The sequence below is a fragment of the Bradyrhizobium sp. 6(2017) genome (assembly GCF_011058295.2).
Lineage (GTDB): Bacteria > Pseudomonadota > Alphaproteobacteria > Rhizobiales > Xanthobacteraceae > Bradyrhizobium > Bradyrhizobium septentrionale.
On sequence record NZ_CP049289.2, the window covers coordinates 4,675,368 to 4,729,457 of the forward strand.

A 54,090-nucleotide genomic window follows, 5' to 3' on the forward strand; every position below is an offset into this window, starting at 1 on the left:
CAACGACCGAATACTTCCGTATTTTCGAGGTCATGCGCGACTACGGAATGTACGAGCGCGCTGAGGCGCCGCAGTATTATCCGCCGGTGGAGAGACCGTAGATCACGGCGCGGGGCAGGCCGCGCCGCTCTTCACCCAGGCTTCGACCAGCGCGCCGGCCTGCGCCTGCGTGCCCGGTGCGGGTGAGCGGCCGAAGCCGGGATGCCAGGCCCAGCCCACCAGCGTGTCCTTGCCGATATGATCGATCAGCTCCTCGACCTTGCGGCCGCCATTGCGCGCGGGATCCCTGATCTGAGCGCAGATCTCGCCGACCGTCTTGCCGGCCCATGCCATCTCGCGCGGCGCAAGATGCCATTCCGGGTGACCCGGCACGCGCCCGGGTTCGAAATTGGCGTGCTGGTGGCAGATCGAGCAGCGCATCGTCTCGACGCCGTGGCCATCGGCGCCACGCGTGACCGGCGGCTGGTGCATGCGGCTGATGTCGCCTTGCCGCGGACTGTCGCCGGCGGGGTGGCAGTTGGTGCAGCGCGGATGGGTCAGAACCTTGCCGAGCTCGGTGAAGATCGCCGCGGAGCGCTGCTCGGCATTCTCGATTGCGGCAAAGCTTTCCGGTGAGGCGAGGGCGTGGCTTGCGCTCTCCGATGCCGCGTAGCCGGCGCACAGGCTGGTCGCGAGCGCGGTCAGCAAGGCCATGATCCGAAACCGCGTGTCCGATGTCATCGCGCGCGGCTCACTTGTTGGCGGTCAGATAGCGTTTGGAATCGGCGAGGATCACGTCGCGCACCGCCTGGTGATATTTGATGTAGCCGGTGCAGCGGCACAGATGGCCGTCGAGCGCATCGGCAATCACAGTCTCGAGCTGGTCCCGCGCCACCGGCGTCTTCGCCAGCCGTTCGAGCAGAACCTGGCCCTCGTTGAGGAAGCCGGCCGTGCAGTAGCCGCACTGGAACGCGAAGTGATCGATGAAGGCCCGCTGCAACGCCGAGAGCTCGCCGTCCCTGGCGTGGCCCTCGACCGTGCGGATCGCCTTGCCGTCGAAATTCGCCGCCGGCACCACGCAGGTCGGGCTGGTGTAGCTGGTGCCGTCAGGATTATCGATGATGACTGCGCAGCTCAGGCATTGCGCGGCGCCGCAGCCGAATTTGGTGCCGGTCATGCCGAGCATTTCCCGAAGGAAATCGTTCATCGAGAGGTCGTCGCGGACCTCGATCGGTCCATGCTTGTGGCCGTTGATGGTGAGGTTGAGCGTCGTCACGCAAGCGCTCCCTTGAGCAGGCTCGATGTCACCGGCAATGAGCGGAAGCGGTGGCCGGTGGCGTCGTTGATGGCGTTGAGCAGCGCCGGCACGATCGGGATCATCACCACCTCGGCCATGCCCTTGGGCGGTTCGTCCGGCGTCAGCGGCGGCAGCATCTCGATCTCGAGATCGTGCAGCGGCAGGTCGGAGCCGCGCGCGATCAAATACTGGCCGAGATTCCACTGCCCGTTGCCGGGGCCGCCTTCGAACGGCGGCAGGGTTTCGAGCAGCGCGTAGCCGACGCCCATCGCGAAGCCGCCATGCGACTGGCCGAGCACGACTTCGGGCACCAGCGCCTGGCCGCATTCGAACACGCTATAGGCCTTGGCGATGCGCAAGCTCCCGGTCGCGCGCTCGATCTCGACGCGCACCAGCGTGCCGCACATCGAGGTGTAGGCGGTGCCGATCCGGTTGTTGTCGGTCGGCGGGAACTTCACGCTGACGCGGTCGATCCGCTCGAAGCCGCTACGGCCACGGCGGATCGCCAGCGCGTCGATCTCGGCGCGGTACTGCTCGCCGAACAGCGGGAAGCGCGCGCGCGACCAGGCCCAGCGCGAGAAGCTGTGCGCCACCGCGCCGGTGACGAAGCCGCGCGTGTGCGCGGTCGCCGCAAGCTTTGGCAATGGCAGCGGCGCGAGCTCGTCGAGCACGAGTTGCCCGTCCCGCCAGCGCGCTTTGTCCCATTGCCGGGTGCGCGGATCGGCCTTGCCGATCTGCCAGAGCTCGAGCGCCGCCGGCCATAGGCCGAAGCGGAAGATGATGCGGCCCGCCTCGGCCGACGAATGCGTGCCGACATGGGCGCCGATCGAGGCGCTGGTCGCCGAACTGATCGCCGGCACCCAGCGCGGGTTCTTCTCGGCGAGATCCTGGGTCTTCTGATCCATCGTGTAGGGATCGCCCGAGGTGACGAGCCCGAGCGCGTCGTAGCTGTCGACCCGGGAGACGGCGACCTCGTCGGCGACGGCGCCGAGATGGCCCGCGACCCGGTTGGCAAGCGCGGTGCCGATGCCGTTGCCCATCTCGACGTGATCGCAGAAGATCGCGATCCGTCCCTCGGGATCGATCTCGACCCGGCCCAGCGAGCAATCCGCGCCCGCGCCGTAGTCCTTGGTGACGCAGGCGACGCCGGTGCCGATCAGCCGTCCCTCGGATGCGGTCTGCTTGAATTGCGCGCGCTGCTGCCAGATCGGATGCTTCTCGAGCTTGTCGAGGATGTCGGGCGTGCGCACCGACACGATGTAGGGGTTGCCGGTCATGGTCCGGCCGTTCTGCTTCAGCGCATTGTTGCGGCGGAATGCGATCGGATCGACCTTGAGTTCGCTCGCGGCCTCGTCGATCAGGACTTCGAGCGCGGTCATGGTCTGCAGCGTGCCGTAGCCGCGCATCGAGCCTGCGGTCACGCCGCGCGAATGCAGCGCCACGGTGGTGACGTCCACCTTCGGGACGTCGTAGACGCCGATTGCCGCGGTGGCGGCGACGGTCGCGACGTTGGCGGAGAAGTTGGCGAGCCCGCCGCCGTCGAGCACATGGTCGGCGGCGAACGCCGTGATCTTGCCACTGGCGCGATCGATGCCGATCCGCGAGCGCATCTTGATCGGATGGCGTTTGATCCCGCCCTGGAATTGCTGGTAGCGGTCATGCGCCAGCCGCACCGGCCGTCCCGGGAAGAACATTGCCGCCAGCGCCACGTAAAGCACGAACGGGGTGTGGTCGCGGCCGCCGAAGCCGCCGCCGACATGGGCGAACTGTGCGTTGATGTGCGAGGGCCTGAAGGGCGGACGGGCCTTGCCGAGCATGAAGGCGATCGACTCGGTCGCCTCATAGGGCGACTGCACGCCGAGCACCAGTTCGAGATTGCCGCCCTTGTCGCTGTACCAGGCGAGCCCGCTCTCCGGTTCCAGGAACATCGGATCGACCGACTGGGTCTCGAACTCGCGGTCGAGCACGAGCTGCGCCGGATCGTCCTTGGCGAGCTGGGCGCGGATCGCTTCGCCATGGGTTGCGGCCTTGGCGTAGTCGGCTTTGGTCTCCTTGGCGAGCGGCAGCCAGACCGGCAGCGCCGCGTTCTGGATCCGGCTCGGCGAGACCCAGCCGGCCAGGATCGGCGAATAGACGTCGGGCGCGTCAGGCGTGGCGCCGGCCACCCGCGTGAAGCGATACGCGCCGTAATTCGGGATGACGACCGGTCCGGTCTCGTCGCCGAACCGGACGAAGCCGCCGTCACGCAGCGCGAGGCGCGCCCGGTCGAAGGTGTCGAACCGCTCGAAGATCAACAGCGCGACCGGCTGTCCGAGATAGAGCGGCGTCTTGCCGACGGGGCAGAACAGGTCGCCGGTGTAGAACTCCGGCACCCGCGTGCCGATGCGGTCGAGATCGGCTGCGGTCACGATAACCGACGGCTTCAGCGGACCATCGAGGCGAGCGAGATCCATGCCGGCATAGACATGCGTCGCGTCATCGGCGCGGACCAGAATGGCGTGCGAGGTGGTCGTGGGCCAACCCGGCATGTCGATGGCGCGAAAGTCCGAGGCATAGAGCTTGGCGCCGGTGACCTTGGCCACGCCGTCGACGCGGCCGGCGGCCTTCGCCGCCGGGTTGAAATGTCCGCGCCCGGGAAGCGTCTCGCGGGTCGCGAAGGCCGGTTCCTTGGCAAGCGCCAGATGCGACAGGCTGACCGAGATACCGCCGGCCGACAACCACTTCACGAATTCGCGTCGCGAAGGCCGCATGGTCTGATCTCTCATCAACGCTTCGTGGGCGCGTCGCGCCGGGGTTTATCGTTTGGCGTAGCACACGCAAAAGTATTGCGGCAAAGCGTGCGCATTCGCAACGCCGCAATAGGTCGTAGTCGCGGCCTCACTTGAGGTCGGCGATCGTTGCCGGTCCCGGACCCGGCGTGATCAGGGTCGGCCATTGCTTGGAACCGAATGGCACCAATGGCGGCAGGAACGTCGTCATGCCGCGCTTCTTGGTCTCGGCGATGATCGCCTCGCGCGCGTCGCCGCCCATCAATTCGTAGTCCATCAAATGGTAGCTGCCGAAGAACAACGCGCCGACCGAGCGGTCGGCGATGATCCGGGTCAGCGACTCCAGCATGTCCGACGGCGTCGTGGTGAAGGAGATCGTCTCGATCAGCATCAGGCGGCTGTTGATGGCGTCAGGCCCGAAGAACTGCGCCAGCACGCTGAAGATCACGTTGTTCTGCCGCGCCACATAGATCGTGTTGCTCGCACCGTAGGTCTTGTCCCAATCGGCGCCGAGCTGGGTCTTCCAGTCGGCCATCACGGTCATCCAGTGCGCGACCTGGGTCTGCGCGGCCCAGGCGACGTTCTTGGCGAGGAAGGGGGCCTGCTTCTTGCCGAACGCCTCGAGCTTGGCGAAGGGGATGACGCCGGCTGTGAGGCAATCATCCATGAAGGCGATGTTGTTCTGCAGGATGGTGCGGTTGTTGTCGCGCCAGTCGGCCTGCATCGGCGTCGCGTCGAGCCCGTCGAGCGCCGACTGCATCCGGCTGCGATAGGCCTGCATCGACCCGCGCCACGCCTTGTCGTCGGGATTGTCGACATAGGGGCCGACCACCTCGGCCAGCGCCATCGTGCTGTGGCCGACCGATTTGAGCAACTGGTAGACGATCGGCACCTGCGGCGCCTCGGTCGGCGGCTTGCCCGGCCGGTAGAGGATCAGGCGCCCGCCGGCACCGGAGAATAGGCCGAGGATCACCGGGTGTTTGTCGAGGATGTTCTTCTGGAAGATCCGCGCCGCATCGCCATAGAGCTCGAACATGCCGGTGTTGAGCGCCAGCACATCCTTGGTGGCGACATCGGCCGGCGTCGACGAGGTCTTGCCCGAGATCGGCCCCATGTAGTCCGGCAACGACTGGGCGAGGGCGGTACCGCCGCTGCCGAGCAGCAGTGCCAGGGCGGCAGCCAGGCGAAGGCGACGGGTCATGTGATGCTCCTCGATGCCTCCAGCCAATGCCGAGGGCCGGGTGCGGCCGCGCGACCATTGGCGGAATGCGCAAATGCTTGGACACAATGAACTGGAGGTAGATCCCGCGTGACGCGGCACGACGCGGGCGGATGCCTACAGCTAAGCGACGAATCGGCTGCTGTCCACACCCGGACATTGCGGGCTTGCCTGCGCCAAAAGACCCAATGGTGCGGCCTTCGGCCCGGTGCTATGTGGCGAATAGAATCAATTTTATTTATTGGATTTCTCGTGCTCAACGGACTCTACAAGGTCGAGTACGGCATCAACGGCGCGTTCGGCCGCAGCATCATGTGCTTGCACAACGGCAAGATGATGGGTGGCAATTCAGCCTTCGCCCATCTCGGTAGCTATCAGGTGACGGGAAGCGAGATATCAGCCGAGGTGATCACCGAGCGTCACAATGACGATCCGCACTTCAAGCCGCTGATGGGCGCCGATGTCACCGTCATCAAGGTGCGCGGCCGCACCGAGGGCTCGACTATCCTGCTCGAGGGCAAGGCGGACGCCATGCCGGACGGCGTGTTCTGGGCGAATTTGGCGCCGCTCGACGATGAGGCGTTGCCGCCGCGCGGGGCTGTCGGACCGGGCGGCATCGTCAACGGGCTCTACTCCATCCAACTCCGCGCACTCGACGGTGTCGACGCCGGCCTCTCCGGGGTCATGCTGCTGATGGATGGCCGCATCCTCGGTGGCGATGCATTCTTCTACTATCTCGGCTCGTATACGTCGGCGGACGGCCGCTGGCGGGGCGAGATCGTCAATCAGGAGCACACGCCGGCGAAGGGCGAATACCCGGTGTTCGGCGGTTATGAGGTCGGCATCGGCTTTGCCGGGTCGTGTCGCGAGGAGGGCGCCGAGCTCGAAGGCATCGCGCTGGCCGGCAAGCGCAGCCTTCGGCTGGCAGCCGAACTGCGGCTGATGCGACGCGCCTAAAGCATGATCCGGAAAAGTGCGAAGCGGTTTTCCGAAGAGATCATGCTCAAATAGAGCGACCGGCCGTCTCCTCAATCCTTGATCAGAAGCACGCCGCCGATGATCAGTGCGATGCCGGCCAGTCGCGAGACTGACACAGGGTGCTGCGCCAGCCCGAACACGCCAAAATGGTCCATCGCGATGCCGGCGACCATCTGACCCGCGACCACCAGCACCAGCAGGGTTGCGGCGCCGAGCGAGGGCAGCAGCAGGATTATCAAGAGGATGAAGACGCCGCCGAGGATGCCGCCGCTCCAGGCCCACCAGGGCACGGCCGACACCAGCTTCCATGACGGCACCGGGTCGCGCGTCGCGACCACCACGACCGCCATCGTCACGAGGCCGCCGAGATAGCTGACGAGCCCGGCCCAGGCCGGCGAGTTGAGGGCTGAGCGGAGATTGCCGTTGAGGACCTGCTGAACGGCCACGCAGATGCCGGCGCCGAGCGCGAGCAGAGAGAGAAACCAGACTTGCATGTGATGCCCCAAAACCGGTCGCCGAAGGACTTTCTGTCATAATCGATTGGCCATGATCGTGGCATGCGTGGAGCGACGCGCGAAACGCCCGGAATGGGCTTCCACCCACGCCCCAGATCGAATAAGAGGCCGCAAACCCTCAGTTCCCAGCGTTGAGCATGATCCGCCTCGATAACGTCTCCAAGCAAGTCGGCCACCAGATCCTCTTCATCGAAGCCTCCGCGGCGCTCCAGAAGGGCGAGAAGATCGGCCTTGTCGGGCCGAACGGCTCCGGCAAGACCTCGCTGTTCCGAATGATCTCGGGTCAGGAGGTCCCCGATGAGGGCCAGGTCTCGCTCGATCGTGGCATTTCGATCGGCTATTTCAGCCAGGATGTCGGCGAGATGTCCGGCCGCAGCGCGGTCGCCGAGGTGATGGACGGGGCGGGGCCCGTCAGCGTGGTCGCGGCCGAGCTCAGGGAACTCGAGGCTGCGATGGCCGACCCCGACAAGGCCAGTGAGATGGATGACATCATCGCCCGCTATGGCGAGGTGCAGCATCAGTTCGAGGAGCTCGACGGCTACGCGCTTGACGGCCGCGCGCGCGAGGCGCTTTCGGGCCTGGGCTTCAGCCAGGAGATGATGGACGGCGATGTCGGAAAACTCTCCGGCGGCTGGAAGATGCGGGTGGCGCTGGCACGTATTCTCTTGATGCGTCCCGACGTCATGTTGCTCGACGAGCCAAGCAACCATCTCGATCTCGAAAGCCTGATCTGGCTCGAGCAGTTCCTGAAGGGCTATGAGGGCGCGCTGCTGATGACCTCGCATGACCGCGAGTTCATCAACCGCATCATCAACAAGGTGGTCGAGATCGACGGCGGCCAGCTCACCAGCTATTCCGGCAATTACGAATTCTACGAGCAGCAGCGCGCGCTCTCCGACAAGCAGCAGCAGGCGCAGTTCGAGCGGCAGCAGGCGATGCTCGCCAAGGAGATCAAGTTCATCGAGCGCTTCAAGGCGCGCGCGTCCCACGCCGCCCAGGTGCAGAGCCGGGTCAAGAAGCTCGACAAGATCGAGCGGGTCGAGCCGCCGAAACGTCGGCAGACCGTGGCGTTCGACTTCCTGCCGGCGCCGCGCTCCGGCGAAGACGTCGTCAACCTGAAGAATGTCCACAAGGGATATGGCAGCCGCACCATCTACCAAGGCCTCGACTTCATGATCCGCCGCCGCGAGCGCTGGTGCGTGATGGGCATCAACGGTGCCGGCAAGTCGACACTGCTGAAGCTCGTGGCAGGCTCGACGGAGCCTGATGACGGCACGGTCGCGATCGGCGGCAGCGTCAAGATGGGCTATTTCGCGCAGCACGCGATGGATCTGCTCGACGGCGAACGCACCGTGTTTCAGTGGCTTGAGGATTGCTTTCCGCAGGCGGGCCAGGGCTCCTTGCGGGCGCTAGCCGGCTGCTTCGGGTTTTCCGGCGACGACGTCGAGAAGAAATGCCGGGTGCTGTCGGGCGGCGAGAAGGCGCGGCTGGTGATGGCACAAATGCTGTTCGATCCACCGAACTTCCTGGTGCTCGACGAACCGACCAACCATCTCGATCTCGCCACCAAGGAGATGCTGATATCAGCGCTCTCCGAATTCGAGGGCACCATGCTGTTCGTCTCCCACGACCGGCATTTCCTCGCCGCGCTCTCCAACCGCGTGCTGGAGCTGACGCCGGAGGGCATCCATCAGTTTGGCGGCGGCTACACCGAATATGTCGCGCGCACCGGGCATGAGGCGCCGGGGCTGCGGAGTTAGTTCAAGTTCTCCACCGCGCGCAAAACGCCTCGACGTCGCCTGACTGGAATTCCGGTAGGCGCTCCCAGATGGTCTCAGCCGGCCAGTTCCACCAGGCGATCTGCGATAGCTCGGCCGCGATCTTGCGGTTGAACCGCTCCTTGATCGGCCGGGCCGGCACGCCGCCGACGATGGTGTAGGGCGCGACATCGCGCGAGACGACCGCGCCGGCCGCGAGCACCGCGCCGTCTCCGACGGTGACGCCGGGCAGCACGATCACGCCATGGCCGATCCAGACATCGTTGCCGATCACGACGCGATCCGCGCGTCGGTTCCTGAAGAAGTCACGATCCCGTTCGGCGGAGGCCGTGTAATATTCAGGGCAATAGGTGAAGCGGTGCTGGGAAGGGCGCTCGAGCGGATGATTAGGCGCGCCGATCCGGACCTGCGCCGCGATCGCGCAGAAGCGGCCGATCTGCGCGTCGGCGACGATGCAGCCGCTGGCGAGGTAGGAATAGTCCCCGAGTTCGGTATATTCGATCGCGGTGTCGCCGAGAACTTCGCAGCAACGCCCAACCTTGACCTCGCGCAGCCTGACCGTCGGCTCGATGACGGTTTCGGCAAGCTTGGGGCGGGGCGGGGTCGATTGATCCATATGACTGTCCTTGATCCGGCAACTCGCACGGAGTGGTATCTATCACAGCTGGCGGGCAGGGCGAGAGTGGTTGCTGTCTGCTGCGGGGGCCTAGCTCTTAAATTCCGTCGACCACGGCGATCGCCTTGTTCAGCAAGTTCGCGCGTGGGAATCAAGCCGCTGACCGGATCGGGAAATGTACACTGCAGATTGTTGGGCTATCAAAGGATTTGCGATTCGCTTGCTTGCGTTTTAGGCCTCGATAGGTTTTAAGCCCGGTGACTTCATGCCGTTGGCATGAACGAGAAGCGCGCTGCGTGGTTTTACCACATTCTAGACAGAGTTGCGTCGTAGCTCGCGCGCCCCCAAATTCAGAGGATTTCAGCATGGCCAAGATGACGAAGAATCAATTGATCGACGCGATTGCCGAAGGCACGCAGATCTCGAAGAACGACGTAAGGACCGTCATCGAGCACATGGCGACTGTTGGCTATAGAGAGCTGAACGAATCCGGTGAGTTCGTCATACCTGGCTTTGTGAAAATGTCTGTCGTGCATAAGCCTGCCACAGAAGCTCGCAGCGGCGTAAATCCTTTTACGAAAGAGCCGATGGAATTTGCGGCGAAGCCAGCCAGCAAGTCAGTCAAGGCGTCACCTCTCAAGGTCGCTAAGGACGCCGTCTGAAGACTACGGTTTGCGGCGAGCCAAGCGCGCAAGAAATGCAACGGCGCGTGGCTGGGCGGCCTAATCCTTCAAGCCGTTGACTGCGGCAATGGCCCTGATCATTGCATCCTTCAGCGCCGCGTCGTTGGCGGGATTCGATTGCCGGCGTTGGCCGGGATCGTCGAAATCGTGGGTCGCGCCGGGATAGAGCACGACCTCGATCTTGCTGCCCGCGGCGACGGAACGCTGCGCGACCTCCTGGCACCGCTCGGGCGACACCTCCTCGTCGTCGGATCCGAGCAGCATCGTGATCGGTGCGGCCGACTTGAGCGTCTGCGCCAGCAGGGCCGCCGGCCCGCAGCCGGGATAGAACGCCAGCGCTGCGCGATAGCCCGACGTCGCCGTACCCTGGCGCTGCATGACGTTCAGCGCGGTGCTGCCGCCGTTCGACCATCCCTGCAGGAAGATGCGGTTCTCCCGGACATCTTTCCGGCTGCGCAGCCAGCTTAGCGCGCCCTCGGCGTCCAGCGGCCGCACGGTCTTTTCGTTGACGTCGTCGCGATCGGGATCGTCATGCGTGAAGCGGCCGAAGCCATGGGCCTTGCCGCGCGGCCCAAAGCTGTCCGGCAGCAGCGCGACGTAGCCGTGGTCGGCCCAATACTGCCCCCAAATCGCGTGGCGCTTGGAGAGGCTGCCGGCATTGCAGGCCGCGGACGGAGCTGTGCGCGACACCAGGGTGCAGTCCTTGTTGACGTTGATCGAATAGGGGCCGCCGCGGCCGTGCAGCAGCACGATGGCGGGGTGCGGGCCCGGCGTTTGCGGCCGAAACAGATAGCCGACGATCTCGGTCTTGCCGTCGGCGCTCGGAAAGAAAACGGTGTCGGGGGCGGCCGCCGCCGCTGTCGGCAATGTCGTGAGCATCAGGAGGGCAATCTGAATCGCGCGATGGGTCATCCCCACAGCATGAGCAACATTTTCGGATGAATTACGGCATGACTGCTTCCAGCAATGCAAAGCCGCATGGCACGCTGCACCGTGCTCGGCTTGTGAGGTAAGGGGCCGCCCGCTACCCTTCGCAAAAAAAGCGGGAGCGAAACAGCATGAAACAGATCAGGATCGGCGACATCACGATCGACGCGGTGATCGAGCGCGAAGGGCCGTGGCGGCGGCCGCAGGATTTCTTCCCGACCTATGACGATGCTGTGTTCAAGCATCACCTGAAGACGATGGAGCCGGAGGTGTTCGATGCCGCGCGCGGCATGATGGTGATCACCTACCAGACCTTCGTGGTGCGGACGCCGCGCCATACCATCCTGGTCGACACTTGCACCGGTGAGAACAAGGGGCACCCGCCGCCGTTCGACTTCCCGGGCAAGGAACGCTGGCGCAACGAGCTGTTCGCGCTCGGAATCTCCTACGAGCAGATCGACTACGTGTTCTGCACCCATCTGCATATCGACCACACCGGCTGGAACACCACGCTGCGCGACGGGCGCTGGGTGCCGACCTTCCCGAACGCGAAATACGTCTTCCACAAGGGTGAGTATGCGGCCTGGGAGGCCGAGAACGCCAAGGGCGCCAATCCGCCGGGCACGGTGTTTCGCGACAATTGCCTGCCGATCGTCGAGGCCGGGCAGGCGCTATTGGTCGACGACGACTATGCGCTCGACGACACCGTGACGCTGACGCCGACGCCGGGTCATTCGCCCTGCCATTGCTGTATCAACATCTTCTCGAAGGGGCAGCGCGCCGTGGTCGCCGGCGATCTGATGCATCATGCGATCCAGTGCCGCGAGCCGGAATGGTCGGCAAAGCCCGATTGGGATCCGAAGCAATCGGCGATCTCGCGGCGAAAATTCTTTGGCTCTGTGGCCGGGACCGACACGCTGATCCTGCCGATCCATTTCCCGGCCCCGACGGTCGGCCTGATCACCGCGGACGGCGACCGCTTCGACTATCGCTTCAAGCGGGAGTAGAGCGTTTCGAGCGAAGGTTCGCGTGAAGAAAACGCGTCAAAGCAATAATCTGGAGCTTCGGTTCTGATTCTAATCAGAACCGAAAATGCTCCAGGCGGCACGGGCCGGTCAGCGGTTGAGCGCGACGTCCCTGAAGGCCACAACCAGCGGTCGTTCGAGCTTGCCCTTCATGTCGAGCAAGAGCTCATAGGCTTTGTCCCGCGGCATCGTCGGCTTGTAGGTCCGTTGTTCGATCAGCGGCCGCGAAGATGTCGGAGATAGTCAGGATGCGGACGATGTCCGGAATACTTTCGGAGCACAGCCCGTCGGGATAGCCGCTGCCGTCGAGATATTCGTGATGGTGCCGCACCGCGTCGAGAACTTCCGCGGAGATACCCGGCGTGTCCTTCAGCGCGTCATGGCCCAAGGCGGGATGGGTCTGGATCAGCGAGCGCTCGGCGTCGTCGAGCCGACCCGGCTTGTCGAGAACGGTGAGGGGGATCGTCGCCTTGCCGATGTCGTGGAACATCGCCGCAGAATAGAGACGCTCGATGTCAGGCTTGCTCATGCCGAGGCTCATGCCGAAATCGACCGCGAGGCCGGTGACCAGCAGGCAGTGCTGGTAGGTGCCTTCGTGGTGGCGGCGGACGGTCGCCAACCAGTCGGAAAGCCCATTTTCAGCGATGCTGTCGGCGATTCCCGCTCCGGCGTGCCTGACATCGGCGACATCGATCGCCGCACCGTTCATCACGGCCGAAAACATTGCGGCAATGCTGGCGGCGCCAGCGGATGCCGCTTCAATACTGGTCGGTGACAGATCGTCCGGAACGATCGATGGCGCTTCGATATCGACAAGCCTTGCCAGAAGCTGCGATGGCTTGACCGGACGGAAGAGAGCATCCGTCGCGCCGAGCGCATAGGCCTGGACCATTGCAAGGCGCGTACGCTGATCGACGATGAAGATGCGCCTCGGGATCCGCTTTAGTCTGCTGGAGATCGCTTTCAATGCAGCGATGTTGTCGACGAGCCGCAGGTCGGCGCTCACGACCAATGCCTCGACATCGCCGCCCCGGAGCCGCGCAGCGGTAAGCAGTTCTGAGGTGATCTCAAATGTTTGTCCCAGAAGTCCGCGGACATCGGACAGTCTGGACGGCGTATCGGCAACAATATGAATCGGCATCGAGGCAGGCGATCTTTTGGCGAAAGGGCGGCGTTACCCGAGCCGCGTCACCTGAGTCCGGCGCGGAGCCTGGGTCAGAAACCGTTCAAGCTCGGTGCAGAGGCGATGCGCGAGCTCCTCATTGATCTCGAACGTCGCGACGGTGCCGGCGCAGTCGAATTCGATGGTCCCGCGTAACGGTGCGGCTGACACGGTCGATACCACGATGTTTGTCGCTCTCGGCATGTCGTCAACTTCCTTTCAGGCCGGGTGCCGCCATCCTCATTTCGGAATGACCGGGCGTCCCTTTCGCTTTTTCTCTTCGATGAATCTCACGCCGATCTCGGTGCCGTCGACACGGACCAGCTCGCAGCGGCGGAAGGCCAGCCCCCGCGAGGACAGCACCAGGAAGAACTCCTGGGCCTTCAGCACATCAAGCGTTCCGTCGACCTCGAGCCGGGCGCCGCTCTGCGAGACGTCGAGCAGGATGCAGCTCCGCCGCCATGTGCCGTCGACACCCATGAGATTGACGGGATAGCGGGTATCGAGCCTGACGCGCTCCGCCCTGCGGTCACCATACGTCATGACGCCACTCACCCTGCCTTGGAAGGCTTCGCAGTCAGCTCGCTCAGCGAACCGAACCGGATCGTGCGCTGCGCGTTCGACAGCGGCAGCCCTTCAAACATCTGCCGGGCGCGCTCCAGCTCGTCCGGCGCGACCGTCAGGCCGGCCTTTCGGTAGCTGACGATCGCGGCCGTGGTGTTCCAGTTCAGTCGCGATGCGCGGCAGGCGATGACGAGCCCGTTGCTGTCGGCGGCGTCCATCAGCGGCGTGATCGTTTCGATCGGAACGCTCGCGAGCTGCGCCAGCGCCGCGACGACGTTGCGGACCTCTTGCCTGATCGCGAAACGGTTGACGCTGGAGTCGTTCAGCTGTCCGGACTTGTTCAGGGCCATCACCGTGGCCCGCGCCTCCGCATAGTCGATCGTGGCTGGTGGTTTTGCGGAGGCGCGGGCTGAGCTGGTATCGATGGCGGCGCGGATCGCGTCCTGAATGTCGGGACGTGCGCGCTTGAGCAGCCGGGCCTGCTGACGCGGTGTGGATCGCATGACGAGATCGGCGAGCACGCGGTCCGGCAGGTCGGTGCGCGATATCAATGCGTCTGCGATGCCGTCGTCGCGCTCGGCGGCATCAACCATCATGGCAAAGCCAGCGCTGGTCAGTTCCGCGCCGGGATTTTCGGCCAAAGCGCGCAAGACGTTGCCGTCGCCACGCATCAGCAGAATGTCCGTGAGCTCCTGGTTGACCGCCTTGCGTCCCGCGATCGCGCAGAGATGTCCTTCGGCCCGCATCCAGGCGATGTCGATCAGGTCGGCATCCAGAATGCAGTCGCATTTGCGCAGGATCGGCGCGGCGACATCGGCGTCGTCATGATTGGCGAGCCGCCGTGCCAGCTCCCGCGGCACCAGACGCAGGTCGGCAAGGGAGCGGCTGAGCGTGGTCAATGTCCGCAGCTCGACGCTCTCGGTCAGGCGGACCAGGATGTCGTCGAACAGCCCGACATGGTGTTCGTTGAGCCGGTGAGCGTCTTCGAGAAAAAGCCCTGCCACCTCCCGCAGCATGCGCGTGCGGCGGTCTGGTGAGCCGGCCTTCAGGACATGGTCGAGTTCAGCAATAAGATCTGGCGAGGCAATGGTGGTCATTGCGGTACCTAAAATGTTCCGCGACGGGGAACTTCTGTGTCCCCGAAAGCATTTTGCTCCCCGAATCTTTAATAGGGGTATAGAAATTGATGGGGGTGCCTGTGCTGACGGTGGATATTGCGGTAAACACTATCGAAAATCGGCAGCAGCGATATTTTGCCAGATTGTCCGCTTCGACGAACGGACCGCAGTTTTCTTGACTGAGTTCATTGGACGATTCGCATTTTGTGCATGGAAATTATCAATGAGGCCGGCGCGCTTTGCGTGGCGCCGCGCGGACATTTTCAAGACCATTTCACAGGAGCAGTCATTTGACGGCGCCATTGCTGGTGCCGAGAGTCTTTCGTTTTGACGACGTCGATGCATTCCGGAGTTCGATCCGAGACCTGGATGTTGATTTCACGCCACTCGCGCGGAAGATTTCGGCCGAGCAGATCATCCTGAGTTTGCCGGGATGCGAGCTCAACTACACCCAGTCCTTTCCGCGCATCGTCGACGCGCAGCTTGCGCGGCACACGACGGCGGTCGGCTTCACGATGGATGACGGTGTCCCGATGCGGTTCAACGGCGTCGAGCGCGATCGTGCGGTGATCGTGCTTGGCGGCGGCGGCGCGTTCTATACCTCGGTGGAGGAGGCGCCCCGGCAATATGTCTCGGCGATGTTCACGCCGGAGGTTGTCGACCGCGGCTGGCCGAACCCGGGTCTCCATTTCAGCATTCACGAAATATCTCAACGCGCGCAGGATCGGCTGCGCGAAGTGGTCAGGCAAATTCTGCTCGTGACCTCACAGCAGACTGATGATGCCCAGTTCGCTACCGGCGCGTCGATCAAGGAAACGCTGCTTGCGGCGATCGACAACGCCTTCGCCGAGATCGTGCCGGCCAAGTGGACGACGCGGGCCAACACGACGCGGCAGTTCAAGGTCTTCAACGACGCGCGTGCCATTCTGGCCGGCGACGTGGCTCACCCGATTTACAGCGGCGAACTCGCCAGGCAGATCGGCGTGTCGGTGCGCACGCTGCACGACGCCATCCAGCGCTACCGGGGCGTCAGCCTGCATCGCTATCTGCGGTTGCGCCGGCTCTGGCTGGTACGCCAGCAACTGCTCGCCGGTGCGCAGAGCGTCAAGGCCTGCGCGCTGGCCTACGGATTTTGGCACCTGAGCGATTTTTCGCGCAGCTATCGGTCGCAGTTCGGGGAAGCGCCATCGGAGACGCTGGCCGCCTCGCGCCGTCCGGGCGCCGTGCGCGCCGAGACGGCCGCTGGCAGATACGAATCGTAATCGTCGATCTGAACGGAATCTTAACGGCCGCCGAAGAGGCTATTGGTACGATTCCACCAGAGGCGGCGGTGATGCATCCCCGGAGATTTGCGCGTGTTCGTCCGACAGGATGCGTATCCAGTGTGGTCAAGCTGCAGCTCGAGCCGAAGGCGCCGCTGATCGAATGCCGGCTGGTGGACTATTCCGCCGGAGGGGCCTGCCTGGAGTTTCAGAAGCCGATCCAGCTGCCCGAACGTTTCGAAATGTTTCACGGCAACACCAAGAAGCGGTGCCGGCGGGTCTGGAGCAGGGGTGTGCGGGTCGGCGTCTCGTTCTGAGCGCAGAAGAGCGTTTTCGAGCGAAGCGGACACCGGTTCGCGTGAAGAAAGCGCGTCAAAACAAAAAGCATCGGCTGATCTGGCGCAAGCATCCGTCAATAGCCGTTCGGGCCGCGCCCGGCGCGACCCGATGGTCTTGTCCCGATCGAAGCTGAGGGAAGCGCCGGCGAGGGGCTCAGGCGCCGCTCTGGCACTTCTTCATGAACGAGTTTTTGGCCGCGCCGGCGAGCTTCTTGCCGTCGGAGCCGACCGCCTTGGTCTCGCAGGTATCGGTCGTGCACTTCTTCATGAACGAGGTCTTGGCCGCGCCGGCCAGCGGCTTGCCGTCCTTGCCGACCGCCTTCGTCTCGCAGGAGGCGTCCTGTGCAAATGCCGAACCGGCGGCAAAGGTCGCGATCACGGCCGCCAAGAAAATCCGCTTCATCTGGGTTCTCCCTAAACCAAACCAGTGGCCGGATTGGATATCGGATTCTTGGCCCGATCAAGTTCCCACAGCCGATTTTGTCGGTAAAATGCCCCGATCAGAGCAAGGAAATTCCGCGTGCAGCGCGGAACAACATGGGGGACGCCCGGAATGGAATTCGAGACGCTGGTACAGACACGCAAAAGCGTGCGCGGGTTCAAGAAGCAGCCGGTGTCACGGGCGACCGTGGAGGAGATCATCGAGGTGGCCAAGCGCGCGCCGTCCTCGATGAACACCCAGCCCTGGCACGTCCATGTCCTGACCGGGGCGCCGCTGGAGGAAGTGCGCCGCCGCAACATGGAGGAGATGATCGCCGGCGCCAAAGCCAAGCGCGACATCGTCAGCCATGGCGAGTACCAGGGCGTGCACCGCGGTCGCCAGGTCGACATCGCCAAGAAGCTGTTCGGGGCGATGGGGATTGCGCGCGACGACAAGCCGATGCGGCAGGATTGGGTGCTGCGCGGCTTCCGCCAGTTCGACGCCCCGGTCTCGTTGGTGCTCGCCTATGACCGGATCCTCGATCCCGGCGCGGTCTGCCATTTCGATCTCGGCGCGCTCTGCTACGGCATCGTGCTGGCGGCTTGGGATCGCGGCCTTGGCAGCGTGATCAACGGCCAGGGCATCATGCGCTCCGACATCGTGCGCGAGGTCGCCAACATCCCGGAAGACCAGGTGATCATGACCTGCGTCGCGATGGGCTATCCCGACGACGGCTTTGCCGCCAATGCGGTGCGGTCGGACCGCGAGGCCAACAGCGATTTTGTCCGCTACGTCGGCTTTGCCGAATAGAGGGATATGACCAGTGCGGACCCGCAGCATCACCGGCGCGGTTGTCCTGGCGTTGGTCGTCTTCATCTCGGCCCTCGGTTCCGGGCGAGCGGAGGGCATACGCCTCGACGCGCTCAAGATCCCGGTGCCGAATGCGGGAGGGGCAGGGCCGTCCGTCGCGCTGCTCGACGCGATCGTGCTGCGGCCGGATGACGGGCAACCGCATCCGCTGATCCTGCTCAATCACGGCTCACCGCGGTCGGCGAGCGACCGTCCGGCGATGAGCCCCTACGGGATGTGGGCACAGGCTGTGGAGTTCGCCCGGCGCGGCTGGGTCGCCGTGGCTTTCCTGCGCCGCGGCTACGGCGCCTCGCAGGGTGGATGGGCCGAGAATTACGGAGGGTGCTCTGACCCGGACTATGCGAAGGCCGGCCGCGCCGGCGCCAGCGACGTCGCAGCCGCCGCCAAATTCATGACCGGTCAGGATTACGTCAGCAAGGGGATCAGCGTCGGCCGCTCGGCGGGAGGCTTTGCCACGGTCGCGTTGACGTCGATGGCGCCGTCGGGTCTGGCCGCTGCAATCGCGTTCGCGCCGGGCCGCGGATCGACCGGCCCCGATACGGTCTGCGAGGAGGACGAACTCGTCGACGCGTTCGCGCAGTTCGGCAAATCCTCGCGCATCCCGCTGCTGTGGGTGTCCGCCGACAACGATCATTTCTTCGGGCCGAAACTCGTGACGCGATTGTCGGACGCGTTTGCGAAAGCCGGCGGCAAGCTCGCGCTGGTTCGAACGCCTGCCTTCGGTAGCGACGGGCACACGCTGTTCAACGAGAATGGAACGGCGATCTGGGCGCCGATCGTCGATCGCTTCCTTGCTGCCAACAATCTCGTGCTGCGCGATCGGCTGCTCGACGCGCCCGCGCGTCCCGCGCAAATACGCACGCGCTGACCACGCCGCGGGATATTGAATTCCGCGCCGTGAAACCCTCGCGCGAGCGTGAGTGCGCGCGCGCGTTTCCGCTATTTGTGCCGGCAAAAAATGCGCTACTGGTTTTTTGAAGCACAACAGCGCAGGCGAGGAATCTCAGATGAGCGATGATGAACAGACAGCCATGATCCGCGAGACCGTCGCGAGATTCGTCGATCGCGAGCTGATCCCGCTCGAGCCGCAATATCTGAAATCGAAACTGCCCGGCAGCGATCATCCCGAGCTCACGCCGGAACAGCGCAAGCGGCTGCGCGACGTCTCGAAGGAGCTCGGACTCTGGGGCCTCGATGCGCCCGAGGATCTCGGCGGCCACGACCTGCCGACCCGCACGATGGCTGCGGTGCACGAGGAGCTTGGCCGCAGCTGCGTGCCCTTCGTGCTGCCGCCGGACTCGCCGAACCTGCGCATGCTGCAAGCGGTCGGCACCGATGCGCAGAAGAAAAAATATCTGCAGCCCTATATCGAGGGCCGGATGGCATCGGCGATCGCGATCTCGGAGCCCGGCGCCGGCGGCGATCCGGCCGGCATGAAGACCCGCGCGGTGCTCGAGGGCGAAGAGTGGGTGCTGAACGGCCGCAAGATCTGGATCAGCAACGCGCGCGCCGCCGACTTCATCATCGTGATGACGCGTGTCGGCAGCGACCAGCGCCACGGCGGCATCACCTCCTTCATCGTCGAGAAGGGCACGCCGGGATTCATCATCGAGCGCGAGATCCCGATGGTCGGCGGCGGCTCGACCTACGAGATCGTTTTCGAGGACTGCCGCATCCCGAAGGACTCGGTGCTGGGCGAGGTCGGCAAGGGTTACGCGCCGATGCAGCTGCGCCTGCGCACGCGGCGGCTCGAGATGGGATCGACCTGCGTCGGCATCACCAAGCGCGCGCTCGATATGATGTGCGAGCACGCCAAGCAACGCGAGACGTTCGGCGTCAAGCTCGCCGAGCGCCAGGCGATCCAGTGGTGGATCGCCGACATCTCCACGCGGATGCATGCCTGCCGGCTGATGGTGCGCGAGGCCGCCGACAAGACCGATCGCGGCGAGGACATCCGCCACGAGGCCTCGATGATCAAGGTGTTCGCGACCGAGATGGCCTATGAAGCCTGCGACCACGCCATGCAGACGCTCGGCGCGCTTGGCGTGACGCTGGAATTGCCGCTCAACGCGCTCTGGCAGAAGGCTCGGCTGATGCGGGTCTATGAAGGCCCGAGCGAGGTGCACCGCCAGTCGATCGCGCGTCGCGTGCTTGGTCTGCGGGGAGGTTAGGTTTCGCCCGTCGTGGCCTAAACCGCGACATCCACCACCACCTTGCCGGTCGCGGTCCGGTCCCGGATCGCGGCGTACGCATCGGCGAGCGTCGCCAGCGTGAAGTGACGCGGATCGAGGCGCGGCCCGACCATGCCGCTCTCGACCAGACGCGTCGCCTCGCGCAGGATCTCGCCATGGTGGGCGCGGCCTTCGCCGGTCAGCAACGGCAGCAACGTGAACACGCCGGAATAGCTTGCGGCACGAAACGACAGCGGCGCCAGCGCGTGCGTGCCCCAGCCGAGCGCGCTGACGACATGGCCGAAGCGGCGCACCGCATTGAAGGAGGCGTCGAGCGTCGCGCCGCCGACCGTGTCGAACACGATGTCGAAGCCGCGGCCCTGCGTGTGGCGGGTGACGTAATCTTCGACGGTCTCGCCGGCGTAGTCGATCGGCGTTGCTCCGAGACGTTCGATGAGCGCCAGGCTGTTGGACGAGCCGGTGCCGTAGACGTCGGCGCCAAACGCGCGCGCGATCTGGATCGCGATATGGCCGACGCCGCCGGCTCCGCCATGAACCAGGACCTTCTGGCCGGCGGCAACATGTGCCCGATCGACCAGACCTTCCCACGCAGTAATGAAGATCAACGGCAGCACTGCCGCCTCGCGCATGGTGAGATTTGCAGGCTTCGGGGCCAGCAGATCGGCATCCACTGCCGCGTAATCGGCGAGCGAACCCTGTAGTCCGCCGACGCCGCCGGTCATGCCGTAGACCTCGTCACCTCTGCGCAATCCCGTCACGCCGGGGCCTATGGCCTCGACGACGCCGCTGAGATCGATACCGAGGATGGCAGGCAGCGGCTGCCGCGCATGCGCTGCCTGACCTGCCGCAATCTTGAGGTCGAGCGGGTTGACGCCGCTGGCATGGACGCGGACCAGCACCTGGCCTGGTCCTGGCTGCGGCCGCAGGATGTCGGTCAAGCGAAAGGGCGTGTTGGGGGTTTCCAGTATCGCGGCGTGCATTGAAGGCTGGTCGGTCATGTCGAGCTCCTTGGTTGCCAATCTGCGGACACTGTGATTGTTTGGGAATAGACGATGTTGTACGTTGTCCATTCATTTTTGAATGGGCGCCTCAATGGAATGGAGCGATCTTAGGATCTTCCTCGCCGTCGCACGGGAAGGGACACTTGGCGCGGCGGCGCGCATGCTCGGGCAGAGTCAGCCGACTATGGGACGGCGGCTGCGCGAACTGGAAACGTCGCTCGGCCAGACGCTCTTTCAGCGCACCGCCGACGGGTTTGTGTTGACCGACGAGGGCGCCAGCGTGCTCGCCCATGCCGAGCGAATGGAGGAGGAGGCCGATGCACTCGAGCGCCAACTTGCCGGGCGGGACCGCCATCTCGATGGTCTGTTGCGCGTCTCATCCTCGGACTGGTTCGGCGCCTGTGTCTTGACTTCGGTACTCGCCGAGTTTGCAAAGCTTCAGCCGCGCGTGGTGGTGGAACTGCTGACCGACGCGCGCCTCTACAGCCTGCCGCGGCGTGAGGCCGATATCGCTTTCCGCATCCGGCCGTTCGACGAGGCGGAGGTGATCTCACGGCGGCTGATGCGCATCGACTATGGCGTCTATGCCCGCGCCGACAGCCCTTACGCACCAAAGCCAGGTGACGGGCGCGGCACGCCGCTGATCACGATGGACACCGCGTTCGATGGCATGCCCGATGCGGTCTGGCTGAAGAAGATGCTGCCGCATGCGCATGTGATCTCGCGCAGCAACAATCGCGACGTTCAGGCCCGGATGTGCGCCGAGGGTGCCGGTGTTGCGGTGTTGCCGCGTCCGCTCGCCGATTCAATTGACGGCTTGCGGCTGGTCGATCTCGGTGCGCCGCCGCACGGACGCGATACCTTTGTGGGTTATCATCGCGATCTCAAGCGGCTCGCGCGCCTGCGTGCGCTGCTCGCCCTCCTGATCGACCGGCTTGCGAATTAGCTACGCCGCCCGCACGTCGGAGAGGAAGCGGTTGACCTGGCCGGCGAGGTCCTTGGACTGCGTCGAGAGCTGTTCGGCCGCGCCCAGCACCTGGGTTGCCGCGGCGCCGGTGTCGTCGGCGGCGCGCTGCACGCCGGAGATGTTGGAATTGACCTCCTGGGTGCCGCGCGCGGCTTCCTGAACGCTGCGCGAGATCTCCTGGGTTGCCGAGCCCTGCTCCTCGATCGCGGCGGCAATCGCGGTGCCGATCTGGTCGATCTCGGTGATGACGTCGACGACGCTCCTGATTGCGGTGACGGTCTCGTCGCTCGCGGTCTGGATCGCGGTGATCTGCTCGGCAATCTCCGTGGTCGCCTTCGCGGTCTGGCCGGCGAGCGATTTCACCTCCGAGGCGACCACCGCAAAGCCGCGGCCGGCCTCGCCGGCGCGCGCCGCCTCGATGGTGGCGTTGAGCGCAAGCAGGTTGGTCTGTGCCGCGATGCTCTGGATCAGCGTCACCACGTCGCCGATCTTCTGTGCGCCGTCAGCCAGCGAACGCGCAGTGTCGCCGGTGCGGCGGGCATGGTCGACCGCGCGCGCCGCGATCTCGGTCGAGGTCGCGACCTGGCGGGCGATCTCCGAGATCGATGAGGTCAGTTCCTCGGTCGCGCTCGCCACCGTCTGCACGTTGGTCGAGGTCTGATCCGATGCGGCCGCCACGACCGCGGCCTGGCGGTTGGTGGCGGCGGCGGTCGCCGACATCGATTGCGCCGTATCCTCCATCACAGACGATGCCGCCGACAGTCCGCCGACCAGTTCTCTGAGCTTGGCCTCGAAGGCGCGGGTCAGATCGTCGAGCACACGCGCGCGGCGCATCTTGACGTAGTTCTCAGCTTCCTTCTCGGCAGCGAGGCGATCGGCTTCGATCTTGTTGTCCTTGAACACCTGCACGGCGGCGGCCATGGCGCCGATCTCGTCGTTGCGCGCGGCGCCGGGGATAGCCTCGGCGACCTCGCCCGCGGCCAGACGCGACATCCGGCCGGTGAGGGCGGCGATCGGGTTGAGGATGCGGCGGCCGACCATGACGATGAGGCCGGCGCTGACCGCAATGACCGCGAGCAGACCGACCAGCGCAATCACGAAGCTGAACCGCGCCGACGAGTAGGCGCTCGCAAGGCCCTGCTCGGCATTCTCGTAGAACGCGTCGCGCACGGTGATGATGGCGGCGAGGCCGATCTGCGATTCGGGGTAGTAGGTGTCGAGGTCCTGCTCGTATTTGCCGGTCACTGCGCCTTCCTTGGCGAACTTCAGCGCCTTGCCGAATCGCTCGACATAGTCGGCCTGCATCTTGCCGAGCGCCGTCATGACGTTCGCTGGCGTTGCCGGATTGTTGCGCAATTCCTGCAGCGTCGAGAGGATCTGCTCGGTGCGGCCGGTCGAGCGGTAGAGTTCCAGCTTCTCCTGATCGGTCGCGACACGCTTGGCGCCGACCAGCGCCTTGTGCAGGCTGGCATTGAGGCCGCCGGTGTCGCGCAGCGTCCAGGCGACGTTGGCATAGCTGGCCTGGCGATAGGCATTGCCGTCGAGGCCGGCGAGCCGGCGCACCTGCTCGTCGAGCAGCGTGGTAACACCGGCGTTGAACACGGAATTGTCGGCGACGATCTTGCCGGCGGCCGCGCGGCGGGCATCGGCCGGGCCTGAGATTGCAGCCGTAATGGCGTCGCGCAGCCCGGCAAACTTCAGCTTCAGCGCATCGATCGCGCTCGCGACCGCCTCGCCGTCGTCGAGCGATCCCGGCAGGGCGGCGCGCACCTGGTTGACCTTGGCGAGCGCGCCGTCGGTCAGCTGGCGCTGACGGTCGAGTTCGGCGATCTGCTTCGGATCGATCGTGGCGGTGCCGAGCAGCAAATTGGTGGCGTAGCCCCGCTCGGGGTTCATGTAGCGCGGGATATCGCCGACGGCGCGGACGATCTCGAGCCGGCTCTGCGCGGTCGAGATCTTGTCCATGGTCTGGTACTTGGTCACCGCGACATAAGCCGCCAGTCCGCCGCCGACCGCGGACAAGGAGACGATCGCGGCCGTCAGGAGAGTACCGATTTTCATGGGATGCGCGCCATTCTGGACGAGAGAGGGGAGGCCTCAACCGTACCTTGTGCGCATTAAGCTTGGGTTTACGATGCGCGAGCCACGGCGCTCCGGGCTTCCATCCTGCCCGAAAGTCCAATCGTCCAAAAGTTCAGGCGCCGCCCCGTCGTGCGTGGCGTTCAGTGCTCGTCGTCGTCAGCGCCGCCCTTGGTCGCGGAGCGATGCTGGGTCGCGCCGCCCGAGCCCGCTTCGCCGCAGGGCAGCTGGGTCCAGGTGCCGTCGGCGGCCTGCTGATAGGCCTGGCAACCGGCTGAAGTCGTGGTGGTGGATTTGTCGTCGGCTTTCTGCCGCTCGCCACTCTTCGCCAGCGCTGGTGTTGCAATGGCAGCGATGGCGGCGAGCGAGCCTGCGAAAACCAGCCCTGCAATCCGCATGTCGGGTTCTCCTTCTCGAAGCGAATTCATATCCAGAAAAGAAATCTGGCGATTTTGGGCCGCGGCAAAGGGCCTGCGACGAATTGCTTAATGCCCGGAAAACGAACTGGGACAGTGGTTAACATCTGCGCGCGGCATCGCAGGACGCTGTTGCCGCACCGTGCTAGGATCGCCCCATCATGACCCACCGCATTCTCGTCTTCTACGGCTCCTATCGTTCGGATCGCATGGGCATCCGGCTGGCGCATTTCGTCGTCGAGGGCTTTCGCGCCCGCGGCGACGATGTCGAGTTGATCGATGCCAAGGAGGTCGGCCTGCCGATGCTCGACCGGATGTACAAGGAACATCCCAAGGGCCAGGCGCCGGCCGCGCTCGAAACGCTCGCCGGAAAGATCCGCGACGCCGACGGCTTCCTGTTCGTCACCGGCGAGTACAATTGGGGCATGCAGCCCGGGCTGAAGAACCTCACCGATCATTTCCTCGAGGAATGGTTCTGGCGGCCCGCGGCGATCGCGAGCTATTCCGCCGGACGATTCGCCGGGGCGCGCGCCGCGACCGCCTGGCACGGCACGCTGTCGGAGATGGGCATGGTGGTGGTGTCGAGCACGATCAGTGCGGGGCCGATCGCGCAGACCCTGTCGGCCGAGGGCCAGCCAATCGGCGAGGGCGGCAAATCGCTCGAGCGCGCCTTCCCACGCTTTGCCGACGATCTTGCCTGGTGGATGGAAGCCGCCAAGGCACAGCGGGCGCGCAAGGCGCCGCCGTATTGAACCAGTCCTCGGAGTTCAGGGATCATGAGCCTTTTCACATCGCCCTTCGATCCCGCGCGCGAGGCCGCCCTGGTCACCGGCGCAGGCAACGGCATCGGCCGCGCCATCGCGCAGGCTCTGGTCGGCGAAGGCGTGCGCACGGTGTTCGCCGACCTGCATGAGGACAGGGTTTTGGCCGCGATCAAGGCTTCCCCGCGTCCGGAACTGGCGGTGCCGTGGGTCGGCGATCTCGCGCAGCGTGTGGCGTGCGACGCCCTGCATGCGCATGCGCACGGCACGGTCGGGCAGGTGACGCATTTCGTCCACAGCGCTTCGCCGCCGCGGCGCGAGGCCGATCATGCCATGGCGGTCGACGATGATGCCTGGCGTCAGATGCACGCAGTCAATCTCGATGCCGGCTTTCACCTGTCGCGCGAACTGGCGCGCAGGCTGATCGCAGCGAAGACGCCGGGCTCGTTCCTGCTGCTCACCTCGCTGCATGCCGGCACGCCCCGCAATCTGCCGCATTACTCGACGGCGAAGGCCGGCATGGCGATGCTGGTGAAGGAGCTTGCCAAGAGCTGGGGCCGCTATGGCATCCGCGTCAACGCCCTGGTGCCCGGCGCGATCGCAGCCGGCGGCTTCGTTGCCGATCCGGCGCTCGCCAAGCACATCCCGCTCGGGCGGCTTGGCCAGGCCGACGATCTCGCGCCGATGGCGCTGGCCGTGCTGTCGCACAAGCTCTCCGGCTACGTTACCGGCGCATCGATCGTGGTCGACGGCGGTCTGTCGCTGACCAACTGGTTCGCGCCGCCGGAGCTCGATTGAGAGTCGAAGTTACTCCTTGGTCCTGATGTAGCCCGCAAGCCGCGTCTTTTGGTCTTGGCACCAAGTCGTCATGCTGCCGGCGCGGCGCTGATCGAGGTCGGTGGTCTGGGTTGCGATCGCAACTTCGGTCATCAGGTCGTCGGGCTGCTTCTCGCCCATCTTGCCACCGGTGTGCATATAGGCGATCGCCTTGCGCACCTGCTCGGTGGTGCCGTCGGGGAGGTGCATGTCCTGCGCCCGCTGCACGAGGTCCTGATAGACCAGATCGGTGCCGGGGCACTCGACCTTGGCGGCAAAGGCCTGCAGCACCATCGTGACATAGGCGGCGCGCGGATCGGCGTGGGCAGGGGTTGCTGCGACAATCAGGCCGCCGATCAGCAAAGCGTAACGCATGGAATTCCTCCGAAGGTTTTGGACGTTTTTTACTACGCTAGCGCCCAAGGGAACCGACTGCAACCCACAGGACACAGTCGCTATAGGAACCGATCAAACAGCCGTGTTCCAGATGGCGCTGCCACGATTTCAGCACGATTTCGGCAGCATCTGGCAAAAGTTAACGCAGGGGAGAATGATCGTGTCGAAGTTGGGGCTTGCTGCTGTGCTGGTGGGTTCGCTTGCACTTGGCGGCTGCATGCAGGCGACGCTGTCGCCCGTGACGGATGCCGCGATGACGCCGCGCGATCGGCAGTTGCTGGCGCATCCGCCCTATGCGGACGCCAAGATCCCGGATCAGTTCCAGCGCCACATTGTCGATTACACGCGCCGCGAGCAGCCGGGGTCGATCCTGGTCGATACCGACAAGCGCTACCTCTATTACGTGCTGCCCGGCGGCAAGGCGATCCGCTACGGCGTCGCCGTGGGCGAGGAGGCGATGGCGTTCTCAGGTGTCGCCACCGTCGGCCGCCTCGCCGAATGGCCGGATTGGGTTCCGACCAAGGATATCCAGGAGCGGCTCGGGCCGTATCCGGCGCGTGTCGCCGGCGGACCGGCCAACCCGCTCGGCGCCCGGGGCATCTACCTCTACCAGGGCAACAAGGACACGCTCTACCGCATCCACGGCACCAACCAGCCCGAATATATCGGGCAGGCGATCTCGTCGGGCTGCATCCGCATGAACAATCCCGACGTCATCGATCTCTACCAGCGGGTCAAGCCGGGCGCGACCGTGGTCGTGCTGCCGCCGGGACAGAGCGCGTAATTCGCATCATGCGATGTGCGGCGGCCGATCGCGTATCGCGATCGGCCGCATTTCTTTTCAATCGCCGGCTGGCCTTCAGCGCAGCGGCATCGGCGGCCGAACGACGGGGCCGCCATCATCGGCATCAACCACGCTGGACTGCTGCTGCGGTTGCACCGGCCGCGGTGCCGCGGCCTGCGGTGCGGCCGCAACCGGCGCCGGCAGCGGCGCTGCAGATGCCGGCGGAGGCGGCGGCGGGATGTAGGCTTGGGCCGGCCGGCGCACCGGCGGCGGAGCAACGGCCACATGGGGTGCCGCCGGCGGCGGCGTGATCGCGGCGCGCGGACGCGGCACGACCGGCCGTGGCTCGATGGCCCTGGTTTCGGTCGTCCTCGCGACACGCTGTGTCAACTGATCCTGGCCGGCCTTGAGCTGATCGATGCTGGTCTTGAGCTGCTCGATCTGCTGTCCCATCGACGCCAGATCGCGCGCCATCGACTGCAGCAACTGCGACTGGTCGGGGGCGGCTCCGGCTGGCGCTGCCGGGGCGGCGGGCACAACCGGCACCGCTGCGGCCGCCGGTGCTGCGGCAGGTGTGGGCGCGGCCGTGGCGATGTCCTGTGGCGCAGCGGCCGGAGCGGCCTCAGCCGACTGATCGGCGGCAGCCGCCTGCGCGGGTGGGCTCGCCTGGTCGGGAGCAGGAGTGGCTCTGCCTGGCAGCAGCGACGTCAGGGCCTCGACCTGGGGCGCGTACTCCGCCACCACCTGCTTGACGCGATGTCCGTAGTGTTGCCACGCCGCGGTGCCCATGGCGCCGGCGATCGCGAACACGAACCAGAAGGCGCGGACCGCCCATTTGTTGGTGGGGCGCGGCGCGCGCTCCAGTCTGATGTCGTCCAGTCTGCCGTCATGGCTTGCGGCGCTGTACTCCGGCGCGGCCGGTGCCGGCGTCATTGACACCGGCGTGACTGGTGGCATCGAGGCGACGGGCGCGATCGGCGGCGCCGAGGGCGCGAGGCTCGGGCCGAACCACGGCTCGCGCTGCTCCGGCGCTGCCTTGCCGGCTTGTGCCGGTGTGGCGGCATCGTCCTTACGTGCCGGTGTGAAGCTCGGCTCAATCGCGAAAATATCGTGCGGATCTGCGTCTTTCAGTGTGGATTGCATGGCGGTCCCCGTTTCAGTCCAAGGTCAACCGCAAATAGGCGGCCGGCAAATTAGCGCTCTGTATCGACCCCTGACCCTGTCCCCACGACTCCAGTCCGGTTTGACCAAAGCAAGGCGAGAGGGTGGAGAGGTTGGGGAGTTTCGGGAACCGAAGCTGGAGGCAAAGGGGGCACGAGCGTCCACGTACGCTCGCGAGGGGCGCCGTACTGCATTTCCGGACTGAATCTCCCTCGGTTGTGTGGCGTATCCACCACAGCCGAGGGGAAATCGGGTTACGTGCGGCACGTCTGACCGTGTCCGCCACCGTTCCGCCCCGTTTGGATTCGGCTGATAGGCAGCTGTTGGATTTTCGGCTTGGGCTGGGGCGCAAGTTGGGGGTGCAACATGTCACGCGACGATGCAGTCATCTCGTACGTCGGCGTCAAACGCAGCTCGCACTGTGCTGCGCCCTCGATGCTGTTTGCGCATGCCCGAAAGCCGCTCAGGCTGTTCGCCGTGGTGATCGGCGCCGCCTCGCTCGCGGCCTGCGCGCAGTCCTCCGTCGTCAGCCAGCGCTCACAGGCGCTCGCGAGCCGGCCAGCCTCGATCGAGCCGACGCGGGCTGCATCCTCTGCGCCGCGCACACGTGTCGCAGCGGCGCGCAGGCACACGCCTTACGCCTCGCGCAAGACCGGCGACACCAGGATCGCGTCGCACGGCGTCGCGAGCTTCTACAGCGAGGCGCAGCCAACCGCGAGCGGTGAAAAGTTCGATGGGCGCGAACTGACTGCCGCGCATCCCACGCTGCCGTTCGGCACCAGGCTGCGCGTCACCGACGTCAAGAGCGGCCGTTCCGTCACGGTGCGCGTCAACGATCGCGGACCCTACGTTCCCGGGCGCATCGTCGACGTCTCCTATTCCGCCGCCCAGTCGCTCGGCATGGTCGGCAAGGGCGTCGCCAATGTCAGGCTCGACGTCGTGCAGTGAACGGCGCGGCAGAAGCCAGGTTCGGGATTTTTGCCAGCTCGATCGGGAAAAAGTCCCGGCATTTCGCGCGCTTTAATCCTGTTGTCCGAACGAGCGCAGCAAATAGAATTGTTGCCGCTACTTCCCCGCGCTCTCCATTTCCAGGCGCGTGGATTTCTACCCAGTGAACCTTCCCCGCCTTGGCGTTGTCCCTCCAAGGCGGGATTTTTCTTTGAGCTCTGCTCGCTGCATGAGTTGATGGGCGGATCCGAGCCATCTCCGGAAAGTCCTTGGCATAAGACCTGGCACATGCCGGATATGCCGACCTTGATGGGAAGTTGGCGTAGGCGCGACCGCACGTTGCGTTCCGCCAAATCCTGCGCCATCGCTTTCACCAAATTGTCACGCTCCCGGCGAATTGCGGCCCAACGCCGCTGCCAACACACCACCGAGCAGAATGCGTCGGCGAGGGACAAGCGTTGGCCTACAAGATGATCGCAGAACGCGAGAACGAAACGGTCAGGATCGAGCGGGAGAGCACCTTCATCATCGTTGCCAAGGCCAAGGTCTGGGCGAGCGAAGGATGGCAGGTCGTGATCACCGACAAGGACGGAAAATCATACCCGCCCGAGGAATTCGACAAGCTGCTCGCAGCGTAAGGTTCAAGCGCGATGAGCTTGGGTTGAATCGCGCTTTGGCTCTTTGTTTTGAGCATGATCTCCGCGCAAACGCGCTGCGTTTGTCGCGAGGGAAAACCGCTTCGCACTTTTCCGGATCATGCTTTAGCGCTGCGCTGACACCAGCATCATCATCGGGCGTTCGAGTTCGTCGGCCAGTTCGGGCATGGCCTTGATCTGCTCCCGCGTCGGGGAAAATTCCTCGATATGCCGCAGCGTGAAGCCGGCGCCGATCAGCGCGTTGAGCGTGGTGCCGATCGTGCGGTGATATTTCAGCACGCCCAGCGCATACCAGTCGGTGCGGCGTTCGCCTTCGATGAAGTACCGGTTGACCGGCCAGGTCTTGCGGCCGTCTTGGTCCTGCCCCCAGCCCGGATGGGCGGGTGCCATGTAGACCGGGTGCTCGATGGTGAAGACCAGGTGCCCCTCCGGAACGAGCGTGCGATACAGCATGCGCGCCAGACGATCGAAATCCCTGATATAGTGGAAGGTGAGGGCGCTGTAGGCGAGATCGAAGGTGGCCTTTGGCAGCTCGAGCGTTTCGAGGTCGGCGATCTCGTAAGCGATGGCCGGATCCTGCGCCATCGCCGTGGCGCGGGCGATCATGTTCTGCGAGAGGTCGACAACCCAGCACGGCGGATGCGCCTTGCTCACGCATCCAGCGCGATGCCCAGCCGAAGCCGCAGCCGAGATCGACCACGCGCTTGCCGACGATATCGGGCAGCATGGCGCGGATCGCCGGCCATTCGGGCGCGCCGAGCAGTCCGCGGACCTGCCGTGGCAACTGGCTGTAGCCGGCAAAGAAGCCGGGATCGTCATAGATGTTCTGCGCCATGGTCGCGGCACTCGTGTCGGTCGGAGTGATCTCTCTGTAACCGCCGGCGCGGCGCGTGGGAACCGCCGAATCCGTCGAGTTCGGCGGTGATCCTGGAACCAGACAGCGCGTTCGGCGGTTTTAATGTGAGCGCGCGGGGCACGCGGTCACGCCTGTCCCCGCGGCATTCGGCAGCGGAGGAGCGCGTCATGATAGCCGAGACGCAAATCCACACTATCGCGTGGCAGATGTTGCAGACGTACGGCCCGCAAGCGATCGCCCAGGCGGCGCAAAATGCCGTCGACTGCGAGAGCAAGGGCGAGACCGAACAAGCCCGGGACTGGCGCCACGTCGAGGACGCCATGAAGATGATGCGCGGACCGCATCAGAGCTGACTGCCGGAAACGGCGATGGCTGATCGAATGATCCGGCGCTGCGCGCCGCACCATTCGTTTTGCGAACTCCGCAGCGCCGCTTGCCTTCGCCGGAAATTCCGGGAACTCTGTTCAGGCAAAGCCGCAGACAAATTTGATTTGGGGGATTCGCCATGACCTTCTCACTCTACGACGCGACTGTTGCCAACTATTTGCAGGTCCTCGGCGCCGCCACGGGCTTTCTCGACAAGAGCCTGGCGCATTTCAAGGAGGCAGGCATCGATCCGGCCGAGATCGTCGAGACCCGGTTGTTTCCGGATATGTTGCCGTTCCGCTTTCAGGTGGTCTCGCTCGCGCATCATTCCCGCGGCGCGATGCAGGCCGCGAAGAACGGCGTGTTCGCCCCGCCGTCCGGCAAGCCCGATCTGGATTACGCCGGCCTGCAGGCGTTGGTGAAGGACGCGCACAGCGAATTGTCTGACCTGACGCCGGATGCGGTCAACGCGCTGCTCGGGCGCGACATCACCTTCAAGGTCGGAGAGCGGTCGATGCTGTTCACGGTTGAAGGCTTCCTGATGTCGTTCTCGCTGCCGAACTTCTTCTTCCATTCAACCACCGCCTACGACATCCTGCGCCACAAGGGCGCGCCGCTCGGCAAGCGCGACTTCATCGGCCGATTGAATCTGAAGAAGTGACGGGGCCTCGCACCGGCCGGTCTTGAACGGGGAGATGTTCGCCGCGCGCTGCCGTTCGCTGGTATATACAATCTTAGATAGTGAATCAACGTCACGGTTTGTGGCGCGGTCCGAACGATGCTATAAATCTCAGGTAGTGCGATTGATGGTTTCAACTCAATTGCTGACTGCCGGTGAAGGCGGTTCGGCGGCGCTTCGTCGTGCGTGCTTGAACGCCGTTGGCCGGACATGTTCGGGGCCTCTCATGAAGACATTGCTTGTCGGAATCGTGCTGCCGCTGCTGGTCGCAATGGCAATCGTGGCGTCGCCGTTGCGGCCGGTTGCGCAGACCCAGTCCTCATATCAGCCGCAGGCGCAGTTCTGCGTCACCGGCAACACCGGCGCGCTGTGCTCGAAGCTGCCGGCCTATATCGGCCCGGATTCGCGGCTCGGACTGACCGTCGGTTACAACGGCCTCTATGGCGATCCGCCCCGGAGTGCATCCGGGGACGTGCAGACGCCGTTCGACAACATGGCCTGGCAGATGTTCGTCGCGCTTAACTGGGCGGCAAGCGGCGTGGAGTCGGCCGCACAGGGGCTGACGGCGCCGGGACCGCGGGTCTGGCAGGCCTATCCCAAGGTCAGCGCGCTGTTCGGCAATTCGAAGGTGAGGGCCGGCTGCCCCCAGGCGCTTGCCCTGCCGATCTTCTATATCGGCTCCTATGGCAACGGTAAGCCGGCGCCGAACAACGAGGAGTTCCTGCAGGCCTCGACCAATCTGCCGCTGATCGATGTCAACGGCAACTGGACGCTGTTCGAGCGGCGCGTCAATGCGATCGAGGCGTCGTATCTGCGCGCGCCGCAGGGACTGTCGGCGCAGACGCTGACGACGCGCGACGGGCAGCGCAATTTCATCAAGGCCAATCCGAAGGGCGCCGATTTCACCGCGTCGGCGTCGGTGCCCGACGGCAAGAACGGCTCGATCGAGATCAAGGCGGCCTGGCGCATCCTCGATCCGGCGAAGGATGACGCGTCGAAATACTACACCCAGAACATCCTGCTCGCCGTCTCCGGCGATCTCGTCCGCAACGGCAAGCCGTTCTGCCGCAGCGAGAAGGTGGGGTTGGTCGGCATGCATATCCTGCAGCGCAATCCGTTCGTCGAGCAGAACAAGGCGCTGCTGCCGCAATGGATCTGGGCGACCTTCGAGCATATCGACAACGCGCCGCTGGCGCAGGCGCCGTGCAACGTGTCGAACGGCTGCGGCAGCGCCACGTCGCCGACCTACTGGATCAACAAGCCGAGCTGCGGACCGGCGGCGACAGCGCCCGGTGCGCATTATTCCTTCTACAATCCGGCGCAGTCGGGGCTCGGCACCAATATCGCGCCACAGGGTCTGCTCGGCACCAAGACGCAATTCCCGTGGAATCCGACGCGGCCCTATGCGCACGGCGCGACCAGCCAGGCAACGGCGATACCGCAGGCGGTGCGCTGCTGGCAGATCTATCCGACGACGACGGTGTTGAACGAGCAATGGCGGATGGCGCTGGGCTCGCTGAAGAGCGTGTTCCAGAATTACATGCTGATCGGCACACAATGGGGCGGGCAGCTCGAACCGCCGACGCCGCCGAATCCCGTGCCGGCCAATGCGGTGCCGGGCATGCTCTCCAACACCACGCTCGAGACCTACATCCAGAACTACAATGGCAGCGATCCGAGCCTGCCGGGTCCTGGCTCCTGCGTCAGCTGTCACAACTTCGCGACGCTGGTCGACAACAAGACGTCGGCCAATTTCAGCTTCCTGCCGAGCCTGGTCGACCCGGTCGCCGGGCGCAGCATGATCAAGACCGCGCGCTGACCGGCGCGATCACGCAACGCCCCAAGCTGCCGGCGTTAGCCGATCCGGCGCCACCGCGGCACAGGATCGAGCGGCGTGCGGTACAGCTCGCGCCGGTCGATGTCGGTTACGCGCACGGCACAGCCGCGTGCCTTCAGCTCCGGCTTGACCTGCGACAGCTCGCAGGCGAGCTGGTCGGCGCGATCGGAGGCGAGGCTGATGTCTTCGAGGATGATGGTTCCTTGATTGCGGAACTCGTCCCCCACCACGAGATCGAAGGTGTAGTACGGCATTCCGAAGTCTCCGTTTCGGTTTGCATCACAGGGTAACACTGAGTCGTGCATTCCCTAAGATGCGTGGCGCACAATCGTCGGGCGATCCCGCAAAAACGGTGTGCAGCACATCCAGCACGATGAACGATCAAGCACGCGCCGCACGGCGAAGGAGTCCTGCGATCCAGCTCACCGCCATGCCGTTAAGATTTGATTAAAACTGTCGTCGCAAGCTTGGGCCCAAGTGGAATGCCAAGTGGAATTGCGGCGGAACCGGGCTCCGGGAACCGGCAGCTGCAGGAGAAGGCCGGTGGCGTTACGCCCGCCGGCCTTTTCTCGTCGCGATGCGGTTTTCGTCGCGAACGACTCGGAACTAGTCGCGCAGCGTGGCTTGCCTGGCGCGGCATTTCGGACCGGGCCCGCGCATGTAATACAGCTCGGGGCGATAGGGGTGGCAGATGCTCTCGATCAGCGCCAGGCAATCCGTAACAAGGCGGGCGAGGCGGCGGCGCAGGGGCTGCAAGGTGAGTTCCATCGATTTCATGACACGCCCTCAGTGCAGCCCGCCGAGCACGGCGGTGAAGGGCAGGTCGAAGATCTCGGTGCCGATGTCGTCGGTGACGTGGACCGCCCAGTTGCGCCAGTCTTCCGCGCTCGGTGTCATCATGTAGCTGCGGGCCAGCTGCTCGGCATACACGCGCACGTCCGTCAGATCCATCGCGGTGCCGATGCGATCCAGGATCACGTGCTTGTCGTCGGAGCAGTGAAAGAAAACTGCAGACATCTTCCAATTCCCATGCCGAAGCGATTCTCACGCACAAAAATAGCAGTGCGCGCGGGCACGGAGAATCCGGGTCATCCCCCATCGGTAAACTACGGGGATTCCTGACGATTTGAATCACGCGGCCGTGATCGGCGGTTAAGGTTAAAAGATCGGCTCGCCGACCGCCACCTCGCTGCGCGGGCCGAGCACGATCACCCTGCCATCTGCGTCCTTCGCCCCGAGAATCAGCAGTTCCGAGGTGAAACCCGCGATGTTCTTCGCACCGAGATTGCAGACGCACACCACCAGCGAGCCGAGCAGCGCCGCCGGCTCGTAGTTGGTGATCTGCGCGCTCGACCACATGATCCGATCAGTGCCGACGTCGACGCCGACCTTGTAAGAGGGATTGCGGGCGCGCGGAAACGGCTGCACCTCGACGACCTTGCCGATCCGGATATCGAGGCGGGCGAAGTCGTCGTAGCTGGCTTGCGGCTTGAGCGGGACCATCAGCGCTCCTGGAAGGCGAGGCGGACGCCGAGCGCGATATAGATCGTGCCGACCACGCGGCCCTGCCATTGCCCGATGCGGCGATGCCGCCTGATCCACGGGCTGATCTGGCCGGCGGCGAGCGCGAGCAGCGAGGTGTAGGCCGCGCTCATCGCGACGAAGATCAGGCCAAGCGTCGCGAACTGCGCCACCGCCGAGCCGTGGCCGGGGTGGACGAACTGCGGCAGGAAGGCGAGGAAGAACAGCGCGGTCTTCGGATTGAGCATTTCCGCCCAGATCGCCTGCCGGAACGCGCGCCGCGGATCGACCGGCTGCGGCGCCGGCAGATGCAGCTCGTCATTCTTCTCGAACAGAGCGCGGACGCCGAGCACGATCAGGTAGATCACGCCGGCATATTTGACGATCGAGAACGCCAGCGCCGAGGTCATCAGCACGGCCGACAGGCCGAACGTTGCCATCGCGGTGTGGACGAGGTCGCCGAGCGCGATGCCGAACCCGGTCGCGACGCCGACGCGTCGCCCGCCGGTCACCGAGCGCGCGAGCACCAGCAGCACGGCCGGCCCGGGGATCAGGAACAGGCCGAGCACGACGGCGGCGAAAGTGAGGAGGGTGGTGATATCGATCATCGGACGTGTCCCGGATGTCAGGCAGCGGAAATGGCGATCGTTGCGAAGCGTGGCTTCGGATCAAGCATCACGTCGGCGCTTTCGACAATGCGCATTTCCTCGGTTCCCCTCTGCGCCGTACGCTGCAGCACGCCGTGGATGCCTGACGCGGCATGGCTGAGCGCGTCCGGCGTCGCGAGGCCGCGCACGCGGGCGGCGACGAACAGCGCGGCGAACAGGTCGCCAGTGCCGGACGGGCTGATCGGCACCCGTGGGGTGCGCACGCGCCACGCGCCGGTACGCTCGATCGCCAGCGTCTCGATCTCGCCGTCGGGCGTGCCGGCAAGCTCGGCGCTGGTGATGACGATGGTCGCGGGTCCCCGCGCCATCAGCTCGCGGGCCTGCGCGACAATTTCATCGGTCGTGGTGACGCGCGCGCCGCAGAGGAATTCGAACTCGAAATGGTTGGGCGTGATGATGTCGGCGAGCGGGCAGAGCTGGTCGCGCACCAGCGGCGGAATATCCGGTCGGACGAACATGCCGCGGTCGCGATCGCCGAGCACGGGATCGCAGCAATAGAGCAGACCCGGGTTCGCGGCCTTGGCGCGGGTGACGAAATCGGCGACGTCGACGGCGATGTCGGCCGAGCCGAGATAGCCCGACAGGATCATCCGCGCGCGCTCGACCGCGCCGCGCTCCTCGATGCCGCGCAAGAGGTCGGCGACCAGCTGCACGTCGAGCACCCGGCCGCGGATGGTCGGATAGCCCGGCCGGTTGCTGAGCAGCGTGGTCGGCACGGCGACGACATCGATGCCATGCAGCTGGATCGGAAAGGTGGCAGCGCTGTTGCCGACGTGGCCCCACGCGACCTGCGACTGGATCGAGATGACGGTCATGTCGTCCGCATCACCCGAACAGCGCGGCATAGATCACGTAGAGCCAGCCCAGGATGCCGTGGATGATCGCCCACAGGATCGAATGGTTCTTGGTGTAGGAGATCGCAATCGCCAGCGCCGAGCCGAATCCCACGCCATATTTCGCACCCTCGACGCGGACGCCATAATATCGATTGCCGTTCATAGTGGTCCTTCCAGCGGGAGGGCGTGAGACTGGTGACAGCGTAACCCGCCGATATCAGCGAGTTCAACGGCGGATCGCGCCTTTGCGCGGGGATGACGGGGTAGGTTCGGATTCGAATGTCAAACAGCTCGTTCGGTGTCATCACCCGCGGATGCGGGTGATCCAGTATTCCAGAGGCTCTGGTGCTTGAGCCGAGAGGCCGCGGCGTACTGGATCGCCCGGACGAGCCGGGCGATGACAGATGTGGATGAGAAAGCAGCTTCGTGTTCGTCGCGCGACTTTCTCCGCACACTCCACCGTCGTCCCGGCGAAGGCCGGGACCGATAACCACAGGGTTGTGTTGTTGGAAACAGGCTGTTGCCCCAGCGTCACGCAACAATCGGCATTTGTGGTTATGGGTCCCGGCCTTCGCCGGGACGACACTGAATTTGTTGCGCCACTTGTGAGCCACACATCTGCATTCTCGCGACATGATTTGTCCGAGCCTTGCATTTTGTTCCGCCCTCTCTCTCGCAGAGGGCGCAGGGAAAGCCGGGTGCCGATCGCACCCATGGGTCCAACAAAAAAGCACGGGAGGTAGGACCACAGGTGTAACCGGGAACATCCCGGCTTTCCCTGCGCGATGGTTGTACGGCTTACTTCGTGCTCTCCCCGGCGAGACTGGGCTTGTTTGTCACCGCCTTCGCGAGGATGCTTCGCATCTCGCGGGGGACACCGGCCGCTAGGGCGTCAGGACCACACGACTTCACCGTCCGCGTCACACGCATTCGTCGACTGCGCGCTCGGCGTCCACCGCATCTCACCGCAACACCCGTGACGATCGCGAAGCGCCCCTCGATCGGGTGAGACGGGGCAATTGAACATCTGAGTTGGGTGAAACGCCAAGCGGAATATTTTCTTATGCCGATATTTACAGGTTTTGCCGAGTTGCCCGTCGGGTTGATTTGTCGCAGGCGGCGCAACCGGATTTGATTTTCGGCCCTGTGCGGGGGATCTCGCCGGTCACGGTCCGATCAACCGATTGTGTCGGATTGCAGTGGAAGAGGATGCACGGTTCGACCGTCCTGTATCCAAACGCTTGCCCCATGGCGTCGGAACCAGCCGGCGGTCGATCATGGTGTGAGCGCGAACCGATCGGCAGGCGGGCAAGCAATGCCCCGGCGTGCCTGATACAAAAGGAGTAACTCATGATCAGGATCAAACACATCGCGGCGGGATTGGCCGCTCTCGCCATGCTGACGACATCGGCAATCGCGCACGAAGCCCCGACGGCCGGGCCATACGCGTTCGCGAAGGGTCATGCCGGCGCCGCTGCCGCCAGCCACTGGAGCGGCGGACCTCCGCACATGGCGGCTCCGCGCTTCGGCGAGTCCGACGCGCAGCCCCGCGACCTGCCCGGCGGCGTCTGCGATGTCGGCGACAACGCGATGATCTGCTGAGCCTGATGGTGCATGGCGGTGATATCAGACGAAACTTGCGCTAGCCTTGCTGGGTCGTCTCTCTCCAGCCGCGAGCGCCGCCGCCATGCACATCCTCCGACCCCAGTTTCGCATCGAGGACGACCGCGCGCTGGCCTTTGCGGCGGCGCGCGGCTTCGGCGCCATCGTCGCCGCCGATGCGCGCGGCCCGCGGGCCTCCCACGTACCGTTCGTGATCGAGCGGCGCGACGATCGCGTGATCGTGCAGATCCATCTCACCGCGAAGAACCCGCTGGTCGAGCTTGCCGACGGTGTCAGGCGCTCCTGCTGATCGTCTCCGGTGACGACGCCTATATTTCGAACGACTGGTATGTCTCGCGCGACAACGTCTCGACCTGGCTCTATCAAGTGGTGCATTTGTCCGGCGTCGCGCAACTGCGCGGGCTCGACGAGAACCGCGGCCATGGCGATGCGCTGCTCGCGGCCTCCGAGGCGCGGCTGCCGAAGCAGCCCTGGGACCTCGCGCAGATGGAGCCCACCAAGCGCGAACAGATGCTGTCGGCGATCCGGGTGATCGATCTCGTCGTCGACGAGATCGAGGGCCAGTCGAAGCTCAATCAGCACAAGAGCGATGCGGACTATGTCGCGCTGGTCAATCGCCTCGCGGATGCGGAGGAGACGGCAAGCCGCCGGCTGGCCGCGAAGATGCGCGCGCTGCGGCCGGAGCTTGAATATGGGAAGGAACTTGTCCGGTGGGTCGCGGGCAAGGCTGATGGGTCAAGTGAGGCGCCCGCCGAGCACGGGACGAGAATATCAAACGACGAGAGGCCAAAGCTCAACCTTCGATCCGGTGATTATCCGGTTCGAAACAGAGACGATGCTGGTTTGCCACCTGCGAAGCCTATCCGGACTCAAGAGCAGCTTGAACCGTTGGCGCGACAGGTTGCTTTAAATGACGAACTCATGGAGCGATTTCGCAAGGTGGTCGGCTCGAACGACCAAGAGCGCAGCTTGACAGTAATAGACGACATATGGACCTTCTCGAAGAGCATCGATCCAACTGTCTCGCATTCTGAGGCGACCCGCATGACCCTCGTGCTGTTGAAAATTGTCGAGCAGGAGCGCGCGTCCAAGTGAGCTACAGCGCGTAGGGCGGGTTAGTGAAGCGTACCCGCCGCATTGATGTCGTGCAGAGATGGCGGATTACGCTTGCGCTAAACCACCCTACAAATCGATCAGCACCGAAGTCACGCAAACGTATTGTTAAGAATCGCGTCGAGCTGATTTGCGCGATTCCGATTCGTTCTTTGCGAACAAAACGGAGTCGGATGAGGTACGGAACGCGGCGCGCGATCCCATGTAGCCCGCATGAGCTTCGCGATATACGGGGAGCCGCCACGGAGGGGTCCCGGATGTTGCTTCGCTCATCCGGACCACGCAGTCCGATCCAGCCTTTCGCATTGTGAAGACGGGTGCATACTTCTTATTAAGATTCGTTTCGCGCTGATTTTTCGATTCCGATTCGTTCCTCGCGAACAAATTGGAGTCGGATGGAGAACGCGCTTGTGGTGCTATTCGTCGCTCTGCCCGTGAGGCAACTGAACGCAATGCGCGTGGAGTACCGCATGATATTCCGCGCCGAGCGCAATAATCCCACCATGACACAACATCACTTGCCCGGGCGCGACCCGTGAATACATCTTTTTAACGCTTGAACTGCGCTGATTTTTTCGATTCCGATTCGTTCCCCGCGAACAAATTGGAGTCAGATGCAGAACGCGGCTGTGGCGCGCGATGCGTTTCTCTGCTCCACTTGGCGCGCAGGAGAGTGCGGATTGATGGCCAGGAAGACAGCCAAGAAGGCAACCAGGAAAGCGAGAAAGCCCGCGTCGCGGCGCACGGTGCTGGCGATCGACATTGGCGGCACGCATGTCAAGGTGATGACCGACAGGGAGCGCATCAGGCGCGAGTTCGAGTCGGGTCCAAATCTGTCCGCGACCGAGATGGTGCGACAGGTCAAAGCGCTGACCAAGGACTGGTCCTATGATGTGATCTCGGTCGGCTATCCCGGGCCGGTGGTTCACAACCGTCCGCTCGCCGAGCCGCACAATCTCGGCCGTGGCTGGGCCGGCTTCGATTTTCACGCAGCGTTCGGACGTCCGACCAGGGTCGTGAACGACGCGCTGATGCAGGCGATCGGCAGCTACCAGGGCGGGCGGATGCTGTTTCTCGGTCTGGGCACCGGGCTCGGCTCCGCGATGATCGTCGAAGGCGTGTTCGAGCCGATGGAGCTGGGTCATCTGCCGTACCGCAAGGGCGAGACGTTCGAGGACTATGTCGGCGCCGCAGGCCTCGAGCGTCGTGGCCGGAAGAAATGGCGCAAGAGCGTCGACGACGTCATCGCGCGCCTGTCGGCGGCGCTGGAGCCCGACTACATCGTGCTCGGCGGCGGCAATGCCGACAAGGTCGACAACCCGCCGCCCAAGGTGAGGTTCGGCGACAATGCCAACGCATTCGAGGGCGGCTTCCGGATGTGGAAGAAGGGCACGGGCAAGGCGAGCAGCGCGCCGCGTTGACGCTGGAAGCGCCACCAAATTGCCGCAACTGCCGAAGTTTCACGCTGCTCCGTCATCCCTGTTCCCGGAACTGATCGGGTGCGCCGCTCGTTTTATGCGGCATAACATCCATGAGGAGTGACAATGCGAAGCTTGATTATTCCACTCGTCGCGGCGCTTGCGATCGGCGCGGCGACGCCGGCGATGGCCTTTGATTCCGGCAGCCAGATCTCGATGGAGGCGGCGCTCGACGTCGCGACCAATCTCGGCATCGTGACGGTGTCCAACACCCAGTTCCTCGGCGACGAGTGGGAGGTCGAGGGCCGCGACCGTCTCGGCCGCTGGATGCAGGTCGATGTCGACGCGCGGACCGGCGAGGTGCGCAATGTGGACCGCGGCTGGTAGCCGCGTCCTCTCTCGGTGTGAGCAAGTCACACGTAGCCCGCATCGGCGGCTTTTCTTGTGTCAGCCGGCAGGTGACACGCGCGACCCGCGATACTGACTACGGTTTTCGGACGGCCGGCGGCGCAGGGCGCACGCCGGCCGTTTGTTATCCAGAACTGCACGATGCCGTGCTTTGGCGGAATGGCACAAAGGTGGAGTATGCTTGCGGCAGATTCTTAAGGTCCGGCCGCCGATGCGGCTCCCCCTCAAGACAAGGAGACAGGCCGTGGTCAAACCGTTTCCGTCCAGAACCCACATCGGCAACCACTTGCTGCATCCGGAAACCCAGATGCTGAATTACGGCTACGACCCGCAATTGTCGGAGGGCGCGGTCAAGCCGCCGGTGTTCCTGACCTCGACCTTCGTGTTCCGGACCGCCGAGGACGGCAAGGACTTCTTCGATTTCGTCGCAGGCCGGCGCGAGCCTCCGGAGGGCATGGGGGCAGGGCTGGTGTATTCCCGCTTCAATCATCCGAACAGCGAGATCGTCGAGGATCGGCTTGCGATCTATGAGCGCACCGAGAGCTGCGCGCTGTTTTCCTCGGGCATGTCGGCGATCTCGACGACGATCTTCGCCTTTGCGCGGCCCGGCGACGTGATCCTGCATTCGCAGCCGCTCTATGGCGGCACCGAAACGCTGTTCACCAGGACGCTCGCGGGCTTCTCGATCAGCGCGGTGGGCTTTGCCGACGGCCTCGACGAGAGCGTCGTCCGCGCTGCCGCTGACGAAGCGATGAAGAAGGGCCGGGTTGCGATGATCTTCATCGAGACCCCAGCCAATCCGACCAACGGCCTGGTCGATATCGCGCTCACGCGTCGCATCGCCGACATGATCGGCAAGGCGCAGGGCTTTATCCCGATCATCGCCTGCGACAACACGCTGCTCGGGCCGGTGTTTCAACGGCCGATTGAGCACGGCGCCGACCTCTCGCTGTACTCGCTGACCAAATATGTCGGCGGCCATTCCGACCTGATCGCGGGCGCAGCGCTCGGCTCGAAGAAGCTGATGAAGGACGTCAAGGCGCTGCGTGGCGCGATCGGCACCCAGCTCGATCCGCATTCCTGCTGGATGATCAGCCGCTCGCTGGAGACGCTGAGCCTGCGCATGGAAAAGGCCGACCGCAACGCAAGGATCGTCGCCGACTATCTGCGCGACCATCCCAAGGTGGCGCAGGTGCATTATCTGGCGCACCACGATGCGGCCTCGCTTGCCGGCCGCGTATTCGCCAGCCAGTGCTCCGGCGCCGGCTCGACCTTCGCCTTCGACATCGTTGGCGGGCAGGAGGCCGCGGAGAAATTCCTCAACAGCTTGCAGATTTTCAAGCTCGCGGTGAGCCTCGGCGGCACCGAGTCGCTCGCGAGCCTGCCGGCCACGATGACGCATTCCGGCGTGCCGGCCGATATCAGGAAAAAGATCGGCGTCCTGGATACGACGATCCGGCTCTCGATCGGGATCGAGCATCCGTCGGACCTGGTGGCCGACATCGCGCAGGCGTTGAGCCGAGTGTAGCAAGTGCGCAGGGCAGGAGAAGCAGCATGTTGACGATCACGGCGGTCATCAGGGCCAAAAAGGGCCACGAGGCAACGATGCGTCAGGCCCTGCTCGATGTCGTCGACCATGTGCGGGCCAATGAGCCTTCCACCATCGGCTATTACGTGTCGCAGGATGCGTCGGATCCCTGCGTGTTCGCGACCTATGAGCGATATCTGGATCAGGCGGCCATGGACGGACACAACAATTCGCCGGCCGTGGCGCAGTTCTTCGATATTGCGAAGTTGATCCTCGACGGCGATGTGATCATCGTGTCGGCGAACGAGATTGCGAGCAAAGGCGATGCGAAATGACCGATGAGCGCGCCTCGGCATCGTGCCGCTGCGGCAGGGTCGCGCTCGAGATCGCAGGATCCCCAATCCTGCGGGGCATCTGCTATTGCGCGAGTTGCCAGCAGGCGGGGCGGCGGCATCAGGCGGCCTCCGGCGCCGATGCTGTTTTGGCCGAGGATGGTGGCACGGACTACGTGCTGTATTGCAAGGATCGCGTGCGCTGTAGCAGTGGCGGAGAGCTCCTGGAGGAGCGGCGGTTGAAGCCGGAGTCGCCGACGAGACGAATGGTCGCGCGCTGTTGCAACACGGCGATGTTCCTCGACTTCACCAAGGGGCATTGGCTCTCGGTCTATCGTGGCCGCTTGCCCGGCGATATCCCGCCGGCAACCATGCGGATGATGACGGCCGACCGGCCCGAGGGTGTGATCTTGCCGGACGATATCGCCAACTATCCAGGCCACTCCGGAAAGTTCATGCTGAAGCTGCTCGGTGCGTGGATGGCGATGGGGTTCAGGCGGCCGGGCTTCGAGGGCGTGCCGTAGGCGTACCCTACGCCCGCCACACCGGACTAGATCTGGGCCTTGAGCGCGGTGGCCAGAAAATCGATGGTGGCGCGAACGCCGGGCAACATGCCGCGCCGGGACGGAAACACGAGATGGATGATGCCGTCCTTGATGCTCCAGTCCGGCAGAACGCGGACCAGCCTGCCTTCGCCGAGTGCGCCCTGACATTCAAGTTCGGGCAGCAGCGCGATGCCGATCCCGGCCTGGGCCGCCTGGATGAGAATGGTGAAGTCTCCCGCTGAAACCTTCGGTTCGATCGCGACCGAGGCCTTTTGCCCGCGCGGGCCCGAAAGCTCCCATGTGCGCGGGCCCGGCGTTTCCGTGGCATCGAGGATTGGCAGCCCTGCAAGATCGCCTGCCGTCTTGGGCGCCCCGTGCTCCCTCAGCAAGGCCGGGCTCGCGACCAGAATCCTCCGGGTGGTCCCGATCCTGCGCATCTGCATCTCACTGTCGGTATCGAGGCTGTCGCGGATGCGAATGGCGACGTCGACCTGCTCCTCGATCAGGTTGATCGGCCGGTTGGTGATGAGGAATTGCGCCCGCAGGCGTGGATATTTGGCGAACAGCTCGGGCAATTTCGGCGCCAGCGCCCGTTGCACGCCGACCGGACAACCGATGCGGACCAGGCCCTGCGGTTCGGATTTCATCCGCAAGGCGACTTCATCGACGGCCTCCGCGGCATCGACCACGGTTTGCGCGTAGCGATAGACGTCGCGGCCGACGGCCGTGATGCTCAGGCGACGGGTCGAGCGTTCTATCAGGCGAACGCCGAGCTGCTCCTCCAGCAACGCGACATGGCGGCTGATCCTGGACTTCGGCAGGCGGAGCGCGCGCGCCGCCGCCGAAAACCCCTCGTGCTTGACCACCGCCGCGAAGAAATAGAGATCGTTGAAGTCCCGCATGGGAGGCGCTACCGGCTCCATTCCGCCCGTATCGGGCGGGACCAGAACATCCATCCGCATCATAGTTCCCTTCGATTTTCAACGCCGAATCGCTGCCGTCGGCCGCAACGCCGCGCGACAGGCATCGGAGCGGACGCTAATGCTCCGCCGATCTCCGCGCCGCTATGGCCGTGCCGGCGGGCCTGTGGCCGGTGCGAGAGCCTAGTCGCGGCTTCACCAGCCATCGTCCAGGCTGGTCTTGGGCGTTGCGATGTCGCCATCGTCGTCGTCATCGTCCCGGATCACCGGCGTCAGACAAGCGTGCTGGAAACTGCGCAGGGCGTTGATCAGGTTGTTCTTCAGGATGTCGCACATGGTCCGTCTCCTTCGATGCACAGCGTTATAGGGACGATCGATCGGCCGCATTAGCCGGCGTTTGTCAGACGCAGCGTTCCACTGCCTGAACGATTTTGCGCGATCCGGCCCGTCGCCCGGGGCGGCATCGGTTCGCCGGTCCGGCGCGATCGTTCTCCTGGTGGAACGATCCGTCTGAAACTGGCCGACTAATCGATCGGCCGATGCAGGGCGATAACGAGGGGGAAGCGGACAGCAAAGCGGTTCGCGACCGGCGGGGCCACGGAAGGCGCTCGCCGCACTCATTCACCCGAACAAGGACACACGACCATGAGCGCTACCACTTATCTTCCCTTCGCCGGCCGTCTTCTCATCGGCCTGCCGTTCGCCATGAGCGGCCTCGGCAAGCTCGGCGCGTATGCAGCCACCACCGGCATGATCAGCGCGGTTGGCCTGCCGTTCCCGCCGCTGGCCTTTGCGGTGGCGGTTGCCGTCGAGCTCGGCGGCGGCCTGCTGCTGATTGCCGGCTATCAGACCCGCGCCGTGGCGCTGGCGCTCGCCGTGTTCTCGGTCGCGGCCGCGGTCGCGTTCCACAGCAATTTCGCCGACCAGAACCAGATGATTCATTTCCTGAAGAACGTGATGATGGCGGGCGGACTGCTGCAGATCACGGCGTTCGGCGCCGGCGCTTTTAGCCTGGACAACCGCGCGAAGCACGCGGTGCCGCAAACTGCCGCTGCTCACTGAGCAGGACGCGAACCTGAACCGCTGCTGCGCCAAAGCGGCAGCGGTCGGGCGCGTGAGGAGGTCAGGCGGCCTTGATCCCGCCGGCCTTGATTCCGCCAGCCTCGGCGATCAGCTCGAACGACCGCAGCCGCTTCTGGTGATCGTAGACATCGGACACGATCATCAGCTCGTCGGCGCCGGTCTCTGCCACCAGCGCGTCGATCCCGGCACGCACTGTGTCGGGCGAGCCGATGATGGAGCGCTCCAGCATCCGCATCGCCTGGACCTTTTCCGATGGCGACCAGTAGGTCTCGATGTCGTCGATCGGCGGCTGGCTGAGGCCGCGCGCGCCGCGGAAGATATTGGTGAACGACATCTGCTGCGTGGTCGCAAGCCGCCGCGCTTCTGCGTCGGTGTCGGCGGCGATGATGTTGACGCCGACCATGGTGTAGGGGCGCTCGAGCTGCTCCGACGGCTTGAAGCGGGCACGGTAGATCTGCAGCGCCTGGATGAGGAGCTCGGGAGCAAAATGCGAGGCGAAGGCGTAGGGCAGGCCGAGCTCGCCGGCCAGCATTGCGCCAAAATTGCTCGAACCGAGAATCCACAGCGGCACGTCGGTGCCCGCGGCCGGCACCGCCTGGATGCGCTGGTTGGGACCGGCGGCCGCCAGGAAGGCCTGCAACTCAAGCACGTCCTGCGGAAAATTCTCGGCGGATTCCGGCGTGCGGCGGAGCGCGCGCAGCGTCAGCTGATCCGTCCCCGGCGCGCGGCCGAGCCCGAGGTCGATACGATCGGGAAACAGCCGCGCCAGCGTGCCGAACTGCTCGGCGATGACGTAGGGCGCGTGGTTCGGCAGCATGATGCCGCCGGCGCCGACCCGGATGGTTTTCGTGCCCGCCGCGATATGCCCGATCACGACCGACGTCGCGGCGCTCGCGATACCCGCCATGTTGTGGTGCTCGGCCACCCAGATGCGGCGATAGCCCAGCGCCTCTGCATGCACGGCGACATCGCGCGCGTTGTACAGCGCGCCGCGCGCATCGGTCTCCTCAGTGACGCGGACGAGATCAAGGATGGACAGTGCGGTCACGGGAGCTCCGGAACAGGCGGTGCGTGGGGGACGAGGCCGGTGGTATCAGGCTGTGTCCGGGTGAGGGCGAAGCGGCCGATATCAGCCGGTTCGTCCGTCCCATATGGATAGTGTCGCTGAGCGGGTCAATCTGCCGAGCCCGATCGGTGATCGACTGGCAGCGTTGCGCGACGACATCGATGTCAAATCGTCGTCCGTCGCGTGGCGTGATCATCGTGTCGATCGCAAAAGCGCGCTGCGCGTCGACGTCGCGCAGCACAGCGCGCCGATCCCTGTTCGCGTCACGCGCTGTGCCGACAGGGCGGCGACCCGCGCCTGTCATGCGATTCGATGCACTTGCATCCATCATCACAAAATTGTGCAATGCGTCATGTATGGTATTGCGGTGCAGCAAATCGAGCATTAGCTCGATATTCCAATGCTATCGAGGAGAAGTGACGTGAAGAAGATCTCTCTGTCCATCGCGGCCGCTATTGTCGCGATGACCGCTGTGACCGCCGGCGCGGCGGAGCTGCCGGCCTATGAAAAGGCGGGCTTGCCGATCTCGCCCGTGCAGGTCCAGCTGCTTGGTGCGGCCGGTGTCCAGCAGCAGTCGGCGGTGGCGAATTCGGCCACGCCGCATCAACGCAGCGTGCTGACGCCGCGCAAGGTCACGACCGCGACCGCGCCGGGCCAGACCGAAACGGTCGGACGCTCCACGCGCTGAGGACAACGAACAGGGCGGGTTGGCCAACGGGGCCGCACAACGCGCGTTCCCCGGGCCAATCCGCCTTTCGCTCGCTGCCTGCCAAGGAATTGCGAGATAAGAATCTGCTCCCTGATCGCGGATCTGCAGCGCGATCGTTCTCGGATCGTTGCGATCCGTAGCCCATTCCCACCACAGCGATCCGCAATCTCAGGATAATCGTATCGATGCAACGCCGCACGCGCGGCGCGCCGTCGCACCGCGACGATTGACCCGGCGTCGTGAGGCCCGTATTGGCGAGCACGAAAATTCCGACGCAACGATACGGGATGGCCTCGATGCAAGTGACTTTGATGAAGGGCAAGATTCATCGCGCGCGTGTCACCGAAGCGGACTTGCACTACGAGGGATCGATCTCGATCGACCGCAATCTGATCGAGGCCGCCGGCTTCCTGATCAACGAACGCGTCGACATCTACAACATCGACACCGGTGCGCGGTTCTCGACCTATGTGATCGAGGCGCCGGCCGGCTCCGGCACCATCGGCCTCAACGGCGCCGCCGCGCGCCTGGCGATGGCGGGCGACAAGGTGATCATCGTCGCCTATGCCGGCTTCGATGCCGAGGAGGCGCGCCGGTTTCGGCCGCGCGTGGTGATCGTCGACGAGAACAACCGGCGCGTGGAGCCGGCTGGCGTTTCAGCGGCTGTCGCGCTGGCCGACGCGTAGGCTCAGCTCGCCGCGTCGTTCAACCGACGGCCGCCGGCGGAGAAACGCCGCGTCAGCCCCCAGACGACGGCGGCCGTGGCTGCCGTCGCGATCAGATGCTTCAAGGTGTGTCCGCTGACGAAGCCGAGCGTGCCGGCGATCTGATGGTCGAGCACCTCCGTGATCTTGGCCAGAACGTACAGCACCATCGCGGCGGCGAAAGCGATGCGATCGGCGCGCGGAGCACGATAGATCGACTGCCATAGCGGGATCAGGATGAGCGGCAGCACCTGCAACAACAGATACGGCCGCAGGTCGTCCGCGCCATGTTGGTCGGTGAAGACCCACCATGCGACGCTGGCGACAGCAAAAAGCCCGAGCACGATCGCTTCGAGTTCGGTCTTCAATCCGGGCCTTGTGTCTCCGCGGACGCCGACCAGCAGGCCGGCGCAAGCAAGCGCGATCGGCAGGCGGTCCCAGATCAGGCGGGCATTGCCGGGGTCGAGGTGATAGCACGCGGACCCGAAGGCGGTCAGGAACAGCCCGATCAGGAACAAGCGGTAGCCGGGCCATCCGGCGCGAAGCTGATCGCTGTTGCGCCGGGGGCGCAGCGCCAGCCAGCCCCAGAGGGCGACCAGCGCGAAGCCTGTGTTGGAAAACACATCGGCTGCGTGGTGAATGCCTGAGATGACTGACCGGTCGGCGAAATCGTTGTAGCCGGCCGGCTGCGCAATGCGTCCGTGCAGCGCGAGGATCACGATCGCACCTGTCGTGACGATCGTCGGGGCGTATTTGATCCACGATTTCACGGGCCGGTTGGCCCCAATCGATCCGTCCGTCCAGGAGGTGGTTTGCATCGCCGGTTCCGTCAAAAATGAACATTGTTCAATAATAGATCAAGAAAATGAGCGGTGTTCAAGTTCTATTTCGGGAGGATCGCTTGATGACGCCGGCGGGGAGGGTGCCTGGAGACCTCCACCAAAGCTTCAACGCGGCCGTCGGCTTTGCCGGGGCGGACGGCTGCGGCGGCGTCAGCCTTGCTCCACCGCAAAGCGCGCGGGGTGTTTCAGCGAAGCGCAACTCGCCGAAACGTGCTGACGATGGCGGCTTACGCCTGCAGCCGATCCACCCTACGTTCGCTGAGCGCCCACCACACAGCCCCACCGATCCAATCCGGAGCGAACCGATTCCCCAGCTCATCTTCGGCCTGACCAGTCTGCTGATTCTGGCCCGCTTCATCTGGCCGCTCGACTGGCCGCTCCCGGCAAAGATCGTCGCCGCGGTGCTCGTGCTGGTCGCCTTGCAGTTTCACCGCTGGAACAGACTGTCGTCGGGATCGGAATTCTCGCCGGAGTTTCCACGTCCGGTGGTCGTCCTCTTCAACTGGGCGTTCGGTGCGATCGTCCTGCTGGCGTTGCTGCAACTGGCGCTCGATGCCGGATTACTGGTCGCCGCGCTGATCCATGGCGGCATCGTGGGCGCGCCTGACGGCGTCCGCTACGCGCTTGCTGCGCTTGCGGCCACAGCCGCCGCGATCGGCGTCCATCAGGCCATGCGGATTCCGCCGCTGAAAGACGTCGAAGTCGGCATCCGCGGACTTCCGCCACAGCTCGACGGCTACACCATCCTGCAACTGACCGATCTTCACATCAGCCGGCTGTTTCCTGCGCCGTGGGCGCGCGCCGTCGTCGCGCGATCGAACAAGCTCGGCGTGGATCTGATCGCGATCACGGGCGACCTGATCGACGGCACCGTCGATGCGCGGCGCAAAGACGTCGAGCCTTTGCGGGACCTGAAGGCCACCGACGGCGTCTACGTGATCTCTGGCAACCACGAATATATCTTCGGCTACGACGTATGGATGGCGCACTATGCCGCGTTGGGCCTGCGCTCGCTCGAGAACAGGCACGTCGTTCTCGAACGCGGCGGCGGCAGGCTGGTGATCGCAGGCATCACCGACCGCGCGTCGCGCCGCAGGGGGCATCCCGTCCGCGACCTTGCCGCTGTCATCGACGGCGCCCCCAAAGGCGCGCCCGTCATCCTGCTCGACCACCAGCCGAGCGACGCACGCAACGCCGCTCGGCTCGGCGTCGCCCTGCAACTCTCCGGACATACGCATGGCGGATTGATCCTGGGGATCGACCGCCTGGCCGCGCGCGCCAACGCCGGCTTCGTCTCGGGCCGCTACGACGTCGACGGGATGACGCTCTACGTCAACAACGGCACCGCGCTATGGCCGGGTTTTGCCTTGCGGCTCGGCCGCCCGTCCGAATTGACCCGGATCACGTTGCGCGTGTCTGATGACGCCTGAGCGATTTGTTTCGCATGCGATGATGCGATCGCATCGTCGTCACAAGAATACCTCAGCTATGAACACGCCGCAGCGGTCGCGTGGGTTAAGACATTGGTCATCTCTTTGCTTTCATTTTCACGGCCTCATTCAGCAAGGAGGCACCATGTCCGACATCACCATTCCCGGCGGAAAAATTCGTTCCTTCGTCGAGCGGATCGAGAACCTCGACACTGAAATCGGGGAATTGAGCGAGCAGAAGAAGGAAGTTTTTTCGGAGGCGAAAGGCGATGGTTTCGACGTGAAGATCCTCAAGGAGATCATCAAGCTGCGCAAACAGGACCAGGACGAGCGCGACGAACGCGAATCCCTGCTCGATCTCTACATGCGAGCGATGGAAACGGCGCCGGCAGACAAGGAAGCGAAGGCGGCGTGAGGTAAATAGGGCGAATTGACGGAGCGTAAGCCGCCGTGCGGCGGAGTGCGCCTTCGGCTAATCCGCTCAACGCTGCCGGAGACGAGGTGCCCGCTGTCGGTTATGGTTTCAATAGCTATTCGGTTCGAGCCGACGCACATCCCAACAAATGACCCGATCAAGCTTGCGGCAGCAAAAGCGACCGCTCCTGACGAGTGCTCACTGGCGGAAAAAGTGGCTAGCCGTGTAAGCTCCATTGTCGATGTAGACGATGTTCTCTTGTCAGACCCCGAGGTTTTGACCGAGATGACCAACGCGATGTGTGCTCTGCTAGAGTCGGCGCGTTACGATGTCGATGCGTATCGGAAATGGGCCGTAACGTAGCCTTCCGTTTCGTCGTTTCCCGATGTTCGGGTGACGGTGCCTGTCGAGCGGGGACCGAGGCAAAGCTGTAGGTCTCGGTCGAGGATTGCTTTTCCCTTGGGATGAGGCGATCTGGGGATTCATGCGCTGCAAGGACGAAAACCCCGCCGGTTTTGACGGCGGGGTTGATCTGCAGTCCGATGTGCTGCGTTATATTCCTCACGAACACCCCGTCGTGCTTCCGCACGTATCGCACTTCATGCAGGTCCCGTTCCGCACCAGCGTGAAGTTGCCGCACTCCGAGCACATCTCGCCTTCGTAGCCCTTGGCCTTCGCTTCGGCGCGGCGCTCGGCCTTGGACGGAGCTGCTGCCGCGGCGGTGCCGGCCTTGCTCCAGTTCAGCGCCTCGAGCTTCTCGGTTGGCGAGAGGTCGTGGCTGACCTCCTGCTTCAGGGCGACGGCGCCTTCGATGGTGTCGGAGACGCCGCGGGCGGTTGCGCCGTGCGGGGCCAGCGCGGTGACGCGGCTGCCGCCGGCGGGGGCGTTGTCGGCGTTGCCGCTGACTGCGGCCGAGCCGCCGCGCATGACGACGAGGTTGTCGGTGCGCGAACGGGTCAAGCCCTTCGACACGTACTTCGTCGCCTGGTGCGTGGGGGCCTCATCCGGCTCCTTGCCTTCCTCGACGCCCTTGCCGAGCGCGTCGAAACCGCTTTCGTTCGGATCGACATGGGCGAGGTCGAAGCGGCTCATATAGCTCACCGCGAGCTCGCGGAAGACATAGTCGAGGATCGAGGTGGCATACTTGATGGAGTCGTTGCCCTGCACCGGACCCGCGGGCTCGAAGCGCGTGAACGTGAAAGCGTCGACATATTCTTCCAGCGGCACGCCGTATTGCAGACCGAGCGAAACCGCGATCGCAAAGTTGTTGATGAAGGAGCGGAGTGCTGCGCCTTCCTTGTGCATATCGATGAAGATCTCGCCGAGCCGTCCGTCGTCATATTCGCCGGTGCGCAGATAGACCTTGTGGCCGCCGACAACAGCCTTCTGGGTGTAGCCCTTGCGGCGATCGGGCATCTTCTCGCGCTCGCGCATCACGATGATGCGCTCGACCAGCTTCTCGACGATCTTCTCCGAGACCTGGGCGGCACGCGCCGCCATCGGCTTCTCGTAGAGTGCCTCGACCGCATCGTCCTCGTCCTCATCGTCGGAGATGAGCTGCGAGTTGAGCGGCTGCGACAGCTTCGAGCCGTCGCGGTAGAGCGCGTTGGCCTTCAGCGCCAGCTTCCACGACAGCAGATAGGCGGACTTGCAGTCCTCTACCGTGGCGTCGTTCGGCATGTTGATGGTCTTGGAGATCGCGCCCGAGATGAACGGCTGGGAAGCCGCCATCATCCTGATGTGGCTCTCGACCGAGAGATAACGCTTGCCGATCTTGCCGCACGGGTTGGCGCAGTCGAACACCGGATAGTGCTCGGCTTTGAGGTGAGGAGCTCCCTCCACCGTCATCGCGCCGCAGATGTGCACGTTGGCGGCTTCGATCTCGCGCTTGGTGAAGCCGACCGCGGCGAGCAGGTCGAAGCCGGGGGTGGCAATCGCCTCGGCGCCGATGCCGAGCGTGTCGCGAATGAAATCCTCGCCAAAGGTCCACTTGTTGAAGGCGAATTTGATGTCGAACGCGGTCGGCAGTGCCTTTTCGACCTTTGCGATGGCCTCATCGGTGAAGCCCTTGGTCTTCAAGGTCGAGGCGTTGATCCCGGGCGCATTCGACAGCGAGCCGTGGCCGACGGCGTAGGCCTCGATCTCCGCGATCTCGCTCTCGCGATAGCCGAGCGCGCGCAGTGCGGCCGGCACCGCCTGGTTGATGATCTTGAAGTAGCCGCCGCCGGCGAGCTTCTTGAACTTCACCAGCGCGAAGTCGGGCTCGATGCCGGTGGTGTCGCAATCCATCACCAGGCCGATGGTGCCGGTCGGCGCCACCACCGTGGTCTGGGCATTGCGGTAGCCGTTGACCTCGCCGAGCGCCAGCGCGTCGTCCCAGGCGAGCTTGGCGCGGGTGACGATGTCGGCTTGCGGGCAGGAGGCGTGATCGAGCGCCACCGGATTGACGGCGAGCGCCTCATAGCCGCGGCTTTCACCATGCGCAGCGCGGCGATGGTTGCGGATCACGCGCAGCATGTGCGCGGCGTTCTTCTTGTAGCCCGGGAAGGTGCCGAGCTCGGCCGCCATCTCCGCCGAAGTCTTGTAGGAGATGCCGGTCATGACCGCGGTCAGCGCGCCGCAGAGCGAACGGCCTTCCTTGCTGTCATAGGGCAGGCCCATGGTCATCAAGAGGCCGCCGATGTTTGCAAAGCCGAGGCCGAGGGTGCGGAATTCGTAGGACAGCTCCGCGATCGCCTTCGACGGGAACTGGGCCATCATGACGGAGATTTCCAGCACGATGGTCCAGAGCCGGCAGAGGTGCTCGTAGGACTCGATATCGAACCGCTTGGTCGAGGTGTTGTAGAACGTCAGCAGGTTGGCCGACGCCAGATTGCACGCCGTGTCGTCCAGGAACATGTATTCCGAGCACGGATTGGACGCGCGGATGTCGCCGGACGCCTTGCAGGTGTGCCAGTCGTTCATCGTGGTGTTGAAGTGCAGGCCGGGATCGGCGGAGGCCCAGGCGGCGTAACCGATCTTCTCCCAGAGGTCGCGGGCCTTCAGCGTCTTGGTCACCTTCTTGGTGGTGCGTCCCACCAGATTCCAGTCGCCGTCGGTTTCCACAGCGCGCAGGAAGTCGTCCTTCAGCGAGACCGAGTTGTTGGAGTTCTGGCCGGAGACGGTCAGGTAGGCCTCGGAATCCCAGTCGGTGTCGTAGATGTCGAACGAGATGTCCTTGTAGCCCTGCTTGGCAAACTGGATGACGCGCTTGATGTAGTTGTCGGGCACGAGGCTGCGGCGCGCGAGCTTGATCTCGCGGCGCAGGGCAGGGTTCTTCTCGGGATCGAAGCAGTCGTCGCCACTGCCTTCGCAGTTGACGCAGGCCTTCATCACGGCCTTGAGGTGCTTCTGGTTGATCTTGGAGCCGGTGACGAGAGCTGCGACCTTCTGCTCCTCCTTCACCTTCCAGTCGATATAGGTCTCGATATCGGGGTGATCGGCATCGACCACGA

General features: G+C 64.5%; 60 protein-coding genes and 2 pseudogenes (2 of these 62 running past the window's edge). 31 read left to right on the top strand and 31 right to left on the bottom strand.

The window, feature by feature from the left end:
- Window positions 1-101: the end of an antibiotic biosynthesis monooxygenase family protein gene (locus G6P99_RS21750; RefSeq protein WP_245284734.1), read on the top strand. 616 nt of this gene lie to the left of the window's left edge; the window shows 101 of its 717 coding nt (coding positions 617-717); its start codon lies beyond the left edge, outside the window; its stop codon occupies window positions 99-101.
- A 1-nt stretch (window position 102) separates the two neighbouring features.
- Here the strand turns inward: G6P99_RS21750 and G6P99_RS21755 are convergent, their stop codons facing one another.
- The 4 genes from G6P99_RS21755 to G6P99_RS21770 form a co-directional block, all read right to left on the bottom strand.
- Window positions 103-720: a hypothetical protein gene (locus tag G6P99_RS21755; protein WP_029082240.1), complete on the bottom strand. Its 618-nt coding sequence runs from the start codon at window positions 718-720 to the stop codon at window positions 103-105.
- A gap of 10 nt (window positions 721-730) precedes the next feature.
- The gene (locus tag G6P99_RS21760; protein WP_029082239.1) at window positions 731-1,255 is read right to left on the bottom strand and encodes a (2Fe-2S)-binding protein; all 525 of its coding nucleotides are present in this window, start codon (window positions 1,253-1,255) and stop codon (window positions 731-733) included.
- Window positions 1,252-4,026 (bottom strand): xanthine dehydrogenase family protein molybdopterin-binding subunit, encoded by a 2,775-nt coding sequence (locus tag G6P99_RS21765; protein WP_029082238.1) that lies wholly within the window; start codon window positions 4,024-4,026, stop codon window positions 1,252-1,254. Before G6P99_RS21765 ends, G6P99_RS21760 begins: the two co-directional genes overlap by 4 nt.
- A 127-nt stretch (window positions 4,027-4,153) precedes the next feature.
- Window positions 4,154-5,245 (bottom strand): hypothetical protein, encoded by a 1,092-nt coding sequence (locus G6P99_RS21770; RefSeq protein WP_029082237.1) that lies wholly within the window; start codon window positions 5,243-5,245, stop codon window positions 4,154-4,156.
- A 270-nt stretch (window positions 5,246-5,515) separates the two neighbouring features.
- Here G6P99_RS21770 and G6P99_RS21775 point away from each other — a divergent pair, with 270 nt between their 5' ends.
- Window positions 5,516-6,220 carry a GrlR family regulatory protein gene (locus G6P99_RS21775; RefSeq protein ID WP_029082236.1) on the top strand — a complete coding sequence of 235 codons (705 nt, stop codon included), beginning with the start codon at window positions 5,516-5,518 and terminating at the stop codon, window positions 6,218-6,220.
- A 71-nt stretch (window positions 6,221-6,291) separates the two neighbouring features.
- Here the strand turns inward: G6P99_RS21775 and G6P99_RS21780 are convergent, their stop codons facing one another.
- Window positions 6,292-6,735: a DMT family transporter gene (locus G6P99_RS21780; protein WP_165123411.1), complete on the bottom strand. Its 444-nt coding sequence runs from the start codon at window positions 6,733-6,735 to the stop codon at window positions 6,292-6,294.
- Between the two features lie 158 nt (window positions 6,736-6,893).
- Here G6P99_RS21780 and G6P99_RS21785 point away from each other — a divergent pair, with 158 nt between their 5' ends.
- Entirely contained in the window at window positions 6,894-8,516 is a 1,623-nt protein-coding gene (locus tag G6P99_RS21785; RefSeq protein WP_029082234.1) for an ABC-F family ATP-binding cassette domain-containing protein, read from the top strand.
- A gap of 1 nt (window position 8,517) precedes the next feature.
- On the opposite strand, the gene G6P99_RS21790 is transcribed toward G6P99_RS21785, so the two are convergent.
- The gene (locus tag G6P99_RS21790) at window positions 8,518-9,150 is read right to left on the bottom strand and encodes a DapH/DapD/GlmU-related protein (RefSeq protein WP_029082233.1); all 633 of its coding nucleotides are present in this window, start codon (window positions 9,148-9,150) and stop codon (window positions 8,518-8,520) included.
- Between the two features lie 365 nt (window positions 9,151-9,515).
- On the opposite strand from G6P99_RS21790, the gene G6P99_RS21795 reads away from it, so the two are divergent.
- Window positions 9,516-9,812, top strand: a complete 297-nt coding sequence (locus G6P99_RS21795; RefSeq protein ID WP_029082232.1) for an HU family DNA-binding protein — start codon at window positions 9,516-9,518, stop codon at window positions 9,810-9,812.
- Between the two features lie 60 nt (window positions 9,813-9,872).
- On the opposite strand, the gene G6P99_RS21800 is transcribed toward G6P99_RS21795, so the two are convergent.
- Window positions 9,873-10,745, bottom strand: a complete 873-nt coding sequence (locus G6P99_RS21800) for a dienelactone hydrolase family protein (protein ID WP_051346448.1) — start codon at window positions 10,743-10,745, stop codon at window positions 9,873-9,875.
- Window positions 10,746-10,891: 146 nt separating this feature from the next.
- On the opposite strand from G6P99_RS21800, the gene G6P99_RS21805 reads away from it, so the two are divergent.
- A complete protein-coding gene (locus tag G6P99_RS21805) occupies window positions 10,892-11,767 on the top strand; it encodes an MBL fold metallo-hydrolase (RefSeq protein WP_029082230.1) in 876 nt (291 codons plus the stop codon).
- Window positions 11,768-11,951: 184 nt separating this feature from the next.
- On the opposite strand, the gene G6P99_RS21810 is transcribed toward G6P99_RS21805, so the two are convergent.
- Genes G6P99_RS21810 through G6P99_RS21825 form a run of 4 tightly spaced genes read right to left on the bottom strand, consistent with a single transcriptional unit; the run spans window position 11,952 to window position 14,608 of the window.
- Window positions 11,952-12,926, bottom strand: coding sequence for an HD domain-containing phosphohydrolase (locus tag G6P99_RS21810; RefSeq protein ID WP_334262113.1), 975 nt, complete (start codon window positions 12,924-12,926; stop codon window positions 11,952-11,954).
- A 33-nt stretch (window positions 12,927-12,959) separates the two neighbouring features.
- Window positions 12,960-13,151 (bottom strand): hypothetical protein, encoded by a 192-nt coding sequence (locus tag G6P99_RS21815; protein ID WP_029082228.1) that lies wholly within the window; start codon window positions 13,149-13,151, stop codon window positions 12,960-12,962.
- A 36-nt stretch (window positions 13,152-13,187) separates the two neighbouring features.
- Window positions 13,188-13,490 (bottom strand): PilZ domain-containing protein, encoded by a 303-nt coding sequence (locus G6P99_RS21820; RefSeq protein WP_029082227.1) that lies wholly within the window; start codon window positions 13,488-13,490, stop codon window positions 13,188-13,190.
- Between the two features lie 8 nt (window positions 13,491-13,498).
- Window positions 13,499-14,608 carry a DUF2336 domain-containing protein gene (locus G6P99_RS21825; protein ID WP_029082226.1) on the bottom strand — a complete coding sequence of 370 codons (1,110 nt, stop codon included), beginning with the start codon at window positions 14,606-14,608 and terminating at the stop codon, window positions 13,499-13,501.
- Window positions 14,609-14,919: 311 nt separating this feature from the next.
- Here G6P99_RS21825 and G6P99_RS21830 point away from each other — a divergent pair, with 311 nt between their 5' ends.
- Window positions 14,920-15,891, top strand: coding sequence for an AraC family transcriptional regulator (locus tag G6P99_RS21830; RefSeq protein ID WP_245284733.1), 972 nt, complete (start codon window positions 14,920-14,922; stop codon window positions 15,889-15,891).
- 71 nt (window positions 15,892-15,962) lie between these two features.
- Window positions 15,963-16,208, top strand: a complete 246-nt coding sequence (locus G6P99_RS21835; protein ID WP_165123412.1) for a PilZ domain-containing protein — start codon at window positions 15,963-15,965, stop codon at window positions 16,206-16,208.
- A gap of 175 nt (window positions 16,209-16,383) precedes the next feature.
- Here G6P99_RS21835 and G6P99_RS21840 read toward each other — a convergent pair whose 3' ends face one another.
- Window positions 16,384-16,632 carry a hypothetical protein gene (locus tag G6P99_RS21840; protein WP_029082223.1) on the bottom strand — a complete coding sequence of 83 codons (249 nt, stop codon included), beginning with the start codon at window positions 16,630-16,632 and terminating at the stop codon, window positions 16,384-16,386.
- 150 nt (window positions 16,633-16,782) lie between these two features.
- On the opposite strand from G6P99_RS21840, the gene G6P99_RS21845 reads away from it, so the two are divergent.
- From G6P99_RS21845 to G6P99_RS21855, 3 genes are all read left to right on the top strand, one after another.
- Complete coding sequence (locus G6P99_RS21845) at window positions 16,783-17,460, top strand: nitroreductase (protein WP_029082222.1); 678 nt, start codon at window positions 16,783-16,785, stop codon at window positions 17,458-17,460.
- 13 nt (window positions 17,461-17,473) lie between these two features.
- The gene (locus G6P99_RS21850; protein WP_051346447.1) at window positions 17,474-18,388 is read left to right on the top strand and encodes an alpha/beta hydrolase family protein; all 915 of its coding nucleotides are present in this window, start codon (window positions 17,474-17,476) and stop codon (window positions 18,386-18,388) included.
- Between the two features lie 139 nt (window positions 18,389-18,527).
- Entirely contained in the window at window positions 18,528-19,691 is a 1,164-nt protein-coding gene (locus G6P99_RS21855) for an acyl-CoA dehydrogenase family protein (RefSeq protein WP_165123413.1), read from the top strand.
- Window positions 19,692-19,708: 17 nt separating this feature from the next.
- On the opposite strand, the gene G6P99_RS21860 is transcribed toward G6P99_RS21855, so the two are convergent.
- Window positions 19,709-20,710, bottom strand: a complete 1,002-nt coding sequence (locus G6P99_RS21860; RefSeq protein WP_029082220.1) for a zinc-dependent alcohol dehydrogenase family protein — start codon at window positions 20,708-20,710, stop codon at window positions 19,709-19,711.
- 94 nt (window positions 20,711-20,804) lie between these two features.
- Here G6P99_RS21860 and G6P99_RS21865 point away from each other — a divergent pair, with 94 nt between their 5' ends.
- The gene (locus tag G6P99_RS21865; protein WP_029082219.1) at window positions 20,805-21,659 is read left to right on the top strand and encodes a LysR family transcriptional regulator; all 855 of its coding nucleotides are present in this window, start codon (window positions 20,805-20,807) and stop codon (window positions 21,657-21,659) included.
- Here the strand turns inward: G6P99_RS21865 and G6P99_RS21870 are convergent, their stop codons facing one another.
- Both G6P99_RS21870 and G6P99_RS21875 read right to left on the bottom strand, forming a co-directional pair.
- Complete coding sequence (locus tag G6P99_RS21870; RefSeq protein WP_029082218.1) at window positions 21,660-23,741, bottom strand: methyl-accepting chemotaxis protein; 2,082 nt, start codon at window positions 23,739-23,741, stop codon at window positions 21,660-21,662.
- Window positions 23,742-23,902: 161 nt separating this feature from the next.
- The gene (locus tag G6P99_RS21875) at window positions 23,903-24,157 is read right to left on the bottom strand and encodes a hypothetical protein (RefSeq protein WP_029082217.1); all 255 of its coding nucleotides are present in this window, start codon (window positions 24,155-24,157) and stop codon (window positions 23,903-23,905) included.
- A gap of 179 nt (window positions 24,158-24,336) precedes the next feature.
- Between G6P99_RS21875 and G6P99_RS21880 the strand changes: the two genes are divergently transcribed.
- Both G6P99_RS21880 and G6P99_RS21885 read left to right on the top strand, forming a co-directional pair.
- Window positions 24,337-24,927: an NADPH-dependent FMN reductase gene (locus tag G6P99_RS21880; protein ID WP_029082216.1), complete on the top strand. Its 591-nt coding sequence runs from the start codon at window positions 24,337-24,339 to the stop codon at window positions 24,925-24,927.
- Window positions 24,928-24,951: 24 nt separating this feature from the next.
- Complete coding sequence (locus G6P99_RS21885; RefSeq protein WP_029082215.1) at window positions 24,952-25,734, top strand: SDR family NAD(P)-dependent oxidoreductase; 783 nt, start codon at window positions 24,952-24,954, stop codon at window positions 25,732-25,734.
- A gap of 9 nt (window positions 25,735-25,743) precedes the next feature.
- Here G6P99_RS21885 and G6P99_RS21890 read toward each other — a convergent pair whose 3' ends face one another.
- Entirely contained in the window at window positions 25,744-26,127 is a 384-nt protein-coding gene (locus G6P99_RS21890; RefSeq protein ID WP_029082214.1) for a hypothetical protein, read from the bottom strand.
- 175 nt (window positions 26,128-26,302) lie between these two features.
- Between G6P99_RS21890 and G6P99_RS21895 the strand changes: the two genes are divergently transcribed.
- Window positions 26,303-26,932: a L,D-transpeptidase gene (locus G6P99_RS21895; RefSeq protein WP_224741651.1), complete on the top strand. Its 630-nt coding sequence runs from the start codon at window positions 26,303-26,305 to the stop codon at window positions 26,930-26,932.
- A gap of 75 nt (window positions 26,933-27,007) precedes the next feature.
- Here G6P99_RS21895 and G6P99_RS21900 read toward each other — a convergent pair whose 3' ends face one another.
- Entirely contained in the window at window positions 27,008-28,075 is a 1,068-nt protein-coding gene (locus tag G6P99_RS21900) for a hypothetical protein (RefSeq protein WP_051346446.1), read from the bottom strand.
- Between the two features lie 384 nt (window positions 28,076-28,459).
- Here G6P99_RS21900 and G6P99_RS21905 point away from each other — a divergent pair, with 384 nt between their 5' ends.
- Window positions 28,460-29,041 carry a septal ring lytic transglycosylase RlpA family protein gene (locus tag G6P99_RS21905; RefSeq protein ID WP_084518527.1) on the top strand — a complete coding sequence of 194 codons (582 nt, stop codon included), beginning with the start codon at window positions 28,460-28,462 and terminating at the stop codon, window positions 29,039-29,041.
- 458 nt (window positions 29,042-29,499) lie between these two features.
- Window positions 29,500-29,679 (top strand): hypothetical protein, encoded by a 180-nt coding sequence (locus G6P99_RS21910; protein WP_029082211.1) that lies wholly within the window; start codon window positions 29,500-29,502, stop codon window positions 29,677-29,679.
- Between the two features lie 123 nt (window positions 29,680-29,802).
- Here the strand turns inward: G6P99_RS21910 and G6P99_RS21915 are convergent.
- Window positions 29,803-30,532 (bottom strand): annotated as a pseudogene (locus G6P99_RS21915) (class I SAM-dependent methyltransferase).
- Window positions 30,533-30,720: 188 nt separating this feature from the next.
- On the opposite strand from G6P99_RS21915, the gene G6P99_RS21920 reads away from it, so the two are divergent.
- The 3 genes from G6P99_RS21920 (at window position 30,721) to G6P99_RS21930 (ending at window position 33,417) form a co-directional block, all read left to right on the top strand.
- Window positions 30,721-30,906: a hypothetical protein gene (locus G6P99_RS21920; RefSeq protein ID WP_156928692.1), complete on the top strand. Its 186-nt coding sequence runs from the start codon at window positions 30,721-30,723 to the stop codon at window positions 30,904-30,906.
- A gap of 152 nt (window positions 30,907-31,058) precedes the next feature.
- Window positions 31,059-31,580, top strand: a complete 522-nt coding sequence (locus tag G6P99_RS21925) for a DUF1993 domain-containing protein (protein WP_029082209.1) — start codon at window positions 31,059-31,061, stop codon at window positions 31,578-31,580.
- Window positions 31,581-31,824: 244 nt separating this feature from the next.
- The gene (locus G6P99_RS21930) at window positions 31,825-33,417 is read left to right on the top strand and encodes a hypothetical protein (protein WP_165123414.1); all 1,593 of its coding nucleotides are present in this window, start codon (window positions 31,825-31,827) and stop codon (window positions 33,415-33,417) included.
- 35 nt (window positions 33,418-33,452) lie between these two features.
- Here G6P99_RS21930 and G6P99_RS21935 read toward each other — a convergent pair whose 3' ends face one another.
- The 7 genes from G6P99_RS21935 to G6P99_RS21965 all read right to left on the bottom strand — a co-directional run bounded on the left by G6P99_RS21935 (window position 33,453) and on the right by G6P99_RS21965 (window position 36,623).
- Entirely contained in the window at window positions 33,453-33,689 is a 237-nt protein-coding gene (locus G6P99_RS21935; protein WP_029082208.1) for a hypothetical protein, read from the bottom strand.
- 352 nt (window positions 33,690-34,041) lie between these two features.
- Complete coding sequence (locus G6P99_RS21940; RefSeq protein ID WP_165123415.1) at window positions 34,042-34,212, bottom strand: hypothetical protein; 171 nt, start codon at window positions 34,210-34,212, stop codon at window positions 34,042-34,044.
- A 9-nt stretch (window positions 34,213-34,221) separates the two neighbouring features.
- The gene (locus tag G6P99_RS21945; protein WP_029082207.1) at window positions 34,222-34,452 is read right to left on the bottom strand and encodes a DUF6894 family protein; all 231 of its coding nucleotides are present in this window, start codon (window positions 34,450-34,452) and stop codon (window positions 34,222-34,224) included.
- 141 nt (window positions 34,453-34,593) lie between these two features.
- Complete coding sequence (locus G6P99_RS21950) at window positions 34,594-34,938, bottom strand: tRNA-binding protein (RefSeq protein ID WP_029082206.1); 345 nt, start codon at window positions 34,936-34,938, stop codon at window positions 34,594-34,596.
- A complete protein-coding gene (locus tag G6P99_RS21955; RefSeq protein WP_029082205.1) occupies window positions 34,938-35,564 on the bottom strand; it encodes a LysE family translocator in 627 nt (208 codons plus the stop codon). Before G6P99_RS21955 ends, G6P99_RS21950 begins: the two co-directional genes overlap by 1 nt.
- A 17-nt stretch (window positions 35,565-35,581) precedes the next feature.
- Window positions 35,582-36,439: a pyridoxal kinase PdxY gene (pdxY, locus tag G6P99_RS21960; protein ID WP_165123416.1), complete on the bottom strand. Its 858-nt coding sequence runs from the start codon at window positions 36,437-36,439 to the stop codon at window positions 35,582-35,584.
- Window positions 36,440-36,449: 10 nt separating this feature from the next.
- A complete protein-coding gene (locus G6P99_RS21965) occupies window positions 36,450-36,623 on the bottom strand; it encodes a hypothetical protein (RefSeq protein WP_016840760.1) in 174 nt (57 codons plus the stop codon).
- Window positions 36,624-37,810: 1,187 nt separating this feature from the next.
- On the opposite strand from G6P99_RS21965, the gene G6P99_RS21970 reads away from it, so the two are divergent.
- From G6P99_RS21970 to G6P99_RS22000, 7 genes and pseudogenes are all read left to right on the top strand, one after another.
- Complete coding sequence (locus G6P99_RS21970) at window positions 37,811-38,062, top strand: hypothetical protein (protein ID WP_029082203.1); 252 nt, start codon at window positions 37,811-37,813, stop codon at window positions 38,060-38,062.
- An 85-nt stretch (window positions 38,063-38,147) separates the two neighbouring features.
- Window positions 38,148-39,178 (top strand): annotated as a pseudogene (locus G6P99_RS21975) (FMN-binding negative transcriptional regulator).
- 701 nt (window positions 39,179-39,879) lie between these two features.
- A complete protein-coding gene (locus G6P99_RS21980; protein WP_035977228.1) occupies window positions 39,880-40,617 on the top strand; it encodes an ROK family protein in 738 nt (245 codons plus the stop codon).
- 123 nt (window positions 40,618-40,740) lie between these two features.
- The gene (locus G6P99_RS21985; RefSeq protein WP_029082201.1) at window positions 40,741-41,001 is read left to right on the top strand and encodes a PepSY domain-containing protein; all 261 of its coding nucleotides are present in this window, start codon (window positions 40,741-40,743) and stop codon (window positions 40,999-41,001) included.
- Between the two features lie 265 nt (window positions 41,002-41,266).
- Window positions 41,267-42,550 carry a cystathionine gamma-synthase family protein gene (locus G6P99_RS21990; protein ID WP_029082200.1) on the top strand — a complete coding sequence of 428 codons (1,284 nt, stop codon included), beginning with the start codon at window positions 41,267-41,269 and terminating at the stop codon, window positions 42,548-42,550.
- A 26-nt stretch (window positions 42,551-42,576) separates the two neighbouring features.
- Window positions 42,577-42,885 (top strand): putative quinol monooxygenase, encoded by a 309-nt coding sequence (locus G6P99_RS21995; RefSeq protein ID WP_029082199.1) that lies wholly within the window; start codon window positions 42,577-42,579, stop codon window positions 42,883-42,885.
- Window positions 42,882-43,406: a GFA family protein gene (locus G6P99_RS22000; protein ID WP_029082198.1), complete on the top strand. Its 525-nt coding sequence runs from the start codon at window positions 42,882-42,884 to the stop codon at window positions 43,404-43,406. Before G6P99_RS21995 ends, G6P99_RS22000 begins: the two co-directional genes overlap by 4 nt.
- Before the next feature lie 26 nt (window positions 43,407-43,432).
- Here the strand turns inward: G6P99_RS22000 and G6P99_RS22005 are convergent, their stop codons facing one another.
- Window positions 43,433-44,383: a LysR family transcriptional regulator gene (locus G6P99_RS22005; protein WP_165123417.1), complete on the bottom strand. Its 951-nt coding sequence runs from the start codon at window positions 44,381-44,383 to the stop codon at window positions 43,433-43,435.
- A 159-nt stretch (window positions 44,384-44,542) separates the two neighbouring features.
- Window positions 44,543-44,683: a hypothetical protein gene (locus G6P99_RS22010; RefSeq protein WP_156928691.1), complete on the bottom strand. Its 141-nt coding sequence runs from the start codon at window positions 44,681-44,683 to the stop codon at window positions 44,543-44,545.
- A gap of 309 nt (window positions 44,684-44,992) precedes the next feature.
- On the opposite strand from G6P99_RS22010, the gene G6P99_RS22015 reads away from it, so the two are divergent.
- Window positions 44,993-45,409, top strand: coding sequence for a DoxX family protein (locus G6P99_RS22015; RefSeq protein ID WP_029082197.1), 417 nt, complete (start codon window positions 44,993-44,995; stop codon window positions 45,407-45,409).
- 61 nt (window positions 45,410-45,470) lie between these two features.
- On the opposite strand, the gene G6P99_RS22020 is transcribed toward G6P99_RS22015, so the two are convergent.
- On the bottom strand, window positions 45,471-46,478 hold the full coding sequence (locus G6P99_RS22020; RefSeq protein WP_165123418.1) for an LLM class flavin-dependent oxidoreductase: 1,008 nt from the start codon (window positions 46,476-46,478) through the stop codon (window positions 45,471-45,473).
- Complete coding sequence (locus G6P99_RS22025) at window positions 46,456-46,881, bottom strand: hypothetical protein (RefSeq protein WP_156928690.1); 426 nt, start codon at window positions 46,879-46,881, stop codon at window positions 46,456-46,458. The genes G6P99_RS22020 and G6P99_RS22025 overlap by 23 nt, the downstream gene beginning before the upstream one ends.
- 36 nt (window positions 46,882-46,917) lie before the next feature.
- On the opposite strand from G6P99_RS22025, the gene G6P99_RS22030 reads away from it, so the two are divergent.
- Window positions 46,918-47,184 carry a hypothetical protein gene (locus G6P99_RS22030; RefSeq protein WP_035977225.1) on the top strand — a complete coding sequence of 89 codons (267 nt, stop codon included), beginning with the start codon at window positions 46,918-46,920 and terminating at the stop codon, window positions 47,182-47,184.
- Between the two features lie 317 nt (window positions 47,185-47,501).
- Window positions 47,502-47,891, top strand: a complete 390-nt coding sequence (gene panD, locus G6P99_RS22035) for an aspartate 1-decarboxylase (protein WP_051346452.1) — start codon at window positions 47,502-47,504, stop codon at window positions 47,889-47,891.
- Window positions 47,892-47,893: 2 nt separating this feature from the next.
- Here panD and G6P99_RS22040 read toward each other — a convergent pair whose 3' ends face one another.
- A complete protein-coding gene (locus G6P99_RS22040) occupies window positions 47,894-48,727 on the bottom strand; it encodes a hypothetical protein (RefSeq protein ID WP_165123419.1) in 834 nt (277 codons plus the stop codon).
- A 329-nt stretch (window positions 48,728-49,056) separates the two neighbouring features.
- Here G6P99_RS22040 and G6P99_RS22045 point away from each other — a divergent pair, with 329 nt between their 5' ends.
- Window positions 49,057-50,181, top strand: a complete 1,125-nt coding sequence (locus tag G6P99_RS22045) for a metallophosphoesterase (protein WP_029082194.1) — start codon at window positions 49,057-49,059, stop codon at window positions 50,179-50,181.
- Window positions 50,182-50,326: 145 nt separating this feature from the next.
- A complete protein-coding gene (locus G6P99_RS22050; protein ID WP_029082193.1) occupies window positions 50,327-50,596 on the top strand; it encodes a DUF2312 domain-containing protein in 270 nt (89 codons plus the stop codon).
- Window positions 50,597-51,157: 561 nt separating this feature from the next.
- Here G6P99_RS22050 and G6P99_RS22055 read toward each other — a convergent pair.
- On the bottom strand, window positions 51,158-54,090 hold the 3' portion of the coding sequence (locus G6P99_RS22055) for a vitamin B12-dependent ribonucleotide reductase (protein ID WP_029082191.1). Its footprint extends 841 nt past the window's final position; 2,933 of the gene's 3,774 nt are visible here — the last part of the coding sequence; its start codon lies off the right edge, out of view — the gene reads right to left on this strand; the stop codon is at window positions 51,158-51,160.

Excerpts from the sequence above, each read along its gene's own strand:
- G6P99_RS21755 (WP_029082240.1), bottom strand. The coding sequence starts at position 720 with ATGACATCGGACACGCGGTTTCGGATCATGGCCTTGCTGACCGCGCTC.
- G6P99_RS21765 (WP_029082238.1), bottom strand. The coding sequence starts at position 4,026 with ATGCGGCCTTCGCGACGCGAATTCGTGAAGTGGTTGTCGGCCGGCGGT.
- G6P99_RS21770 (WP_029082237.1), bottom strand. The coding sequence starts at position 5,245 with ATGACCCGTCGCCTTCGCCTGGCTGCCGCCCTGGCACTGCTGCTCGGC.
- G6P99_RS21780 (WP_165123411.1), bottom strand. The coding sequence starts at position 6,735 with ATGCAAGTCTGGTTTCTCTCTCTGCTCGCGCTCGGCGCCGGCATCTGC.
- G6P99_RS21785 (WP_029082234.1), top strand. The coding sequence starts at position 6,894 with ATGATCCGCCTCGATAACGTCTCCAAGCAAGTCGGCCACCAGATCCTC.
- G6P99_RS21790 (WP_029082233.1), bottom strand. The coding sequence starts at position 9,150 with ATGGATCAATCGACCCCGCCCCGCCCCAAGCTTGCCGAAACCGTCATC.
- G6P99_RS21795 (WP_029082232.1), top strand. The coding sequence starts at position 9,516 with ATGGCCAAGATGACGAAGAATCAATTGATCGACGCGATTGCCGAAGGC.
- G6P99_RS21800 (WP_051346448.1), bottom strand. The coding sequence starts at position 10,745 with ATGACCCATCGCGCGATTCAGATTGCCCTCCTGATGCTCACGACATTG.
- G6P99_RS21805 (WP_029082230.1), top strand. The coding sequence starts at position 10,892 with ATGAAACAGATCAGGATCGGCGACATCACGATCGACGCGGTGATCGAG.
- G6P99_RS21810 (WP_334262113.1), bottom strand. The coding sequence starts at position 12,926 with ATGCCGATTCATATTGTTGCCGATACGCCGTCCAGACTGTCCGATGTC.
- G6P99_RS21815 (WP_029082228.1), bottom strand. The coding sequence starts at position 13,151 with ATGCCGAGAGCGACAAACATCGTGGTATCGACCGTGTCAGCCGCACCG.
- G6P99_RS21820 (WP_029082227.1), bottom strand. The coding sequence starts at position 13,490 with ATGACGTATGGTGACCGCAGGGCGGAGCGCGTCAGGCTCGATACCCGC.
- G6P99_RS21825 (WP_029082226.1), bottom strand. The coding sequence starts at position 14,608 with ATGACCACCATTGCCTCGCCAGATCTTATTGCTGAACTCGACCATGTC.
- G6P99_RS21835 (WP_165123412.1), top strand. The coding sequence starts at position 15,963 with ATGCATCCCCGGAGATTTGCGCGTGTTCGTCCGACAGGATGCGTATCC.
- G6P99_RS21840 (WP_029082223.1), bottom strand. The coding sequence starts at position 16,632 with ATGAAGCGGATTTTCTTGGCGGCCGTGATCGCGACCTTTGCCGCCGGT.
- G6P99_RS21845 (WP_029082222.1), top strand. The coding sequence starts at position 16,783 with ATGGAATTCGAGACGCTGGTACAGACACGCAAAAGCGTGCGCGGGTTC.
- G6P99_RS21855 (WP_165123413.1), top strand. The coding sequence starts at position 18,528 with ATGAGCGATGATGAACAGACAGCCATGATCCGCGAGACCGTCGCGAGA.
- G6P99_RS21860 (WP_029082220.1), bottom strand. The coding sequence starts at position 20,710 with ATGACCGACCAGCCTTCAATGCACGCCGCGATACTGGAAACCCCCAAC.
- G6P99_RS21865 (WP_029082219.1), top strand. The coding sequence starts at position 20,805 with ATGGAATGGAGCGATCTTAGGATCTTCCTCGCCGTCGCACGGGAAGGG.
- G6P99_RS21870 (WP_029082218.1), bottom strand. The coding sequence starts at position 23,741 with ATGAAAATCGGTACTCTCCTGACGGCCGCGATCGTCTCCTTGTCCGCG.
- G6P99_RS21875 (WP_029082217.1), bottom strand. The coding sequence starts at position 24,157 with ATGCGGATTGCAGGGCTGGTTTTCGCAGGCTCGCTCGCCGCCATCGCT.
- G6P99_RS21880 (WP_029082216.1), top strand. The coding sequence starts at position 24,337 with ATGACCCACCGCATTCTCGTCTTCTACGGCTCCTATCGTTCGGATCGC.
- G6P99_RS21885 (WP_029082215.1), top strand. The coding sequence starts at position 24,952 with ATGAGCCTTTTCACATCGCCCTTCGATCCCGCGCGCGAGGCCGCCCTG.
- G6P99_RS21890 (WP_029082214.1), bottom strand. The coding sequence starts at position 26,127 with ATGCGTTACGCTTTGCTGATCGGCGGCCTGATTGTCGCAGCAACCCCT.
- G6P99_RS21895 (WP_224741651.1), top strand. The coding sequence starts at position 26,303 with ATGATCGTGTCGAAGTTGGGGCTTGCTGCTGTGCTGGTGGGTTCGCTT.
- G6P99_RS21900 (WP_051346446.1), bottom strand. The coding sequence starts at position 28,075 with ATGCAATCCACACTGAAAGACGCAGATCCGCACGATATTTTCGCGATT.
- G6P99_RS21905 (WP_084518527.1), top strand. The coding sequence starts at position 28,460 with ATGTCACGCGACGATGCAGTCATCTCGTACGTCGGCGTCAAACGCAGC.
- G6P99_RS21920 (WP_156928692.1), top strand. The coding sequence starts at position 30,721 with ATGATAGCCGAGACGCAAATCCACACTATCGCGTGGCAGATGTTGCAG.
- G6P99_RS21925 (WP_029082209.1), top strand. The coding sequence starts at position 31,059 with ATGACCTTCTCACTCTACGACGCGACTGTTGCCAACTATTTGCAGGTC.
- G6P99_RS21930 (WP_165123414.1), top strand. The coding sequence starts at position 31,825 with ATGAAGACATTGCTTGTCGGAATCGTGCTGCCGCTGCTGGTCGCAATG.
- G6P99_RS21935 (WP_029082208.1), bottom strand. The coding sequence starts at position 33,689 with ATGCCGTACTACACCTTCGATCTCGTGGTGGGGGACGAGTTCCGCAAT.
- G6P99_RS21940 (WP_165123415.1), bottom strand. The coding sequence starts at position 34,212 with ATGAAATCGATGGAACTCACCTTGCAGCCCCTGCGCCGCCGCCTCGCC.
- G6P99_RS21945 (WP_029082207.1), bottom strand. The coding sequence starts at position 34,452 with ATGTCTGCAGTTTTCTTTCACTGCTCCGACGACAAGCACGTGATCCTG.
- G6P99_RS21950 (WP_029082206.1), bottom strand. The coding sequence starts at position 34,938 with ATGGTCCCGCTCAAGCCGCAAGCCAGCTACGACGACTTCGCCCGCCTC.
- G6P99_RS21955 (WP_029082205.1), bottom strand. The coding sequence starts at position 35,564 with ATGATCGATATCACCACCCTCCTCACTTTCGCCGCCGTCGTGCTCGGC.
- pdxY (WP_165123416.1), bottom strand. The coding sequence starts at position 36,439 with ATGACCGTCATCTCGATCCAGTCGCAGGTCGCGTGGGGCCACGTCGGC.
- G6P99_RS21965 (WP_016840760.1), bottom strand. The coding sequence starts at position 36,623 with ATGAACGGCAATCGATATTATGGCGTCCGCGTCGAGGGTGCGAAATAT.
- G6P99_RS21970 (WP_029082203.1), top strand. The coding sequence starts at position 37,811 with ATGATCAGGATCAAACACATCGCGGCGGGATTGGCCGCTCTCGCCATG.
- G6P99_RS21980 (WP_035977228.1), top strand. The coding sequence starts at position 39,880 with ATGGCCAGGAAGACAGCCAAGAAGGCAACCAGGAAAGCGAGAAAGCCC.
- G6P99_RS21985 (WP_029082201.1), top strand. The coding sequence starts at position 40,741 with ATGCGAAGCTTGATTATTCCACTCGTCGCGGCGCTTGCGATCGGCGCG.
- G6P99_RS21995 (WP_029082199.1), top strand. The coding sequence starts at position 42,577 with ATGTTGACGATCACGGCGGTCATCAGGGCCAAAAAGGGCCACGAGGCA.
- G6P99_RS22000 (WP_029082198.1), top strand. The coding sequence starts at position 42,882 with ATGACCGATGAGCGCGCCTCGGCATCGTGCCGCTGCGGCAGGGTCGCG.
- G6P99_RS22005 (WP_165123417.1), bottom strand. The coding sequence starts at position 44,383 with ATGGATGTTCTGGTCCCGCCCGATACGGGCGGAATGGAGCCGGTAGCG.
- G6P99_RS22010 (WP_156928691.1), bottom strand. The coding sequence starts at position 44,683 with ATGTGCGACATCCTGAAGAACAACCTGATCAACGCCCTGCGCAGTTTC.
- G6P99_RS22015 (WP_029082197.1), top strand. The coding sequence starts at position 44,993 with ATGAGCGCTACCACTTATCTTCCCTTCGCCGGCCGTCTTCTCATCGGC.
- G6P99_RS22025 (WP_156928690.1), bottom strand. The coding sequence starts at position 46,881 with ATGCTCGATTTGCTGCACCGCAATACCATACATGACGCATTGCACAAT.
- panD (WP_051346452.1), top strand. The coding sequence starts at position 47,502 with ATGCAAGTGACTTTGATGAAGGGCAAGATTCATCGCGCGCGTGTCACC.
- G6P99_RS22040 (WP_165123419.1), bottom strand. The coding sequence starts at position 48,727 with ATGCAAACCACCTCCTGGACGGACGGATCGATTGGGGCCAACCGGCCC.
- G6P99_RS22050 (WP_029082193.1), top strand. The coding sequence starts at position 50,327 with ATGTCCGACATCACCATTCCCGGCGGAAAAATTCGTTCCTTCGTCGAG.